27 protein-coding genes and 12 pseudogenes (1 of these 39 only partly in view) are annotated in these 40,454 nt (G+C 51.7%); 32 read left to right on the top strand and 7 right to left on the bottom strand.

Features of this window, described 5'->3' with window-relative positions; all coding sequences use genetic code 11:
• A partial coding sequence (locus tag JCM15764_RS07105; protein WP_243688523.1) for a hypothetical protein occupies positions 1-335 on the bottom strand: 335 nt, incomplete at its 3' end.
• A gap of 188 nt (positions 336-523) precedes the next feature.
• Between JCM15764_RS07105 and JCM15764_RS07100 the strand changes: the two genes are divergently transcribed.
• The 5 genes from JCM15764_RS07100 to JCM15764_RS07080 all read left to right on the top strand — a co-directional run bounded on the left by JCM15764_RS07100 (position 524) and on the right by JCM15764_RS07080 (position 4,573).
• Positions 524-859 (top strand): hypothetical protein, encoded by a 336-nt coding sequence (locus JCM15764_RS07100; RefSeq protein ID WP_054694004.1) that lies wholly within the window; start codon positions 524-526, stop codon positions 857-859.
• Positions 860-1,004: 145 nt separating this feature from the next.
• Positions 1,005-1,604: a hypothetical protein gene (locus JCM15764_RS07095; protein ID WP_054694002.1), complete on the top strand. Its 600-nt coding sequence runs from the start codon at positions 1,005-1,007 to the stop codon at positions 1,602-1,604.
• Positions 1,605-1,669: 65 nt separating this feature from the next.
• Entirely contained in the window at positions 1,670-2,194 is a 525-nt protein-coding gene (locus tag JCM15764_RS07090; protein ID WP_243688522.1) for a DUF2059 domain-containing protein, read from the top strand.
• The gene (locus tag JCM15764_RS07085; protein WP_243688521.1) at positions 2,184-3,245 is read left to right on the top strand and encodes a DMT family transporter; all 1,062 of its coding nucleotides are present in this window, start codon (positions 2,184-2,186) and stop codon (positions 3,243-3,245) included. Before JCM15764_RS07090 ends, JCM15764_RS07085 begins: the two co-directional genes overlap by 11 nt.
• A 188-nt stretch (positions 3,246-3,433) precedes the next feature.
• Positions 3,434-4,573 (top strand): PAS domain-containing sensor histidine kinase, encoded by a 1,140-nt coding sequence (locus tag JCM15764_RS07080; RefSeq protein WP_054693995.1) that lies wholly within the window; start codon positions 3,434-3,436, stop codon positions 4,571-4,573.
• 78 nt (positions 4,574-4,651) lie between these two features.
• Here the strand turns inward: JCM15764_RS07080 and JCM15764_RS07075 are convergent, their stop codons facing one another.
• The gene (locus JCM15764_RS07075; protein ID WP_054693992.1) at positions 4,652-5,701 is read right to left on the bottom strand and encodes an OmpA/MotB family protein; all 1,050 of its coding nucleotides are present in this window, start codon (positions 5,699-5,701) and stop codon (positions 4,652-4,654) included.
• Positions 5,702-6,171: 470 nt separating this feature from the next.
• On the opposite strand from JCM15764_RS07075, the gene JCM15764_RS07070 reads away from it, so the two are divergent.
• Positions 6,172-6,771, top strand: a complete 600-nt coding sequence (locus JCM15764_RS07070; RefSeq protein WP_054693990.1) for a MarC family protein — start codon at positions 6,172-6,174, stop codon at positions 6,769-6,771.
• 7 nt (positions 6,772-6,778) lie between these two features.
• Here JCM15764_RS07070 and JCM15764_RS07065 read toward each other — a convergent pair whose 3' ends face one another.
• Positions 6,779-8,194 carry an amidohydrolase family protein gene (locus JCM15764_RS07065; protein ID WP_243688520.1) on the bottom strand — a complete coding sequence of 472 codons (1,416 nt, stop codon included), beginning with the start codon at positions 8,192-8,194 and terminating at the stop codon, positions 6,779-6,781.
• Positions 8,195-8,353: 159 nt separating this feature from the next.
• Here JCM15764_RS07065 and JCM15764_RS07060 point away from each other — a divergent pair, with 159 nt between their 5' ends.
• From JCM15764_RS07060 to JCM15764_RS07050, 3 genes are read left to right on the top strand one after another with little or no spacing between them, the layout of a single operon-like run.
• On the top strand, positions 8,354-8,800 hold the full coding sequence (locus JCM15764_RS07060; protein ID WP_054693984.1) for a ferritin-like domain-containing protein: 447 nt from the start codon (positions 8,354-8,356) through the stop codon (positions 8,798-8,800).
• 35 nt (positions 8,801-8,835) lie between these two features.
• Positions 8,836-9,990: a PAS domain-containing protein gene (locus tag JCM15764_RS07055; RefSeq protein WP_054693981.1), complete on the top strand. Its 1,155-nt coding sequence runs from the start codon at positions 8,836-8,838 to the stop codon at positions 9,988-9,990.
• On the top strand, positions 9,987-10,172 hold the full coding sequence (locus tag JCM15764_RS07050) for a hypothetical protein (RefSeq protein ID WP_054693978.1): 186 nt from the start codon (positions 9,987-9,989) through the stop codon (positions 10,170-10,172). Before JCM15764_RS07055 ends, JCM15764_RS07050 begins: the two co-directional genes overlap by 4 nt.
• Before the next feature lie 68 nt (positions 10,173-10,240).
• Here the strand turns inward: JCM15764_RS07050 and JCM15764_RS07045 are convergent.
• Positions 10,241-11,469 (bottom strand): annotated as a pseudogene (locus JCM15764_RS07045) (ammonia-forming cytochrome c nitrite reductase subunit c552).
• A gap of 551 nt (positions 11,470-12,020) precedes the next feature.
• On the opposite strand from JCM15764_RS07045, the pseudogene JCM15764_RS07040 reads away from it, so the two are divergent.
• Positions 12,021-12,494: pseudogene (locus JCM15764_RS07040) on the top strand (EVE domain-containing protein).
• 36 nt (positions 12,495-12,530) lie between these two features.
• Here JCM15764_RS07040 and pepN read toward each other — a convergent pair.
• Complete coding sequence (pepN, locus tag JCM15764_RS07035; protein ID WP_279384319.1) at positions 12,531-15,101, bottom strand: aminopeptidase N; 2,571 nt, start codon at positions 15,099-15,101, stop codon at positions 12,531-12,533.
• A 226-nt stretch (positions 15,102-15,327) separates the two neighbouring features.
• Between pepN and mutL the strand changes: the two are divergent.
• The 6 genes and pseudogenes from mutL to JCM15764_RS07005 all read left to right on the top strand — a co-directional run bounded on the left by mutL (position 15,328) and on the right by JCM15764_RS07005 (position 21,704).
• Positions 15,328-17,007 (top strand): annotated as a pseudogene (gene mutL, locus JCM15764_RS07030) (DNA mismatch repair endonuclease MutL).
• 121 nt (positions 17,008-17,128) lie between these two features.
• Positions 17,129-18,109: a tRNA (adenosine(37)-N6)-dimethylallyltransferase MiaA gene (miaA, locus tag JCM15764_RS07025; RefSeq protein ID WP_054693974.1), complete on the top strand. Its 981-nt coding sequence runs from the start codon at positions 17,129-17,131 to the stop codon at positions 18,107-18,109.
• Complete coding sequence (gene hfq / locus JCM15764_RS07020; protein ID WP_012648177.1) at positions 18,069-18,293, top strand: RNA chaperone Hfq; 225 nt, start codon at positions 18,069-18,071, stop codon at positions 18,291-18,293. The genes miaA and hfq overlap by 41 nt, the downstream gene beginning before the upstream one ends.
• A gap of 143 nt (positions 18,294-18,436) precedes the next feature.
• Positions 18,437-19,507, top strand: coding sequence for an AI-2E family transporter (locus JCM15764_RS07015; protein WP_243688519.1), 1,071 nt, complete (start codon positions 18,437-18,439; stop codon positions 19,505-19,507).
• Entirely contained in the window at positions 19,507-20,808 is a 1,302-nt protein-coding gene (locus tag JCM15764_RS07010) for a DUF512 domain-containing protein (RefSeq protein ID WP_054693968.1), read from the top strand. The genes JCM15764_RS07015 and JCM15764_RS07010 overlap by 1 nt, the downstream gene beginning before the upstream one ends.
• Before the next feature lie 35 nt (positions 20,809-20,843).
• Positions 20,844-21,704, top strand: a complete 861-nt coding sequence (locus JCM15764_RS07005; RefSeq protein ID WP_054693965.1) for a ChaN family lipoprotein — start codon at positions 20,844-20,846, stop codon at positions 21,702-21,704.
• A gap of 14 nt (positions 21,705-21,718) precedes the next feature.
• On the opposite strand, the gene JCM15764_RS07000 is transcribed toward JCM15764_RS07005, so the two are convergent.
• Positions 21,719-21,952, bottom strand: coding sequence for a GSU3473 family protein (locus tag JCM15764_RS07000; protein WP_054693963.1), 234 nt, complete (start codon positions 21,950-21,952; stop codon positions 21,719-21,721).
• A gap of 152 nt (positions 21,953-22,104) precedes the next feature.
• On the opposite strand from JCM15764_RS07000, the gene JCM15764_RS29405 reads away from it, so the two are divergent.
• The 3 genes and pseudogenes from JCM15764_RS29405 (at position 22,105) to JCM15764_RS06990 (ending at position 23,156) form a co-directional block, all read left to right on the top strand.
• Positions 22,105-22,317, top strand: coding sequence for a hypothetical protein (locus tag JCM15764_RS29405; protein WP_439645265.1), 213 nt, complete (start codon positions 22,105-22,107; stop codon positions 22,315-22,317).
• A pseudogene (locus JCM15764_RS29400) lies at positions 22,241-22,510 on the top strand (GreA/GreB family elongation factor); the annotation flags it as partial. The gene JCM15764_RS29405 and the pseudogene JCM15764_RS29400, both read left to right, overlap by 77 nt.
• Before the next feature lie 82 nt (positions 22,511-22,592).
• Complete coding sequence (locus JCM15764_RS06990; RefSeq protein WP_054693960.1) at positions 22,593-23,156, top strand: hypothetical protein; 564 nt, start codon at positions 22,593-22,595, stop codon at positions 23,154-23,156.
• Between the two features lie 409 nt (positions 23,157-23,565).
• Here the strand turns inward: JCM15764_RS06990 and eno are convergent.
• Positions 23,566-24,856 (bottom strand): annotated as a pseudogene (gene eno / locus JCM15764_RS06985) (phosphopyruvate hydratase).
• A 284-nt stretch (positions 24,857-25,140) separates the two neighbouring features.
• Between eno and JCM15764_RS29395 the strand changes: the two are divergent.
• The 13 genes and pseudogenes from JCM15764_RS29395 to argJ form a co-directional block, all read left to right on the top strand.
• Positions 25,141-27,532, top strand: a pseudogene (locus tag JCM15764_RS29395) (HD family phosphohydrolase).
• Positions 27,432-27,884: an rRNA maturation RNase YbeY gene (gene ybeY / locus JCM15764_RS06975; RefSeq protein WP_054693957.1), complete on the top strand. Its 453-nt coding sequence runs from the start codon at positions 27,432-27,434 to the stop codon at positions 27,882-27,884. Before JCM15764_RS29395 ends, ybeY begins: the two are co-directional and overlap by 101 nt.
• Before the next feature lie 70 nt (positions 27,885-27,954).
• Positions 27,955-28,662: a diacylglycerol kinase gene (locus JCM15764_RS06970; protein ID WP_243688517.1), complete on the top strand. Its 708-nt coding sequence runs from the start codon at positions 27,955-27,957 to the stop codon at positions 28,660-28,662.
• A gap of 47 nt (positions 28,663-28,709) precedes the next feature.
• Positions 28,710-29,563, top strand: a pseudogene (locus JCM15764_RS06965) (hemolysin family protein).
• A complete protein-coding gene (gene lnt, locus JCM15764_RS06960) occupies positions 29,563-31,119 on the top strand; it encodes an apolipoprotein N-acyltransferase (protein WP_054693955.1) in 1,557 nt (518 codons plus the stop codon). Before JCM15764_RS06965 ends, lnt begins: the two are co-directional and overlap by 1 nt.
• 40 nt (positions 31,120-31,159) lie before the next feature.
• Positions 31,160-32,270 (top strand): annotated as a pseudogene (gene prfB / locus JCM15764_RS06955) (peptide chain release factor 2).
• Between the two features lie 41 nt (positions 32,271-32,311).
• Entirely contained in the window at positions 32,312-33,154 is an 843-nt protein-coding gene (locus JCM15764_RS06950; RefSeq protein WP_054693952.1) for an NlpC/P60 family protein, read from the top strand.
• A gap of 36 nt (positions 33,155-33,190) precedes the next feature.
• Positions 33,191-34,427 (top strand): annotated as a pseudogene (locus JCM15764_RS06945) (DUF1015 domain-containing protein).
• Positions 34,428-34,456: 29 nt separating this feature from the next.
• Positions 34,457-34,926 (top strand): annotated as a pseudogene (locus JCM15764_RS06940) (FKBP-type peptidyl-prolyl cis-trans isomerase).
• Positions 34,927-34,946: 20 nt separating this feature from the next.
• Positions 34,947-35,924 carry a DUF4140 domain-containing protein gene (locus JCM15764_RS06935; protein WP_054693948.1) on the top strand — a complete coding sequence of 326 codons (978 nt, stop codon included), beginning with the start codon at positions 34,947-34,949 and terminating at the stop codon, positions 35,922-35,924.
• 255 nt (positions 35,925-36,179) lie between these two features.
• Positions 36,180-37,076, top strand: coding sequence for an HD-GYP domain-containing protein (locus tag JCM15764_RS06930; RefSeq protein WP_054693945.1), 897 nt, complete (start codon positions 36,180-36,182; stop codon positions 37,074-37,076).
• Between the two features lie 158 nt (positions 37,077-37,234).
• A pseudogene (gene secA / locus JCM15764_RS06925) lies at positions 37,235-39,918 on the top strand (preprotein translocase subunit SecA).
• 19 nt (positions 39,919-39,937) lie between these two features.
• Positions 39,938-40,454, top strand: a pseudogene (argJ, locus tag JCM15764_RS06920) (bifunctional glutamate N-acetyltransferase/amino-acid acetyltransferase ArgJ) (it continues 664 nt past the right edge of the window).

The following is a 40,454-nucleotide window of genomic DNA, read 5'->3' as shown; positions in this document are numbered from 1 at the left end:
CTAGGCTCAGCATCTCTGTTTAACTTGAAAGATTTTATGAGCCACTTCCCTGTCTTAGGGCTATGAAAAAATGCTAAATATCCATGCTTGGGGCCTGAATAAAAGCTATAGGCATCAATCAGAATAAGATCAGTATCGGGATTTTGCTCCCACCGTTTTGTGTTTATGTGTTGAGGTTTTTCAAGGCCATCATTATAAATGAAATCGAGCACTGCTTTTTTTGTAAGCAGTCCAAAATCATCGCGAGCAGATCTTTCAGCCTTGCCCAGAACTACGACCCGGTTGATTTCTCCGCATGCTTTAATTAGATCGTTGAGGTCGTAGGCAATAGCCATGTTTTCTCGCTGTTGTTTATATGATACGTAACATAATAAGCCAAAATATTATACGTAAAATCCTTTAACGCGCAAGTGCAAAAATAGAAATAAATTCTAAGGCAAGGTAGGCACCTACAACCAGCGGCGGCACGCGGTCTCCGCTACGCTCCGCCGGTGCGCCTTTAGACGTTTAGGACAATCAACAAATGATAAAAAGAATACTTTTCATCTTTGCTTTCATCGCAGTTTTTCTAGCCGGAGTATTAACTGCTTCCATATTCCATGCCGGCTCGCCCATGGTGGTAATTGATTTTGTAAATAATTCAGGAAAGAAAATAGAGTCCATAGAGATCATTCAGAAATTCGGCAGGGATGAAAAAATACGACATCAGATTCAAGGGCTTACGGCAGGGACATCAAAGACATTCCGTATGTCTGCACCTGCTGAATCAAGCTATGGACTCATAGTTAATTTTGCCGACGCAGTCGGATTGCGGGCGGAGAAGGGTACATGGAGGCTGGCAACAAAGTCACAGAAGTAATAGGGACTACAAAAATTGAATCAAGGCATAACATTGGCGGATATAAACCCTAACTGATGAGTGCTACGACATCGTGACCCCCAATTTATTCACAGCAGTCTGTAGTCCAATTCTTCCGTTAGCACCATGACCTCAAGGAAAAAACATGTTTCTGACTTTTAATCGTAAATGGATGGTTTTTATCACCCTAATGGTCGGTCTGCTGCTGCCGCACTTGGCCACCGCCGAAAACGGGAACGATTTTTCCACTGCTCACTTGGAAGCGGCTGAACGCCTCGTGTATGCCATGGGGATGTACGAGTCACTGACCATTCCAACCAGAAAGATCTTGCAGCAGATGCGCACCAGTGACCCGGCCACAGCAGATTTGATGGCTGCTGTCGTGGAGCCCTTTATCGATAAAGAGTACATCGGCCATGAGTTCAGGGAGTTTATGGCGAGTCAATTCGATATGGAGACATGCCGACAGCTTTCCGAGCATTGGGAAGGACCGATAGGACGCAAGTTTGTCGCTACCCAAGTGCAGTTGCTGACTACTGGTAAAGCAAGACCTCTAAAGTTTACCCGGACCGAAGAAACCATAGCCAAGCGCTTTGAGAAAACCCCGGTATTTCTTGCATTTGCCCGTGCCATGCCTGCAATAGAGGCGAGACTTGCCGCCTTCGGCAAAGAAATCAAGGTACAAATGGCTGCGCGGATGAAGGAGGAGCTGGTACGCCGAAAAGAGAAAGCATCGGAAAATTAATATTCATCAGCTCCTGGCAAGGAAATTTCCGGTTGTACCGCCAAAATTAACAAAAAGGAGAACCGATGTTCACGCAAACAGGTACGATGAGAAAAGGCTTCAGCTGCATGATGGTTATTTTTGTTTTCGTGTTGCTGCAGGTCGGGAGCGCATGTGCTGAGGAGATATCAAAGGAGTTCAGAAGCGACATAATCAGACTGCTGAAAATGACCGGGGCCGAAGCCCTTGGTCTTCAAATGGGGGTAGCGGTTACGAACCAGATTATCGATTCTATGGGCAAGAATACCCCCGAGATGCCGCCTAAGGCCGTGGCGGCCATCAAGGATGAGATAAGTCAGGTTTTTGCAGAGGAAATGCCGAAACTCATGACAGAGATTGTGCCGGTATACGCAAAGCATTTCACTCAAGCCGAGATCAACGGTCTCATTGCCTTTTATAGCACTCCACTGGGCAAAAAGAGCATACAAGCAATGCCTGCAGTGATGGGCGAATGCATGCAGGTGGGGCAAGCATGGGGTGAGGGCATTGCCCCTGGGCTTGTTCCACGTCTGGAGTCCCGGCTGAAAAGAGAAGGATTTGATGATAAATAGCCCGGCCATGCATAAAAAAGGTCTCTACCTGGCAATTCTTTCCGCAATTCTCTTCGGCATGTCTCCGGTTGCCTGCAAGGCCATTGTCGGGCAGATGCCGCCGGCGCTCCTTGCCGGACTGCTCTATCTGGGCTCGGGCCTGGGACTGACCGGTGTGGTCTTGGGGCAAAGGGCCGATGTTTTCCATATTCTCGGTTCTCTTTCCTGGCGGCAGAAGGCACTTCTTGCCGGCGCGATTCTGTCCGGCGGGGTGGCCGCACCCCTTTTCCTGGCCTATGGTATCCGTTACGGCACGGCAAGCGAGGTGTCGCTGCTGCTCAATTTCGAGACCGTTGCAACCACTCTGCTGGCGTGGCTGATCTTCCACGAGCAGATCGGTTACCGGGTCTGGATCGGCAAGGTGCTCATCATCGGCGCTTCGATTTTGATGATTTTCACCGGCAGCAAAGAGGTACAGTTGTCGATTCCCGGACTTTCCGTTCTGGCGGCCTGCCTCCTGTGGGGAATCGACAATAATCTCACCCGGGAGCTGGAGTCGATTCCTGCTTCCCTTCTGGCTTGCATGAAGGGGTGGAGCGCGGGGATATTCAACGTCCTTCTCTCCCTTTTCTTTTTCACAGGTCCTGTCACGGCATTTCAGGTCACAGGTGCGCTTGCTGTCGGAGCACTCAGCTATGGAGCAAGCCTTGTCCTGTTCGTCCAGGCACTGAGGGTGATCGGGACGGCAAGAACCAGCACCTGGTTTGCCTCGGGGCCGTTCATCGGCACCATCCTTTCGGTCATCGTTCTTGGAGAGCGCCCTCCGGGGGAGTACTGGGTGGCGGCGCTGGTCATGCTTTCGGGAATGTTTTTACTCTTTGGCGAACGGCATGGGCACGTGCATCGGCATGAACGGCTTGCCCATTCCCATCCCCATGGGCATGACGAGCACCATGCCCATGAGCACGACAAGGACGAGGATAAAGAGAATCATGACCATTTTCACGTACACGAGCCTGTAACCCATACACATACCCACTGGCCCGACATCCATCATCGACATCTTCATTAGTTAACGTCGTAAATAACATGTTTTTTCCCCAGATATATTAAAACCTGTGCCAACTTCCCATCTTAATGTGGTACTTTTATTGCTTATACTCGCTAACTACTATGCCCCATGCCGCGAAAAGACGGATTTGAATCATAACTGGCAAGAGCTTGAGGACGGCCACAACCTTACAGCCCAACGGGACCTTCATGCTGCAACTAGATATAAAAACACTTGATGTTGACGAGAAGACCCTCAGCACCCTGATGATGCACTCCCTGGTGCTTGAAAAGATGGCGGAGGGGGTGAGCGTCTGTGACGAAAACGGCTTTATTGTCCTGACCAACCCGGCTTTTAATAAAATGTTCGGTTACAATTCCGCTGACCTGCAAGGGCAACATATCACCGTTCTCAACGACTGTTCAGATGAAGAAAACGGAAGAATCTTCAGGGATATTTCCGGATCCCTCAGAACGGTGGGTGAGTGGAGTGGAGAGCTCCCCAATCGCCGGAAGGACGGCACGAAGCTTCAGACCCATGCACGCATCACGGCAATGGATACTTCCGGAAAATCCTATTGGGTGACGGTCCAGGAGGACATCTCCCACCGCAAGACGACCTCGGCCGAGATTGAACTGCTTCATGGAAATGTTGCTGCCCACGCCGCTGAACTGGAAGCAGCCAACCGTGAACTGGAGGCCTTCAGCTACACGGTTTCACATGATCTGCGCAAACCGCTGACCAGGATCATGGGATATACCGAGATGGTCCTCGAACAATGCAGCGAAATGAGCTACCGGCCGTGCAGGGATTACCTGCAGGAGATTTATGCCGGTGCCGAGCGGATGAACAAGCTGATCGACACCATCCTCGAGCTGTCGATGCTGACAAAAAAGGAGGTCAAAAGGGAACGGGTCTCCCTCAGCGACCTGGTGACGACGGTTGCCCTGGAACTAAAATTGACGGAGCCTGGACGCAGCGTCAATTTTCATATTGCCGATGGGGTAGTGGTCGACGGTGACGCGGACCTGCTCAGGGTGGCGCTGGAAAATCTCATCGGTAATGCCTGGAAATACAGTGCCCAAAAGGATGACGCTTTGATCATCTTCGGCGTTACCGAGAGTAACGGCAAGGTTGCCTACTTCATATGCGACAACGGGGTCGGCTTCGAGATGGCCCAGAGCGATAAGATTTTCACTCCATTTCAACGCCTGGCCAATGCCAGGACATACCAGGGTTTCGGCATCGGGCTTGCGACGGTCAAACGCATCATAAACAGTCATGGCGGCCGTATTTGGGCGGAAGGAAGCGTGGGAACCGGAGCTACTTTCTATTTCACGCTTGAGTAGGAAAACTGACAGGGTACTTTCCGATTATTTTTTGAAAGGGCTGCATCCATTGGAAGCAGCCCTTTTTGTGACCTGACGCTACCGCAGGGCCAGCTTTTCCTTGTTTGTTTCGGCGGTGACGGTTGTATCCATGGGGATAAGGGCAATTTCAATGCGGCGGTTCAGACTTCTCCCCCTGCTGGTATTGTTGGCAGCCGCCGGAGCATAGGGGCCGTACCCAGCCAGAGTCAAAAATTCAGGGTTTACCGCGCCTTTTTTCTGCAAATGCCTGACAACGCTGGCAGCTCGGGCTGCGGATAGATCCCAGTTGCTGGCATACCGGTGTTTACTTTTTATGGGAGTACTGTCCGTGTGGCCTTCAATACGGATGCGATTGTTTTTAACCTTTTTCAGAATACTCGCCACCCGCTCCAGTGCCTTTTTGCCCCCCTTGTTGATGGTGGCGCTTCCCGACCTGAAAAGCACCTGCTCGGGCATGGTAACGATCAGTTTGTCGGGATATTCGGTTACCAGGATTTCTCCTTTGCCGATCTGATCGCTGAAGTCCCTGCGGAATGCAGCGTAGGCATTTTCCTTTTCTTCGCTGCCCGACCTCTTCTTCGCCAGCTGAACCACATCCGTCCTGATCTGGATAAGATTGCTTTTCAGTGAGCGGAGGGTGGCATTGAGATTACTGATTCTTTCTTCGCGGTCTGCCACCGCAGCCTGCAGTTCGGGAACCTTTTTCGCCGCTTCTTCCTGGGCCAGGAGTAATGTGGTGAGCTCTTTGACCCTTGTCTCAGACTCATTCAACCTGGCTGTGAGCGCCTCCATATCGCTGGAAAATTCATGCCTCCTGTCGCCCATCGCCAAGTTGGCATTTTCTTTCTCCGCAGTCAGGGCCACATACTCTGCTTTCAGATTTTCATGCTCCTGCTCCAGCCTTGCCAGATTTTCCCTGTTTTTCTGCAACTCCCCTTGCAGGGCCTTGCCTGCAGCCTCCGACTTGGTCAAATTTGCCTCAAGGGTGGGAATATCTCCCCTGAGCATTGCCACTTCCTGGACCTTTTCATTGTACTTCGACATGGAAACACAGCCTGAAACCATTAGAGCAATCAACAGCGTACTTCCGGTTCTGATCATGCGCATGGCTACCTCCTTTGATGGTTTTGGTTTCGATTGCCATGGACACAAAGGGAGACTGGCAATCGTTCATGGTGTTCAAACGGAGTTATGACTGCACTTAGTTATACGTAGGTCTTGTTGCAACAGGAAAAGCTGCTGCAGAAGAGATGCGGCCGCATCTAGTATGTGGCCAAATGCTTTCTCACGGGGCATTTATAGGAATCGTTCAGCTGGCCAATTAATTGTCGTTAACAATTATATCCCGGAAGTAAAAAAAAGCTAACCCAAGAAAATTTTTTACGTTTTTCCCCTGCAGTTGTTCCTTCCTTGCCCCTTGGCGGTTGACATTCCTGTCCCATGTTGTTTAATAGTTTCCGTCCGGAAACGGTTTCCAATCGGAAACTGTTAGTGTCTCATCGGAGTTTCCGAGTGGCCAACTAAATAGTTTCGCATCCGGAAAGGGTGCTTTTTGGGCGTTCTGCCCGGAGGTATGCATGACCTTTTATGCCGCTGTCATACTCCTGCTCCTGGTAATGGATCCTCTGGGAGGCATCCCGTTCTTTATCTCGGCCCTTAAGAATGTCCCCGAACATCGGAAAAAGAAGGTAATCCTGAGAGAACTGCTGATCGCCCTGGCATTAATGATCCTGTTCATGTTCCAGGGAACAAAGATCCTTAAGCTGCTCAGCATCTCCGGTCCGTCATTGACCATAGCAGGTGGCATCATCCTGCTCCTCATCGCCATCAAGATGATATTTCCCTCCAAAGACGAATTCATGGAAAATGTAGTTGGCAATGAGCCGCTGATCGTACCCCTGGCAATACCTTACGTGTCCGGACCCTCGGCGCTCATTACCGTGACCCTGATCATGAGCAGGGAACCCCACCGCTGGAAGGAGTGGCTTCTGGCGTTACTTTTCGCCTGGGTTGTCACCGGCTCGATCCTCATCATGTGCACGGAGCTTGAGCGCCTGCTTGGTGAAAGGGGGATAATCGCCATAGAACGCCTAATGGGGATGATCCTTACTACCATTGCCGTAGAAATGACCCTGAATGGCATTGTAGCATTCCTGGCCCAGACCAAACCTGCCTGATCCCTATTCATCTCCCACCTTTGATTTTACAGTTCTTGCTAAGCCGGTGCCTTCCTCCAAGTCTCTTCCTGTTTTGACTTGAGATCGCTGATCCGATCCATGCAGTACTTGCCATTGGGGTTTTTATCCCATAGAGGCGAGCGGCGTTGCCGCCGAGAATTGCCCGTTTTACCACACCGTCGGCGGGGCCCAGCGGCTCAAAACCGAATTTCCTTTGCAGGTCTTCAGGAATCTCCATCCGCCGAAAGGCCTCTATTTGCCATTGGGGAGAACCATACCAAATGGAATCCGTACCCCACAGAACACGCTCATGGCCGAATCCTTTAATAAGCGTGCCCAGGATTCCTGCACAGTAGCGGGGGTTGCTGACTGCCGTCAGCGCAAACACAGAACCCAGCTCAGCGTACAGGTTGCCGATCCCGTGTTTCCTGGGCATTCTGGCCAGATCGCTGACCCACGGAATATAGCCGCTCCGTTCGAACGTATCGATGTCTTTTCTGGTTGGAGGGGACCCGGAGCGATAGGCCGAATGGTAAATGACGAAGGTGAGTTGTGGCCAATCTCTTGCCGCCTTCGGAATATCGTCAGTGGCGCCATAACGCCAGTTGGGACGCATCAGGATTTGGTGTCCGGCAGGCAGCAGTCCCTTGTGGATACATATTGTAGCGATCCCCGATTTAACCATCCGTTGGTAACCTGGGTAGACGACCTTCTCGTCATCCATCCTCCAGGGCCATTTGGACAGGCCGAATGGGGTGCCGACGGTGTAGCCTTTCCATGAGTCCGGCTTCCTCTCCGCTGCTGTGTCAAGCCCGTCAAGCCAGCCGCGTCGTCCGGGAGTGAATATGGCATGTGCGAACATCCTCCGCGAACCGGCAAAGGAATTGATCTTGTCCCTGGCCTTGATCACTTCCTGGTTGTGGAGGAACCAACGTCCCGGATCATCAGCCGGCGCGCTGGAGAGAAGGGCCATGGTCGTATCGCTCTCCAGAAAGACCTCTTTAATGTAAGGTCCGAAACGGATGCTGTCCAAGGTTGCGTTTTCTCCACGAAGCTGCGGGTTCCACTTTTTCGCCTCGCTTCGTAAAGAAAGAATTCTCTTTTCGGAGTATTTGTCACCGACGTAATGGGTCTGGACATCGAAGATGAACTGTTTCCGCAATCGCCGACCAGCTTCGGCGGCAGCCCCCGGATCGGCGGCCTCTGCCGGGTCAACCATGAACAGTGGGCCATGAACGGCATTAATGGCTAGAAAAGCCGCTGCCATGCCTGATGCCGTGGAAAGAAAACTTCGCCGGCTGATGCCCATTTTTGTGCACATGCGATCCGCATACCGCGCGAGTATCTCTTCCACCATGACGCGGCCATCTGTACCTGTGCCTGATCTGACCATTGGCATCCCTTTCCCCTTCACGTCGGACATTATGGACCTCCCATTAATAATGAATTTATTTTAACTTAAAAAAGAAGTATTAAAAGGGACGGAGCTACAAAAGGCACCACTTTCAGAGGTGTGTTTGCCTTAATCAGGATCAGGGTTAAAATTAACGTATTCCAACTTGGTGCCTGCAAAGGAGGATCTATGGAAAGGGCAGAGCTTATAGAACGGCTTAACGATCTGATAAAGCTCGATGTGAATGCTGTTGAAGCATACGGACAGGCAATAAAACACATCAAGTACGACGATATTCGCCGGAAGCTTCTGGATTTCCAGGACGACCACAAGAATCATGTAACCAGCCTTGCGGCAGTAGTCAGGGAATTTGGCGGAGAACCGGCAAAACCTTCACCTGATTTCAAGGGTTACCTGCTCGGCGGATTCACGGCGCTGAAGAGCATCACCAGCACCAAAGGGGCTTTGGATGCAATGGAGACCAATGAAAAGCTGACCAACAAGAAATATCAAGAGGCGGCTGACTTTAATTTGCCATCCCATGTGTTGAACATCGTCAGGAGCAATCTGGCTCAAGAGGAGAGACATTTGTCGTATATACAGGATATCCTCACCAACACTCGCCATCCCCTTTGATGTTTAAAGAAGGAGTTCGCTCAGGGACAACATCTATGATGCAAGACGAAACTAAAAAGCTGCTTGAACAGAGAGCTGAGGAACTGGAATACTGCCGGAACAGGCTGGTGAATATTATCGCCAAGTGTGTGGAGGGTATCGTTATTGCCGATGACGAGGGGATGATCCGCCATGTGAATGATGCTGCTCTTATGATTTTTCGACGTCAGGCTAACGAACTCATAGGTTTGCCCTTCCGTTTCCCCATTACGCCGGATGAGTCGAAAGAGCTGACCATAAAGCTGCCTGATGGAAATTTCCTGAATGTAGAGATGGCTGTTTCCCGGACCCAGTGGGAGGAAAAACCTGCATGGCTGATCACTCTGCACGATGTCTCGGCACAAAGATTGGCCGAGCAGGAACTGAGACTGCTCTTCCGGGCGGTCAGCTTCAGTCCCGTCATGACCATAATCACCGATGCGGAGGGTAGGGTGCAGTATACCAACCCCAAGTTTTCCGAGGTAACGGGTTGGACCCAGTCTGAGGTTAAAGACCAAAGACCGGATTTCCTCGATTCCAGCAAGATGCCCCTCGATCTGTACAGCCAGGTGTGGAAAACCATATCCAGGGGTGAAGAGTGGCGTGGTCAGCGGATGGCGACGAAAAAGAGCGGGGCAATTTATTGGGAATCGGTATACGTGTCACCGGTAAAAGACCTTGAAGGTAATGTGATCAATTATGTAGCCATAGCTGAGGACATATCCGAAAGAAAGAAAATGGAAGAGGATCATGCTTTTTTGGCTGCGATCGTCGGCTCGTCGGATGATGCCATCATCGGCAAGACTCTGGAGGGTATCATCACAAGTTGGAATTACGGTGCGGAAGCCATGTATGGTTACACTGCCGGCGAAATCATCGGCAGACCCATATCAATACTGGCTCCGGCCGAGCGGGCGGATGAGATTCCCCGGATCCTGGAAAAGATCCGCAAGGGCGAGCGGGTTCCTCCATTCAATACGGTGCGGGTGAAGAAAGACCAATCCCGTCTGAGTATTTCACTTCGATTGTCACCGATTATCGATAGTTCAGGGGCTATCATAGGCGCCGCGGCAATAGCCCGTGACCTAAATGCAAGGTCCGCTGATGTGCATGGGGATAAAAAGGATTTTTCAGTCATTTTGTGCACAGGAGACCGGAAAGGAGCTTCATGAGTGAGAACATTCAGAACCAATGCGAGGTAAGAATCTGGTGTGCCGATTGTGAACGCAGTGAATATACCACCAAGGGGGAGAAATATCTTTGTGCCAGCTGCGGGAAAATCCTCGAAAGTCATCATGAGATGCACCACGAGATTTTCCCCCATGTGTCGGGGGACGAGGATAATCTTTCCTGAATTGGCTTTTACAGGCCAAAAAGAAAAAAAGGGCGGCACCAATCCACCGCCGCCCTTTTTCTTGTCAGCTACTTCTTGCCCCGTTCCTCCAGCGCCTTGTTCAGCAGCGCTACCCCTTCCTTGGAGGCGGTAATCGAGGCCGCCAGGCTGTCACGGGCCAGATCGGGGTTATGGAAGCCGTCGCTGTTTTCTGCTGTCCACCATTCCCACAGCACATGGGCTTCTTCATGTTTTTCCCGTGCTTTGGCCAGCGTTGCCTCATCGACCCCGAAACGCTTTGCAGCGGCATAGGTATCGATCAGCTCACCGAGCCAGTATTCTGACTTGCGCATCTTGCCGCTGATATAGTTTTTTATGGCATCGATCTGGTAGAGCTGCTGCTCGGCGTTCCATTTCGGGTGGCAGCCTGGCACGATTCCTTGACGTGGCTGCGGGGACGGACCATCATGTGGGATTTATAGCTTTTGCCCTGCTTGTTCTTCATCACCGGCATATGGCAGTCGGCGCAGGTGACGCCGGCCTTTTCATGGACGCTGCCGGCATAGGTTTCCGCCTCCGGGTGCTGAAGCTTGACCAGGCGGGCTCCGGTCACCGCATGTTTGAAGTCGTAGAAGTTGAGCTTCCGGTAATGGTCGAGCAACTCCCTTACTTGCTTCAGAGGCATGTGGTTGGTGCGCTGGTCCTCATAGCCGACCCCTTTGCCGCTGTCGAACTCGAAACCCTTGCCGCAGGCATATTCCACATGGCACTGGGCGCACATCATACGGGAGTCCGACTTCTTCATGACGCCGATTTTGCGGAAGCCGTCCCGGAAAGAGATCACTTTCAGGTCGGTAGCGCCGTTTCTGGCGAACATGGTCGAACCTTTGTCGATCTGGTTGATCAGCTCATCGCGAACAATGCGCGGTTGTGCGCCGTGGGGATCATGACAGTGGATGCAACCTACCGGGTTGTGGGTATCCTTGGCCACGGCGATGATGTCGGAAGTGCGATCCCATTTGGCTTTCGGGTCCTTGTCTCCAAGGAACTTCCATTTCAGGATGTGATCTGACGTCTTGCACTGGATGCAGGTTGGATTGCCTGCCTTGCCCGTTTCGCCCATCTTGAAGTCAGGTCCTTTATCTTCCAGGATATCCCAGGTTTTGCCGACCTGATCAACACCGGCCCAGCGCTGTTTATACTGGAACCGGCCACCGGCGAATCGATCGACGACGAACTGGTCGGTGACCATGAAGGCGTGGCCACGGGGTTCGTTATGTTCGATGGTAAAGCCATAGGGTGCGAGCAGTTTGTCCATAACCGGAGAGCGTCCGCCGGGGATACCCTTTTCTTTGCGGGCGGGGGCTTCGTAATCAACCATCATGGATGTGGCATACTCATCTTTGTGGCATTTGCCGCAGAGTGCGGAGTCAATGATGGTTATCGGCCGGGTTTCAGAGTTGTCCAGATGCTCCTTGAGTTTATCGTGGCAGGTGCTGCAGGCGAGTTTTGCATGCTTTGAACCCTCTTTCAGGGCCTTTACTTCGTCGTGACAGCCATAGCAGGTTTCCCTGCCATCATCCTTTGCTGCGGGTTTTCCCTTTGCCGCCGTTGAAAAAATCGGGAACGACAAAAGCATTGCCATTCCAGCCGCAGCGGCTACAGACGCCAATCTCCTGTTGATCATGAAACCCTCCTTTTTTAAAATGCAAGTTTACAGCGGAAAAATAATATTTAAATAATAATTAAGGTTTGATCTAAGTCAATAAACAGTATTTAGTTGGTGTTCATAGTTATGACGATGGTGCGTCTTGTCAGAGCTGTCTGCTACAGTTAGAATGGATTGAAATCGACGGGAGGGTGATCTGCATGTCCCAACGCAACTATTGGCTTTTCAAGTCGGAGCCGGCAAATTTTTCATTCGATGATCTTAGAACCTGTCCGGACAGCACCGAACACTGGGACGGGGTGAGGAACTACCAGGCGAGGAATTATTTGCGAGATGAGGTGCAGGTGGGGGATCAGGTGCTTTTTTATCACAGCAACATTGCAGAGCCGGCCATCGTCGCATTGCCGAGGTTGTTAAGGCCGGATATCCGGACTGGACGGCGCGTGACCCGGAGAATAAGCATTTCGATCCGGCGAGTACGGCAGAGAAGCCGGTCTGGTACATGGTGGATGTGCGCTTTGTCAAACATTTCCCCCGGCCGGTCAAGCTGGCGGAACTGAAGAACAACCCAGCTGTCGGGCATGGTCCTTCTTTCCCGCAGCCGGCTGTCTATTCAGCCGGTGCGGGAGGAGGAATGGCGGCAGATTCTGCGTCTGGGAGGCGTAGAAGAGTAGTGTTCACTCCTGTGCCCTCACCGGCTCTTTTGGCTATCAGTTTTTTGCAAGACTCTTCTCCACCACTTCGTAAACATCCCGCGGCAGATTGGGGAGCGCCCTGATCCGTTCCAGTTCTCCACGCATCAATTCCTGCCGTTTCTGGTCCAAACGGTGCCAGCGGGTCAGGGGCGACATGAGGCGGGCGGAGACCTGCGGATTGATGGGTATCAGGCGAATCAGCTGATCGGTGAGAAATCTGTAGCCGGCGCCGCTTTTATCGTGGAAGCGCACTGGATTGGCCTGGGAGAAGGCGCCGACCAGGGAACGGAAGCGGTTGGGGTTGGCCGGTTCGAAGGCAGGATGGCCAAGCAGTTTCTCCACCTCCACCAGCGTATCGGGCCTGCTCGATGTGGCCTGCAGGGAGAACCACTTGTCAACTACCTGTCGGTCTCCCTGCCAGCGCTGATAGAACTCTTCAAAGATGATGCGCCGACCGGGAGAATTGGAAGAAGCGAGCGGACCCAGCGCTCCCATGGTATCGGTCATATTGTCAGCCTTACGGTACTGGTCGATGCACAGGGCGACTTCTTCATCGCCGTCAAGGGTCATGAGATAGGCGAGACAGAGATTGGCCAGACGTCGGTCTCCGGCTAGGCCATCACCCACCTTGTAGGGGCGGGTCGGGCGGCAGGCCGAGTGAACCTGGTGAAATTCCGCCTTAAGCTCGGTAGCCAGCCTTTTTCTTACAAACTGACGGACGGCATGGATCGCATCGGGATCGGCCACGGCCATAGAATCGGCCAGATATGCCTCGCTGGGCAGGGTTAGGGCCTCGGCGAGAAAGGCACGGTCTTTTTCGTTGCCGGAAAGAGTTTCTTTGAAGGCTGAAATGATGCCTTTGTCCAGCTCCAGTTGACGCCCGGCCTGCCAGTCGGCCACCAGGCCGAGCATGACCTGGATAGCCAACTGCTGTCCCGCCTCCCATCTGCAGAAGGGATCGGTCTCATGGGCCATCAGAAGGACCAGCTCCTCGTGACTGTATGCATAATCCAGCCGAACCGGCGCGGAGAACCCGCGCAAAAGTGCCGGCACCGGGGCCGTTTTCAGACCGGTGAAGCGGAATTTCTCTTCCGATTGGTGCAACTCCAGAACCCGTGTCGTCGGTCCGGCAGAGTCCTCCCCTTCCATGGTCAGGGGCAATTCATTGCCGTCCCTGTCGAGCAGACCCATGGTCAGAGGGATGTGAAGCGGCTCCTTCGGTGTCTCATCACCTGTTTTTGGATAGCTTTGCCTGATGTTGAGGAGATATGTTCCTGTCGTGGCCTGGAATTCCCCCTTTATCTGCAGTTTCGGGGTACCCGCCTGGCTGTACCACCGCTTGAACTGGCCCAGGTCAATCCCTCCCGCATCGGCCATGGCCCGGACAAAGTCCTCAACGGTTGCCGCCTGGCCATCATGGCGCTTGAAATAAAGATCCATGCCCTGGCGGAAGCGCTCAGGACCAAGCATGGTGCGCAACATGCGGATCACTTCGGCGCCCTTGTTATAGACGGTGACGGTATAAAAGTTGTTGATTTCCATGTAGCATTCGGGCCTTACCGGATGGGACATGGGCCCGGCATCTTCGGCGAACTGGGCGGTGCGCAGGTAACGGACGTCGGCGATGCGCTTGACCCCCCGCGATTCCATGTCCGCTGAAAATTCCTGGTCCCGGAAGATGGTCAGCCCCTCCTTGAGGGAGAGCTGGAACCAGTCGCGGCAGGTGATCCGGTTGCCGGTCCAGTTGTGGAAATATTCGTGGCCGATGACCTCTTCGATGGCCTGAAAATCGTCGTCGGTGGCCGTTTCCTGGCTGGCCAACACGTAGCGGGAATTGAAGACGTTCAGACCCTTGTTCTCCATGGCTCCCATATTGAAGTCATCAACGGCGACAATCATGTAGATATCCAGGTCGTATTCGCGGTCGAAATTTTCCTCATCCCAGAGCATGGCTTTCTGCAGCGACCGTAGGGCGTGATCGCATTTGGTCCGGTTCTGTTCATTCACATAGATGCGGAGGGCAATTTGACGCCCGGAGCGGGTGGTGAAGGTATCTTCCAGGCAGACCAGGTCTCCGGCCACCAGGGCGAAGAGATAGCTGGGCTTGGGAAACGGGTCATGCCAGGTGACGAAGTGGCGGCCGTTGTCGAAATTTCCTTTTTCAATCGGATTCCCATTGGAAAGTAATACGGGGTAACGTTGCCTATCGGCCACGATGGTGGTGGTATAAACTGCCAGCACATCGGGCCGGTCGGGGAAATAGGTGATGGAGCGGAAACCTTCAGCTTCGCACTGGGTGCAGAACATGCCGCCGGAACGATAGAGCCCTTCCAGAAAGGTGTTGTCCTGGGGACGCAATTCAGTGGTGATTTCAAGGACGAATTTATCCGATACCTGGTCAATAGTCAGATGTTCCTGGTCCACTTTATAGCTGCCGGGGACAAGCACCTTGTCGTCCAGCTTGATTTCCAACAGCGTGAATCGGTGCCCGTCCAGGACAAGGGGGGGCGTTCCAGAGGCCAATGCCTGGGGGGGCCGCATGATGCTGAGTCGGGAATGGACGTGTCGTCTCCTCGTCCAGTTCAAAACGCAGCTCCACTCTATCGACGATATAATCGGGGGGGGTGTAGTCCTTGCGACAAATGGTGCGATGGGGATTTTCGGTCATTATTGATTCTCCGGCAGTTGGTTTGGCATGGTTGCAGGGGAAATTGTAGCATCAAAAGGTTTTCCGGCAAAGGAGAACTTGGTAACTTTCTTTACAACAAGGCGGTGGATGGGGTATCTTGGCCGTATTTGACGAGGTGATTTAGTGGCTACGCGGATCAAGATACTTCCCGAGCAGTTGACCAACAAGATTGCCGCCGGCGAGGTGGTGGAAAGACCGGCTTCTGTGGTGAAGGAATTGGTTGAGAACGCATTGGATGCAGGCTGTAGCGAGGTCATGGTCGAGATCGAGGCCGGGGGAAAAAGACTTATCAGGGTCTCCGACACCGGCTGCGGCATGACACGGAAGATGCCCTGCTTGCCCTGGAAAGGCACGCCACCAGCAAGATATCTAATGATGAGGATCTCTTCAGCCTGGCCACCCTCGGCTTCAGAGGTGAAGCGCTCCCCTCGGTGGCTTCCGTTTCACGTTTCACCCTGGCAACCAGGGAAAAGGGGTCCCTGGAAGGGACCGAAATCTATGCCGAGGGGGGGCGGATAAAGGAGGTCAAGGCATGCGGCATGGCCGAAGGGACAGTAATCTCGGTGCGCAACCTCTTTTTCAACACTCCGGCCCGCCTCAAATTCATGAAGAGCAGCGAAACTGAGGCGGGGCATGTGGGGGACCTCCTGACCAGGCTGGCCATATCCCGCCCCGACATCCGCTTTATTTACACCAACGACGGCAAGACGGTTTTTCGCGCTCTCAATGCGGACCTGCGCGAACGGGTGGCAACCCTTCTCGGTCGCACACTCTCCCAGGATCTTTATCCGTTAGACTTCTGCGACGGGCAACTCAATGTCACCGGTCTGGTGGGCAAACCCGAATGCAGTCGTTCCGCCGCTTCCCATGTTTATACCTATATCAACGGCCGTTTCATAAGGGACAAGGTAGTGCAGCATGCCGTGCTTCAGGCTTATCGCAATTTCATGGAGCGGGGCCGTTATCCGGTGGTGGTGCTTTTCATAAGCGTTCCCGCCGCAGAGGTGGATGTGAACGTCCATCCCACCAAGCACGAAGTTCGCTTTCGGGAGCAAGAGGGTGCATGACGCCATTCAGGAGGCCGTGGAGTCAGTGCTGCGTTCTTCCCCATGGGTAAGAACACAGCCCATGGTGCAAAAGACGCAGGCTTCCACATCCATAGCGGCTGCAAGGATTGCCCAGGTGCGGGAGTCATTGACCCAATACCGTCCGCAACAAACGACACAACAATCATTCAGGATGTCCACACCGGCAGTGCCGGCAAGCTTCAGAGAAACAGCTCCGGCTGATCCCATGCCGGTAGCTGGGGCGGCTCCTGCGCCGGAAGTAGAGCACCGGTATTTTTCCGGCCTTTCGGTGATCGGCCAGTTTAACGCTGCCTATATCCTTTGCCAGGATGGAAACAGCCTGGTTATCATCGATCAGCACGCCGCACATGAGCGGGTTGCCTTTGAGCGCCTGAAGACCCAGCATGCTGCAATGGGAGTGGAGTCACAGCGGCTGCTTTTCCCCGAAACGGTGGAGTTTTCATTCAAGGAAGGTGCTGTCATCCGGGAGCACCAAACCGAGCTGGATCGGGTAGGGTTTAGCCTGGAGGAATTCGGTGGTTCCACCTGGCTGTTGAATGCCGTGCCTCACCTGTTGAGCGGCAATGATTATGTGAAGACACTGCGGGACATCCTGGAAGAGCTGCAGAGCCTGGGCCGAAGCCGTTCTTTTCAGGACATCCTGGAAGACATCCTGGCCAGGATCGCCTGCACAGTGTTGTGCGCGGAAGTCATTGCCTTAGCCAACAGGAAATAAAGGCACTCTTTCAGCAGATGGATGCCACAGAATTTTCCAGCAACTGCCCCCATGGGCGACCGGTGTTACACACACTGACCCTTGCCGAGATCGAGCGGATGTTTAAACGGTAGAACAAAGAGTGAAGAGTGAAGAGAAAATCAAACTGGTGAGTATCGTCGGGCCCACTGCCTCAGGAAAGACTGAGCTGGCGGTGCGCCTGGCCGAGCGTTTTGACGGCGAGATCGTCAATGCCGATTCCATGCAGGTATACCGCGACATGGATATCGGTACGGCTAAACCGTCAGCCGACCTGAGCAGCCGCGTACCCCATCACCTCATGGATATCGTTACTCCTGATGTGAATTTTTCCGCTTCCGATTTTCGCCGGCATGCCGTTGCGGCCATCGCAGATATCCACAGCCGCGGCAAGAGAGTCTTCATCGTTGGGGGGACTGGCCTTTACATCCGTGCTTTGCTCCAAGGGCTGGTTGATTCGCCTAGCGGAGACGAACAAATCCGCGGAGAATTGAATGAACTGGCAAAAGAAATTGGCAACGAAGGCCTTTTGCAGCTGTTGGCTGAGGTTGACCCGATTACTGCCGAACGACTTCACCCCAATGACCGGGTAAGGATTATCCGTGCATTGGAGGTGTACCGGCAGACGGGGCGTCCAATGTCACAGTTCAGGCAGGAGCATGGTTTTGCCGAACAGATGTATGACTGCCTGATGCTGGGGATAAATGTGGAGCGGCAGGAATTATACAGCCGGGTGGAAAAGCGTGTTGATGAAATGATAGCGTCGGGCCTGGCCGTGGAAGTGGAGGAGCTGTTCCGACTGGGCTATGCCAGGGATTTAAAGGCAATGCGCTCCATAGGCTATAAGGAGATATGTTCTTTTCTTAAGGGTGAAATTTCTCTGGATCAGGCGGTGCAGCTGATCAAGAGGGATACGAGACGTTATGCAAAACGGCAGATGACTTGGTTTAATAAAGAATATGGGATTAAATGGGTTGAATATCCTGCGGCATTTGCTAATATTTGTAACCATGTGATTGAATTTTTTGAAAGAGGAGAGGACCATGCCAAAAGCACCTTTCAACATCCAGGATCAGTACCTTAACCAGGCACGAAAAGAGAGGGTAAAGGTTACCGTCCAGCTCATGGCCGGCAGCAAGCTGGAAGGCTACATCAAGTCGTTCGATAATTTCTCGGTTCTTATGGAAGTACAGGGCGATCTTCTCATCTATAAACACGCCATATCCAGCATAACTTCTGTGGACGGTAATTTCAGACTGCATCAATAGGCACTGCAACAGCTTCAACGATCAAAAAACAGGGATTGACCCGGCTGGGTCTTCCCTGTTTTTGTTTGTAAAAGAGGGATTGCTGCGCTATCCTTGCTGGCTGCGCAGCCAATCATCTTTCTTTATTCGGGATAATCATGACGATGACCAGTGAAAAAAAATTTTTGATCATTGCTATGCTTTTTGCTTTAGTGGCGCTGACTGTGATTTTCCTGTCAGGAACAGTTTTCCTGCCGGTCTTTATTGCCCTGATCCTCACCTACATCTTGAACCCTCTCGTGGCAAAGCTGACGGAGCGAGGGATGAACCGGACACTTGCCATAATTCTAGTCTTCCTTGTGCTTGTTCTTCTGGCCACCCTGGCAATATTGTTCTTCATCGTCTCCATAAAAGGGGAGTTGGGTTCAATAGAGATAAATCTTCCCGAGTACGCTAACCGGCTGTACAACTATATACCGGCCGGCGTGAAGGCGTACCTGGATATCGAGACGTCGGAAAAGGCCTATCAACACCTGACAACAGCGCTTGAGCGGTTGCGCGGCATTTCCTTCAGCCTGTTCAAGGAAACATTCGCCGTTGTTACGCGGGCCTTCAGCTCCACCTTGGCCTTCGTTCTATCCATCCTCGGCTATTTCATCACTCCCATCTATCTTTTTTATTTTCTCCAGGACATGCCGGAACTGAAGACCACATTGCTGAATCTTGTCCCGGAGCGTTACAGGCCATGGTTTTGTCAGAAGGCGGCAGAGGTGGATGAGGTGCTTTCATCCTTCGTCCGCGGTCAATTGATGCTTTGCGCCATTTTGGCGGTGCTTTACAGCATCGGACTTTACTTCATCGGTATTGACCTGGCTATTCTCATCGGCACCATATCCGGCCTTCTGTTCATGATTCCCTATCTGGGGACGCTCTTCGGCATTGTCTTTTCCATGCTCATGGCCTTTCTCAAGTTCCATGATCTTCTACATCCAATGCTTTGTCTGGGCTGGTTCATGCTGGTGCAGGCGGCAGAAGGGGGCATCATTACCCCCAAAATCGTTGGTAACAAGGTGGGGCTGCATCCTGTTGTAACAATCCTTGCCCTTCTCATGGGGGGCCAATGGTTCGGCATATTCGGCATGCTGCTGGCGGTGCCGGTAACTGCAGTGCTCAACGTTTTTTTTCGCTCGCTGCTCGATTATTACCGGAGCACGGCATATTACAAAGGTGCGTGATGGAAGGTTTGTTGATCGAAAGTGTTATACCGGAAAGCATCGCCGACGAGCTTGAAATAGAGGCGGGGGACCGGTTGGTAGCCATCAATGGCCACAGGCTGCGGGACATCATCGATTTTAATTTTTTTTCCGCAGATGAGGAGCTGACCCTTGAGGTTGTGAAAGGGGATGGAGAGGTCTGGGAGATGGAGGTGGAACGGGATGAATCCGAGCCTCTCGGCCTCATTTTTCAGGCGCCGGTTCCTGCCGAGTGCGGCAACAAGTGTATTTTCTGTTTTGTTCATCAATTGCCCAAGGGACTGCGGAGGCCTCTTTACGTCAAGGATGAGGATTACCGGCTCTCTTTCCTCTACGGCAACTATGTGACTCTGGCCAATATCGATGCCAGCGACCTGAAGCGGATCAAGTCGCAAAGGCTCTCACCGCTCTATATTTCCGTACATGCAACAGATCCTCTGGTGCGGGAAGAGATGTTGGGCAAGCCGGGAATTCCTCCTATTCTCGAAATAATGAAGGAACTGGCAGGGGCCGGCATTACCATGCACACCCAGGTGGTGCTTTGTCCTGGAGTCAATGATGGCAAAGTTCTGGCCCGGACAGTTGCCGATCTGTCGTCACTGTTTCCCGCTGTTGCTTCCCTGGCTGTGGTACCGGTCGGCCTGACCATGCACCGCAAAGGACTGCCGGCCTTACAGTCGGTGACGAAGGAATATGCAGCTGAATTGCTCTCCCAATGGCAGCCTGAAATGGCCGGGCTGGCAAGGCGTCTGGGGGAACCTTTCCTCTTTTTTGCCGATGAGTTCTACATTAAAGGGGAGGTGGCATTTCCTCCCCTTGAGTTGTACGGAGACCTCCCACAGATTGAAAACGGTGTCGGTATGGTGCCGGTCTTTCTGGAGGAAGCGGATGAAGTTGTCCATGGGGCAAAAAGGTTGAAGCAGGCATCTGTCACCGTTGTAACCGGGGAGTCGCCATATCCTTATCTGGAGGGTTTCCTTCACCGCTTGGCGGACAAGACAGGAATAAAGTTTACAACCGTGCCGATAAAAAATCGGCTCTTTGGGGACACCGTCACGGTGACTGGACTTGTTTCCGGTGGCGACATTTTGGATTGCCTGAAGAAAGTGGAGTCAGGGGATGTAATTCTTATACCGGATGTTATGCTTAAGGAAGGGGAAGGGATTTTCCTCGATGATTTAAGTACTGATGATCTGCAAAATGCTTTGGGGAAGGATATCGTGGTCGCCGAATCGACGCCTCGTGGAATTTACGAAGCAATTATCCGATTTCAGTCTGCATGAAGCCGCTTGATCCCTAATTACTGACGGGGGAAGCAATGCCCAGACCTTGTCCGGTGTTGTCAGGTTTTTTTGCAGCTCTCTGTATTGCGGTTCTCGTGGCTATACCGGCATTTGGACATATTACCAATGATCAGCCGGTTTATCGTGTAAGCGATGGTAAAATCATAACCTTTCAGCAGATGATCGATGAAATGAAAGGGACAAATGTTGTTGTCATAGGTGAATCACACGACAGTCAAGAGCATCATCAGCTGCAGTTGGCCGTTATCGAGGCCTATCATCAGGCTGAAACCCCCATTGCAGTCGGTATGGAGATGTTTACCGCCGACAGTCAGCGACATCTTGACCTCTGGACCAACGGAACCCTGGACAAATCAACCTTCATCAGGCTTTACTATAAAAACTGGCAAATGCCATGGCCCCTTTACAGCGATATTTTTCTTTACACCAAAGAGCACCGTATACCCCTCATCGGTCTTAACATAGATCCAAAAATTCCGAAAAAGGTGGCCCGCCGAGGTTTCGCCTCTCTGACACCAAAAGAATTGAAAAAGGTTCCCCCTGGGGTCACCTGTAATGTGGATCCTGAATACATGGCCTTCATAAGACAGGTTTACGCATCCCACAACAAAAGCGACAAGTCTTTTATCCATTTCTGCGAGGCGCAGAAATTATGGAATTCTTTCATGGCATCGGGAATAATGAATTATGTGAGGAGGAATTCCGGACGAACAATGGTGGTCCTGACGGGGGCCGGACATGCACTGAAAAGTGGTATTCCTGCTGAACTTGAACGCGCCTCTGATATCTCATATAAAGTTATACTGCCCGAATTTCCTGAACTATCGCCGGATAATGTGGCGAAAGACGACGCAGATTATATCCTTATGGAGTAAAGAGTCGATTGATTCTATTCGGGTTTGTCCGCGTGTTCTAACCTCTTTTCAAGCAGGGGCCTTCTCCTTTCCTTTCCCACATAGGTTTCACACAAAGTGTTCTCATCCCGGACCGAATCGACACCAACCCTTACCCATTTATCGGACCGGCAGAAACCTGTTATATTGCCTACCCGGATGAGATAGTCCAGGCAATAGTCCTCAACAATGTCATAGCTGTCATCGTCATAACATACCATCACTTTCATGTTTCCTCCATGTAGAGAACATATTAAGCCCACAGGGAAGTTATCGTACCAAATGATAAAAACTTTAATAAGAAATCAATTTTTTATGATTTTGCTTTTATTCAACTTAATGTGATATGAATAAATCACTGTTGAAACCAATGGAGAAAGTAATGTCGAACTCCAATTATATTACCCCTGAGGGTGCAAGGCGCCTTCGGGAAGAATTTGAATATTTATGGAAGGTGGAACGCCCACGGGTGACTCAGGCGGTTTCCGATGCTGCAGCTGAAGGTGATCGCTCGGAAAATGCGGAATACATTTATGGCAAAAAAACGTTTGCGGGAAATCGACAGGCGGGTGCGTTTTCTCATGAAGCGCCTTGATGTTCTGACAGTGGTGGAAGACCAACCGGAGCGGAAGGGAAAGATTTTCTTCGGCGCATGGGTGCGGCTTGAAAATGAAGAGGGCAATGAGGTCGTCTACCGAATAGTAGGGCCGGATGAATTTGATCCGGGAAAGGGCTATATCAGCGTCGATTCTCCCATGGCCAAGGCACTTATCGGCAAGCAGGAAGGGGACGAGGTGGTGGTGAGAAGGCCTGCCGGGGTGGCCACCTTCACCATTATAGATGTGGCTACAAGCCTTTTGTGGGTGAATAATGGCCCTGACATCTGTACGGTTGGCCAAGGCAGGGTGGCTTGCCGTTGCCAATGCAATCGTAACGGTTCCACTGTTTCTTTTTTCGTTCATGCTGGCTCTGGACGACAGCCATGGTGCACGTGCTGTCCAGACCATACTGACATTGATCTCAACGCTGCTATTCATCTATATCATGCTGACCTTGCTGGATTATCTCAACAGCAGCCACCAATTCCATGATGTCGATATGCTTGTCAAGCTGCTGCTCTGGATGAACATCGCGGTGACCGTTCTCAGCATGCTCGGTCTGCTGAGTCAGCCACTCCGGGAGGCCGGCGGACTTTTCGCCATCATTCTTATCGTGCCATCTGGCGTCACCCAGGCTGTCTTCGGCTATCGGCTGCTTCGCCTGCCAGGCTTGACGGGTACACGATTCAAACCTTACGGTGTTCTGAATGTCATAACCGGTGTCTGCTTTGCCCTGGTGGTACCGATACCGATCGGGCTGCTGACTAGTGTTGCTGCGGATGTTATTTTGGGAAAAGTGTTGCTGGAAGCGGCAGAGAAACAGCCATTATCTTAGGTAAAATAAAAAACGCCCGGATCTGATCCGGGCGTTTCTGATTCTGGTGTTACATAACGGGCTCTTTCTACATATCCGACGGTGGACGACAGGCGGTTTCCGGATTACATGCTCCTTGCAGGGCCACATAACCTTTTGCTGGGCTGTCTCCCCTTTTTCCAGAGGTTTTTACGCTCATGACGGATGTAGTATGAACTGCCTATTCAGCGTTGCCCCATGTAACACCATTTTTTGAAAGAACAACTTCAGCTTTTGATTATATGATACTACCGGCAGGGTAATAGTCAAGAGATAAATTGCCAGTGATTCCAGTTGGTTACATTTTATTTTGTGCTTGAAAAATTTAAAAAGGGTAGTGCCTCCAATGGAGACAACTACCCCTCTAATTCTGAATCGTGGCGATGAATATCTACTTTTTCTTCAGGTTGTAAAAGACTTCCTTGCCACGGAAAAGGGCGACGGCGTCCAGTTCGTCTTCGATGCGCAGAAGCTGATTATATTTACAGACCCTGTCGGTGCGGCAGAGGGAGCCGGTCTTGATCTGACCTGCATTGACTGCGACAGAAAGGTCGGCCAGGGTGGTGTCTTCAGTTTCTCCTGAGCGGTGGGAGATGACCGTGGTATATCCGGCACGTTTGGCCATCTCGATGGCGTCCAGGGTTTCTGTCAGAGTTCCGATCTGATTCAGTTTGATCAGAATAGAGTTGGCGATTCCTTTATCGATGCCTTCTTTAAGGATTTTGGGGTTGGTGACGAAAAGGTCGTCGCCGACGATCTGGATCCTTTTGCCCAGGCGTTCGGTCATTTTTTTCCAGCCTTCCCAGTCATTTTCCGCCATGCCGTCTTCGATGGAGACGATAGGATACTTGTTGACCAGATTTTCGTAGAAATCTATCAGCTGGTCCGCTGTCTTCTTAGGCTGGGCTTCATTTTCCAGGGTATAGACTCCGTCGCTGAACAATTCGGAAGAGGCAACGTCCAAGGCCAGCAGCACATCTTCGCCGGGTTTGAAGCCTGCTTTCTGGATCGCTTCGATGATCACTTCCAGCGCTTCCTCATTGGATTTCAAGTTGGGAGCGAAGCCCCCTTCATCGCCGACAGCGGTATTGTAGCCCTTGCCCTTGAGAACCGATTTGAGGGCATGGAAAATTTCGGCCCCCATGCGCAGCGCCTCGGCAAAATTCTTGGCGCCGGCAGGCATGATCATGAATTCCTGAATATCCACGTTGTTGTCTGCGTGGGCACCGCCGTTGATAATGTTCATCATCGGCAGCGGCAGCTCTTTAGCATTGCTCCGCCAATGTACTGGTAAAGGGAAAGACCTACCTCATCGGCAGCAGCTTTGGCCACAGCCAGAGAGACACCGAGGATGGCATTGGCGCCAAGCTTGCTCTTGAATTCCGTTCCGTCAAGCTCCAGCATTTTGCGGTCGATGCCGATCTGGTCTGTTGCTTCCATGCCGATGACTTCTTCGGCGATTATATCGTTGACGTTGGCAACTGCTTTGAGGACCCCTTTACCCAGGTAGCGCCCTTTGTCGCCGTCACGTAATTCAAGAGCTTCCCTTTCGCCGGTAGAGGCGCCTGATGGGACTGCCGCTCTTCCCATGGCTCCCGACTCGAGAAAAACTTCTACCTCCAGTGTCGGATTGCCCGGGAATCGAGAATTTCTCTGGCATATACATCTGTAATCTGGCTCATTCATACCCCTCCATAATGAAATATTTCACAGGCAAGGCACCTGTAATGTCAATTTTGTTTATATAGCACACTTTCCTGTAAATGGAAGTAGTTTTATTAACTTACCCAAAGGACGGAGCGATGGTTTGAGTTGACACTGCATGGCGATAAGGCTATATTTAGTGCTTGTCCTTAGCGAAATTTTTCTTGAAACGTTCCTGTGCTGCTGTTCACGGGAACGCTCCTGCCATTGACGATCGGTCACTGCGGTTACAGGTGGCCGAACAACGGGAATAACATACATAATGCCCACTGAAAGCGGCGACAAAGATAGAAAAACCAAAGGTTCGCTCACCCTTCTTGGCGAAAGATGTCTCGGCTCGGTAGTTGACAAAATCTCCGATCCGAGACAGGAAAAGCGCTGTCGATTCATATTGCTTTTCTGCACAGCCCTCCTTCTCACTTTCCTTATCATCCCCAGCTATCAATTTCTGGCTGTGAAATACAAGGTAGGAGACGTTGCCACCTCTGATATCAGGGCTACCCAGGACTATTTCATCGAGGATCGCCTTCTTACCGAAAAGAAGCGTTCCGAGGCAGAGGCTGTTTCTCCCCTTGTCTACAATTATAATTCCACTGCTGCACTTGACGTAGTTCGACGCTTTGAGAACGCTTTTGCCCTTATACGCAATGCCGGAGAGCGAGATGAAGACGCTGGAGAGCTTTTCGCCAGAATATAGGGCGTCTGTTGACGCAGGATGTCTCTGACAAGGAGGCAGCTGCGCTGTCCCGACTCACATCCGACCAGTCACTGCAGATGGAGTTGGAACGTCTTGCCACAACCATTTATCACAACAAGATTGTTGAGAACAAAAAAGGTTTTGCCGATGACCGCAGACACGGCCTTGTCGTCACTGACCTTGAAACAAAACGTGAGATTGCTGCCGGTGATTACTCCTTTTATATGGACGTTGGTGAAGCTCGCAAGGCTCTTGCCGGCATGAAGCTTGCTCTATCCGCCTCGGCGGGCGACTGTGCGCTCCTGAAGGGTTTATTGAGCCGGATGATAACTCCGAATCTTATCTTTGATCGCGAGGCGACCGAGCAAATGAAGCATGAAGCCAGCTCGGCAACTCGCCCCGTGCTCTTTCAGGTGAAGAGGGGGAGATGATTGTCCGGGTTGGAGAGAGGGTTACCCAGGAACAGGCTACAAAGCTGGACAGTATCTTCGAGTCCCGCGGCATAGAGAGGTTTTTCATGGGGGTAGGTGTTCTGGGGCTTGTACTGGTCCTCTTCTACTTCCCATATCGTTTTGCACGCAAGAACATTCGCAAATTCAGCCCTTCCAACAAGGATATACTGCTCCTTACCCTGATGACCATCGGCAACTTTGTTGTCCTGAAGATTGCCTTCATTGTTTCAACGGCCATGGGCAGCCTTTTACCTTTTATCGACACTGCCGTTTACTACTATTTCTTTCCTTTTGCTGCCAGTGCCATTATTGTCCGGATTATTCTTAATTCCGAGGTGGCACTCGTATATTGTGCTGTCTGTGCGCCGTTACTCGGGATTATGTTCAACAGCAGCCTTCAGGTTGTGATTTACGCCCTTTTAGGTGGGATTGTCGGTGCCCATGGGGTACGCCAATGCAAGGAGCGAAACGCCATATATGTGGCAGGATTGAAGGTAAGCGTGGTCAATGTGGCCATGGCAATTTCCTTCCAGTTTTTCAGCGACAGCGCCTTCACCATTCAGACGGCCTACTGCGTCGTCTTTGCCGGATTGGGCGGCATTTTCAATGCTGTATGTGTTACCGGCACTATTCCTCTCATTGAGGCTCTCTTCCACTACACAACCGACATCAAACTGCTGGAGCTGGCAAATCTGAATACCCCGATCCTGCGCGAACTGATGGTCAGGGCTCCCGGCACCTATCATCACAGTGTCGTTGTCGGAAATCTTGTGGAGGCCGGGGCCGAAGCGATCAATGCCAACCCTCTTCTGGCCAGGGTTGCAGCCTATTACCATGATGTGGGCAAGATCAGCAAGCCCCTCTACTTCATAGAAAATGTCGGAGGAGGCGAAAACAGGCACGACAAGCTTTCTCCGAACATGAGCGCTCTCATACTCATTTCCCATGTTAAAGAAGGAGTTGAACTGGCGAGAGAGAGCCGGCTGGGGCAACCGATCATCGACATAATCCGCCAGTCACATGGCACTTCTCTCATCACCTTTTTTTACCAGAAGGCGAAGGGGTTGGCCGTCACCGACCTGCAAGCGGTGGATGAGAGGGATTTCCGTTACCCGGGGCCCAAGCCTCAAACCCGCGAGGCGGGCCTGGTGCTTTTGGCTGATTGTGTGGAAGCGGCATCCAGGACATTGTCCGATCCTACCCCAGCACGAATTCAGGGCATGGTTCAGAAGATCATCAACAATATCTTCATCGATGGACAGTTGGACGAATGTGAGCTGACCCTGAAAAACCTGCATGAAATTGCCAAGAGCTTCAACAGGATACTAGCCGGCATCTATCATCAACGTATAGACTATCCGGAGCCTGCTTATAAGGAAAAAGGAAGCGGAGGAAAAAAATCCATTGAAGATAGCGATAGCGAACCGGCAAAGGCGCTGGCCGATAGAAGCGAAGAAGCTAAGAAAAGTGGCGGAGATGATCTTAAGCGACTTGGGATGTCCTGACAGCGAACTCTCCATCAGCATCGTCGGCGATCGAACCATTCGCCGCATCAACCGCGACTATCTCGACCGCGATAAGACGACCAATGTCATTTCCTTTGCCATGCACGAAGGAGATTTTGGCGAACTCAACCCCCAGATGCTGGGGGATGTGATCATTTGTGCCGATACGGCTTCGCGGGAGGCAGAAGAAGGTGACATGCCTTTTTTTTCCCGCCTTTCGTTCCTGCTTTTGCACGGCATACTCCATATTACCGGCTACGACCACGAACGCAGCGGCGAAGCGGAAGCTGCAAGAATGGAGATTCGCGAGCGGGAAATTTTCGGTAATCTGAACCGGAAAGGACTTGTCTAGATTGGCTGAGATAGTGGCATTAAATGAAAACCATGGGAAGGAAGCGGACAAAGTTCCGACTGGAGCGTCCTTGAAGCCGACGCGCTTCATAGATTCTGCAAATTGTGCCATCGAAGGCATCCTCTACACGGCCAGGACCCAAAAGCATATGCGCAACCATTTTCTGGCAGCGTTGGTCGTGCTGATTGCGACGCTTTTTCTCCATGTCACGGCACTTGAGTTCATTCTTCTGACCTTATCGGTTTCTTTCGTTCTTTTTGCCGAGCTGATGAATACTGCGGTCGAAGTGGTTGTGGATCTGGTTTCACCCGAATACCATCCGTTGGCCAAGATAGCCAAGGATACCGCCGCAGGAGCTGTACTGGTGGCAGCCATCGGCACGGCAGTAATGGGATACCTTATACTCTCGCACTACATATTTCCGGTTTACAAGGAGATGCTCAGCATGATAGGAACCCCTACAGAAATGGGGACCCTGGTTTCGATCCTGATAGTGGTGATCGTGGTTATAATCATTAAGACCCGCACCAGCAGAGGCACCCCGCTGCAAGGTGGTCTCCCCAGCGGCCATGCAGCTTTGGCCTTTTCCATCGCCACCTCGGTTTCTCTCAATACAAAAGACCCGATGGTGTCAATTCTGACCATTGCCCTGGCAACTATGGTCAGCCATTCCCGATTGCTTCTCAACATTCACTCCTTGCGGGAAGTGGTACTTGGCGCGTTGACCGGAACCGGTATTACTCTCGCGGTGCTGCTTCTTTTTAAAGTGGCCGGATGAAGAAGCTGGTCGACTCATTTTCTGAATAAAGTGGAGGGAACATATCTTTGGAAGGGGACAACGGCAAAAAAAGCCCTGGTCTTATTGACATCGTCAGCCGCTTTCTTTCCGGGCGCCGACGTGTGACCGAAGAAGAAATACAGGAATTGATGAATGCCGGAGAAGAAGAGGGGCTGATCAACGAGGAAGAGAACCAGATGATCCGCTCCATTTTCGCCCTCGGCGACACGGTGGTTCGCGAAATAATGGTGCCCCGCACCGACATGGCATGTGTCAGCTCAGATGCCGGAGTCAAGGAGGTGCTTGCTGCGATAATTGCCTGCGGCCACTCCCGGATACCGGTTTACGAAGCACAATCGACAACATCATTGGCCTCATTTATGCCAAGGACCTGCTCAAATATTGGGGCATGGAGGCTTCTGCCATTGTTCTGAAGAAGATCGTCAGGTCTCCTTACTTTATCCCCGAAACCAAAAACCTTGAGGAACTGCTCCACGAATTCAAGAAAAAGCGGGTCCATATCGCCATTGTCATCGACGAATACGGCGGCACCTCGGGGCTTGTCACCATTGAAGATCTGCTTGAGCAGATTGTCGGGGACATCCAGGACGAATACGACCTGGAAGAAGACTGGCTTGTGGAAGAGGGGGACGGTTCTGTGACCGTCGATGCCCGTCTGCCCATCGAGGAGTTGGCAGAGCATTTTCAAATAGATATTGAAAGGGAAAAATTCGATACGGTAGGTGGGCTGATATTTCACCTTCTCGGTCGCATTCCAGCCAGCGGGGAAGAAGTGGATAACCATCATATACACATGACGGTTCTTGAGGCTGATGAGCGGCGTATAAGCAAGGTGCGAATCGCCAGGAAAGGCAGCGCGGTAGAGGAGACGGAAGGCTAGTGAATTACAGCAGATTTCATATGCCTGACTTCAATGCCGCTCCTCGCCGTGATTATCTGTTGGCGGTAGTGTCCGGCATTTTGCTGGCGCTATCCTTCCCAAAACCAGGGTTATCCATCTGTGTCTGGTTTGCTTTCGTGCCGCTCTTTCTGGCCGTGGGCAAAAAAGATCCGAAGACGGCATTTCGGCTTGGATTTATCTGCGGCCTTACTGCCTATGGTGGCATTCTCTACTGGGTCAATATAGTTATGACCACCTATGGTAAGCTTCCTCTGGTGGTCAGTTTCTGTCTTTATCTGCTTTTGTCGGCATACATAGCCCTTTATGTGGGAATTATTGCCTATCTGGTAAATCGAGGTGAAAAAGCTGGGATTTCATCGGTTTTTTCTTTTCCTTTTCTATGGGTGGGCTTCGAGTTCATCCGCGCTTTTGTCCTGACCGGTTTTCCCTGGGCATCCCTCGGCCATTCCCAATACCGTACCCTGCCTCTGATCCAGATATCTGACGTTACCGGTGTCTATGGCGTCAGTTTTCTGATCGCTCTGGCTAACATCATCATTTACCGGATTATAAAGGGGTTGGTCCGAAAGGAGGCGGTTGCCTATCCTGCCAGAAGTGGCTTCATCTTCCTGGTTCTGATGGCGCTCACCATCGGCTATGGCTTCTACCGGCTCAATCAGGCAGAGCAGGGGGAGCCACTTAAAGTTGTGCTGGTCCAGGGGAATATCCCCCAGGACGTGAAGTGGGATCCGGCTTTTCAAGAGTCGACGGTTGGCATTTACGAAAGACTTACGCGCAAGGCTTGTGCCAGCGGCGGGACTCTGGTTGTCTGGCCTGAAAGTGCTCTTCCTTTCTATTTCCAGACTGAAGAGCAGTATGCGGCAAGGGTAAGATCATTGGCTGCCGAAATGAAGAGTTGTCTCGTGGTAGGCAGTCCGGCCTTCGAGAAAAAAGATGAAGGTATCCGTTACTTGAACAGTGCCTTTCTCCTCTCCCCCTCCGGCGAAGTTCTCGGCCGTAGTGATAAAATGCACCTGGTGCCCTTTGGGGAATACGTGCCGTTGCAGAAACTGTTCCCTTTCGTCAACAAACTGGTGGCCGGAATAGGCGACTTTTCGCCTGGATCCAAGGTGGTGCCCCTTAACACCGGCAAAGGGGAGATCGGGGTTCTGATCTGCTTTGAGGGAATATTTCCGGAACTTGCCCGGGAATATGTCCGTGCCGGAAGTCGTCTGCTGGTAAACATCACCAACGATGCCTGGTTCGGCAAATCATCGGCACCTTACCAGCATCTTTCCATGACTGTGTTTCGGGCGGTGGAGAACCGGGTGCCGTTGGTCCGCGCTGCCAATACCGGCATCTCATCGGTCATAGACAGCAAGGGGCACATCCGCGGCATGACCACGCTCTTCAAAGAAACCTTCCTTTCGGGGGAAGTTCGTTTCGGCATGAAGCGGACTATCTACAACCGATTTGGCGACGTTTTTGCGTGGTCCTGCTTGTTGCTGTCGGTTGGGATGATTGTCAGAATTTTCAGGAAAAAGATTGACGGGTGAGACCACCCCGCTTGAAATAAATCGATTCGAGGAGTAGACGATGTTCAGAGAAGAAGTGGCGCGGTTGAAGCAATGGCGGAACGGATCAACAACTTACGGGGGTCTCTTTGACATAGACAGCCTGCGGGAAGATATTCAGGAACTTGAATCCAGGATCGCCGCCCCCGGTTTTTGGGACGATAATGAGGCTGCGCAGAAAGTTCTCAAGGAGCGGACGGTCATGGAGAAGACCCTGGCCTCCTGGGACAGCTCAACCGTCAGGTTGAAGATATCAGGGTCCTTATAGAGCTGGGAAGCGAGGCGGAAGATGAGGCGACTCTTGCCGAAGTGCATGACCTGAACGATCAGCTGGAAAAAGGGGTGGCCGATGCCGAGTTCCAGAAGATGCTCTCCGGTCCCCATGATGCCAGTTCATGCTTTTTTCCATCAATTCCGGCGCCGGTGGTACCGAGTCCCAGGACTGGGCCGAAATGCTGCTGCGCATGTATCTGCGGTACTGTGAACGTAAAGGATGGAAAACCGAGATTACCGATTATCAGGCCGGCGATGAGGCTGGTGTCAAAGGGGTCACTTTCTCCGTCAGTGGCGAGTATGCCTACGGATATTTGAAAGCCGAGGTTGGTATTCACCGGCTGGTGAGGATCTCACCCTTTGACAGTAATGCCCGTCGCCACACCTCTTTTGCCTCGGTTTTTGTTTTTCCCGAGATAGAAGACGATATCGATGTAAAGATTGTCGAAACCGACCTGAGGGTTGATACCTTTCGCTCCAGCGGTGCTGGCGGCCAGCACGTCAATACGACCGATTCGGCCATCAGGATCACCCACATTCCTACCGGCATCGTTGTCGCCTGTCAGACAGAGCGCAGTCAGCATATGAACCGGGCTACGGCTATGCGGGTCCTGAGAGCAAAGCTTTATGAGCGCGAGTTGCAGGAGCGGGAATCACAGGCCGCCGAAATCGCTGGAGAAAAGAAGGAAATCGGCTGGGGGAGCCAGATACGCTCCTATGTCCTGCATCCTTACAAGATGGTAAAGGACCTGCGCACCGGGGTTGAAAGCGGCAATCCTGATGCGGTCCTGGATGGGGAACTGGAGCAGTTTATAGTCGCCTTTCTCATGGGGGTCCGCCGCGAGGTTAAGGACATCTGACATGGGTGGTGGTTTGTAGTCGTGATTTGGGAGTGTGGCAAATGATTTGCAGGATTTTATATATAGCTGTCATACTAACCTTCTTCTGTCTGACCAATACCGGCTGTGCTGCACAAATGAAAGCAGTGAAAGGACTGTCGCGGGTCGGTTTTGCCATACAGGTAGGAGCTTTTTCAGAGGTGAAAAACGCTGAACGGCTTACAAACAGGCTGCAGCAAAAGGGAATCGAGGCCTTCTACTTCAGAAAGGACAGCGGCCTATATGCTGTTCGTTTCGGTGATTTCGAAACAAAAGAAAAGGCTAAAAAGGCTGCCAAGCGTCTTGTTGCAGAGAAGGTTATCGGCTCCTATTTCATCGCTCCGCCGCAACTCGACGGGAAAAAATCGAGAGAAGTAGGGATTGAAAAAGCTCCACAGCCATCCCTCAAGAAACTTACGCCGGTAGTACCTAAGAAAAGCAGAGAGGAGCGAGCCGGTGAAGCCGAAACCCCGGACCACGCCAAGGCACATGGCGACATGGGAGCCATTGCTGCCCGCACGGCAGAACGCTTTGTCGGCATTCCTTACCGCTGGGGTGGAGATACCGTGGTTGACGGCATGGATTGCAGCGGATTTGCCCGGGCCGTCTATAACCTCTGCGGCGTCAACATCCCGCGCAGTTCAAGGGAGCAGTTCAAGGTGGGGGACAACATCAGCAAGGCAGATCTCAAGGACGGTGACTTGGTCTTCTTCGGTAATTCCGAGGCAGAAATAAACCATGTGGGCATCTACATCGGTGATGGGCGCTTTGTCCACGCACCGCGCCGGGGTGACGACATTAAGATATCAGGAATTGAAGAAGCTTATTTCATAAAACGCTTCATTGGGGCGAAAAGATATTTCTGAAACAATCAAATTGCACTTTCTCGAAATGAGGTAATCATGGCTTTCATCAAACCATTCAAGGCCCTTCGGCCTAAAATAAACTTGGCGGAAAAGGTGGCGGCACTTCCATATGATGTGATGAGCACCGGGGAAGCCATGCAGATGGCAGCGGGAAACCCATGCAGCTTTCTCCACATATCCCGCCCCGAAATCGATCTGCCAGGCGTCGACATCCATTCCGATCCTGTTTATCGCAAGGGACAGGAAACTCTCTCCAGATTTGTGGCAGAAGCGATCCTGGAACAGGATGGAGAGGAATGTTATTATGTGTACCGCCAGAAGATGGGTGACATAGTCCAGACAGGCTAGTGGTATGCGCCGGGGTGGATGACTATCAGGACGGGACAATCAAGAAGCACGAACTGACGCGGGCGGACAAGGAGGAAGACCGGGTAAGGCATATCGACTTTTTGGACGCAAATGACGAGCCGGTATTTTACACCTACAGGAATCATCCTGAAATTTCGTCTCTTGTGGGGAAAGCTGCAACAGCGATCCCGGTATATGATTTTACCACCGATGATGGCGTTTCCCACACCCTCTGGGTCATTGACGACCGTCAAACGATAGCTGAACTGACCGCACTCTTTGCTGTCATTCCCACGCTTTATGTGGCTGATGGTCACCACAGAAGCGCGGCCGCCAGCAGGGTGAGGGATATGAGGAAAGCCGCCAATCCCGGCCATTCCGGCAAGGAAGAATACAATTATTTCCTGACGGTCATCTTCCCTGACAACGAGATGAACATCATGCCCTACAACAGGGTTGTCAAAGATCTGAATGGCCTCAGTATCACCGAGTTCATGGCCAGGCTGGCGGAAAAGTTCGAGATCAGCCCCCTGAATTCCCCACTTAAACCTGTGCACAGCCACCAGTTCGGCATGTATTTGTCTGGTAAATGGTATGAACTGCTGCCGAGAGAGGGTTCCTTTTCCGAAGACGATGCGGTGGTAAGGCTTGATGTTTCCATCCTGCAGAATAACCTCTTAAGTCCCATCCTTGGTATCCGCAATCCGCGTACCGACCAGAGGATTCAGTTCGTAGGCGGTATCAGGGACTGGATGAGCTTATGCGCATGGTAGACAGCGGTGAATATGAGGTGGCCTTCGCACTATATCCCACCTCCATGAAAGAACTGATGGAACTGGCCGATGCTGATAAAATTATGCCTCCGAAATCCACATGGTTCGAACCGAAGCTGCGAAGTGGGCTGTTTGTCCATTTGCTGAAATAGAAAGTGATAAAGAAAAAGGAGAAAAATTGATGCGTAATGTGGAGAAATTTATTGTCATGCTGTTGTTGCTGGTGGCGGTTGTAATTCCTGCCTGTGCACAGAAGGAACCGAAGGTTTCAGAGCCTAAAAAAGCTGAATCTGCTTCTGCCGCAGCCAATGCCGTCAACACACCCTCCGGCCTTTCCTATGTGGACCTCGTTCCCGGAAATGGTCCTTCGCCCGCTGCCGGGAAACCGGTAAAAGTGCATTACACCGGCTGGCTGGAGAATGGCACCAAGTTCGACAGTTCCGTCGACCGCGGCGAGCCATTTGTATTTAACATTGGTGCCGGACAGGTCATCCCTGGTTGGGATGAAGGAGTTATGTCCATGAAGGTTGGGGGTAAGCGTAAACTGATCATCCCTCCCCAACTCGGCTATGGTGCAGCAGGGGCAGGGGGGTAATTCCGCCCAATGCTAAACTCATCTTTGAAGTTGAGCTGCTTGACGTGGCTAAATAACCGTTGTTACTGGAGGGGTAATGGGTATCCTTCTTCCTGTTGTTGCAGCTCTTCTGCTGGCGGTTCCGGCTTTTGCCGCCGATAAGGATATTACTTTATATCTGGACGGCGCCAGAATCCAGAGGGTTGCCTCTGCAGTCAATGGTTATACGGAGGTTGTTCTTCCTGCATCTGTATTGCCAGATTCACTTAGAATCAAGCCAGCCGCAGGTGTGGCCATCGACCGTGTGGAAACGATCTCTGTGACCTCTGATCCGAAACAGGGGCAGCAGCTGGAGAAATTGACTGAACGCAAGGAGCAGCTGGAAGACAGGTTGAAGGCACTTTCTGCCCGTGAACAGATATTTACTGCCGCTGCTAAATCACAGAGCGGCAAGGCACCCCGCAAAACTAAGAGTAATCCGGAACCATTGACCGCCATCCGCCAGGGGACCGATTTTGCCATTGCTCAACTGGAATGGGTCTATCAGGCAAAGCGTAAAGCTGATAAGGAACTCAAGGCGGTACAGCTGCGGCTGGAATCGACAAAGAAAGCTGTAAATATCGGTGGCAGTGTTGTCAGAATATGGGTGAAGGGCAAAGGGGGCAAGGTATCTGTTAGTTACCTTGTAGGAGATACCCGGTGGCTCCCGGTTTATGATTTCAGGGTTAATGGCGCAGGGGTAATGCAGGCCTTCCAACGAGCTTCCATCCCTGCCATGGGCAAGGGAGTGACTGTTGCGGTTGTTTCCGGATTTATGGCAGATGCCGTAAAACCCAAGCCGGTAATATTAAATGTGTTACCTCTGCCTGAAGTGACTTCACAAACTTTGCCGGTTGAAAACCTTGTTCTGTCTGCTTCCCCCCAACCGGCTCTTTCTTTTTCCGTAACCAACAACTCAGCAAAGCCTTTGCCTGCCGGAGATGCCTCCTGCTACTACAGTGGCGAATATTTAGGCCGGTTCAGGTTTGCAGGATTGGCTAAAGGCGAAACCGGAGCAATCAAGTGCGGCAAGTGAAATAACATTGAAAACAAATTTTTTGTTAAAGGCCTCCCAGTAGTCAAGGGGAGGCTTTTTTATAAAAAAATTCAAGTTTGTCCTCAACCTGTCGATATGCACACTAATAGACTGTTGAAAAACTACTGCGGGTCAGATCTGCGGCGTTGCCGCCCGCTCGGCACTCAACGTATTAAGATGCCTCCTTTTATCGCTTGCTTGAGCCTTGCATCCTGAACATCACATATTTCAACAGCCTGCTTATAGGTGTTTTTTATGGGACAGCTTTTTCGAAAACATAAGCATCTGACGCTTTCGGTCGTTGTCCTTGCGGCTACCGGATCCATGCTCTTTTGGGCGATTTCCTTTTATGTGGGTAGTGCCCGGATAGAAGCAGCACTTTTGATAGCCGTTGCCATGCTGTGCCTGCTCCTTATATTTTTGCATCTGGAGCGTATTTCAACCTTACGCCAAGTGGCGAACAATTGGACTCTTGCAGGTGAGAACGTTCGTCTTATGGAGGCGCTGAACGAGACGGAAGACCGTTATGTGGCATGTCTCAAGGCGATTGTTTCAGCCGCAGATGCCCACGATCCATACGCCAGCGGCCATAGCGAACGTGTTGCCAGCGTGGCCGTCAAGATCGGCAGAGCAATGGGGCTACCTGAAGAGCAACTGAAATCGCTGGAAAACGCAGCGCTTTTCCATGATGTGGGGATGCTCTGGGTGGCTAACTCGATCCTCGTCAAGGAGCAACCGCTCTCTGCCGATGAACAGGCAGCCATCAGGAGGCATACCGTCCATGGAGCCGAGTTGCTTGATTGCGTAAGGTCATTGAAAGATGAAAGCCAGGCGGTGCTCCATCACCATGAGAGATTTGACGGTACTGGTTATCCATATGGCCTTAAAGGACATGCCATACCTCTTGCAGCGAGAATTCTTGCCGTGGCGGATGCCTTTGATGCCATGACCTCGGAACGACCTTACCGCTCATCGCTCCTCATGCGTGAGGCCCTTGAAGAACTTTATTCCAATGCAGGCGGGCAGTTCGATCCGAGGGTTGTGGAAGCATTTCTCAATGCCCTTGATGACATAAGCCGCGAAAACGAGCCTTCCACTCCGGCGACCAAGAGGTTTGAAGCGAGACTCTTCAGCATGGTCGGCAATTGTTGATAGACTTCCATTAAAAAAGCAGTACTCCCCTTCCATATTCATTTATCATTCCAGCCGCAAGCTTAATTCCTGCATCCTTTTCTGTTGAGCAATTCTTGTAGTTATGGTAGTTTAACCTGTTTTTATCCTTACTAAATAAAATCAGGAGATTCTACGGAATGTTTAGTGCTCTAATTAAAAAAATTGTCGGCAGCAAAAATGAGCGGGAGCTGAAACGCCTCTGGCCGATTGTCGAGCAGATCAATAATCTGGAAGCCGGAATCAGCAAACTTTCCGACGACCAGTTACGCAATAAAACATCTGAATTCAAGGAACGGTACGGACGCGGAGAAACTCTGGATTCACTGCTGCCAGAGGCATTTGCCGTATGTCGCGAGGCTGGCAAACGTGTGCTGGGGATGCGCCATTTCGATGTGCAGTTGATCGGTGGGATGGTGCTGCACCAAGGCAAAATTGCAGAAATGAAGACAGGCGAAGGAAAAACACTGGTGGCCACACTCCCATCCTATCTCAACGCCATAACCGGCAAGGGCGTCCACGTGGTCACGGTCAATGATTACCTGGCTCGGCGTGACTCAGAGTGGATGGGGCGGATTCACGACTTCCTCGGCCTTAGAGTCGGCGTCATCATTCACGGTCTGGATGATGAAGAACGCCGTGACGCATATAACGCAGATATCACCTATGGCACCAACAACGAGTTCGGTTTCGACTACCTTCGGGATAACATGAAATTTGCCCTGGAAGATTACGTGCAGAGGGATTTCAATTTTGCCATTGTGGACGAAGTTGACTCTATTCTTATTGATGAGGCACGGACGCCACTGATTATTTCCGGTCCCACCGAGGACTCTACCGATAAATACTACATTATCGACCGCATCATTCCCCTTTTGAAAAAGGGAGAGGTTGTCGAAGAAGAGGCAAATACCCTTTCCGGCAAGCGGAAGCGCTATACGGGTGACTATACCGTTGATGAAAAGGCCAAATCCGCAACACTGACCGAGGAAGGGGTCCTCAAGGTAGAAAAACTGCTGAAGATAGAAAACCTTTACGACCCACGGGATATCGAAACTCTTCACCATGTGAATCAGGCACTGCGTGCCCACGCTTTGTTCAAGCTGGATGTGGATTACGTTGTCAAGGAAGGCGAAGTCATCATTGTCGATGAATTCACCGGTCGCCTTATGCCCGGACGGCGTTGGTCCGACGGTCTGCACCAGGCCATCGAGGCCAAGGAAGGGGTCAAGATCGAGAACGAGAACCAGACACTTGCAACAATCACCTTTCAGAATTATTTCCGCATGTATGAAAAACTTTCCGGCATGACCGGTACCGCTGATACCGAAGCAGAGGAGTTTCACAAGATCTACAAGCTGGATGTGACAGTCATTCCAACCAACAGAGTACTTCTTCGTCCTGACTTTCCGGACGTAATTTATAAGACGGAGCGGGAAAAGTTCAATGCAGTGATAGAGGAGGTCAAGGAGCTTCATGCCAAAGGGCAGCCGGTACTGGTCGGAACGATTTCCATCGAGAAATCCGAGGAATTGGCAGAGCTGCTGCGTCGGCAAGGGATCCCGCACAACGTGCTGAATGCAAAACAGCATGAGAAAGAGGCAGAAATAGTTGCCCAGGCAGGGCGCAAGGGGATGGTGACCATCGCTACCAATATGGCCGGTCGCGGTACCGATATTCTTCTCGGTGGTAATGCCGAGGCCATGTCCAAGCAATGGCTGCGGAGTAATCCCGAGGTTTCCGAGGAAGAGTTTGCAAAAGTGTCGGCCCAGTTCAAGGAGCAATGCCTAAAGGAACATGACGAGGTGGTGAGCCTGGGCGGCCTTCATATCCTGGGTACAGAGCGGCACGAGTCCCGCCGCATCGATAACCAGTTGCGCGGTCGTTCGGGGCGCCAAGGTGACCCGGGCTCCTCCCGTTTTTACCTTTCACTGCAGGATGATCTGCTTCGCATTTTCGGTTCTGAACGAGTGTCGAAAATCATGGATATGCTGAAGATCGAGGAGGGTGAGGCAATCACCCACGGCCTGATCACAAAGGCAATTGAAAATGCCCAGAGGAAAGTGGAGGCCCATAACTTCGAGATAAGGAAACACCTGATCGATTACGACGATGTCATGAACAAGCAGCGTGAGGTCATCTATGCCCAGCGCCGCGAGATCCTTGCCGGTGAAACGATCCGAGAAAGCTTTGTCGACATGGTCAACGATGCCGTAGCAGATCTTGCCGAAGCTATGCCATCGAAAAGGTTTCTGCTACCGAATGGGACTGGCAGGGCCTGAGCGAATCTGTTTTCAAGCTGTTCGGTTTTCATGTGGATATTCCTCCCCAGACAATGGAGCGCCTTAACCCCGGCAATCTGCGTGATCTATTGCAAGAGAAGGTTCAGGAAGTCTTTTCGGAAAAGGTTGCCGAGTTCGGAGACGAGCTGATTGATCACCTGATCAAGGTCATCATGCTGCAGAGCATCGATGCCCAGTGGAAGGACCATCTGCTGTCAATCGACCATCTGAAGGAAGGAATAGGCCTCAGGGGTTATGGCCAGAAGGATCCGAAACAGGAGTACAAGAAAGAGGCGTATCAGCTGTTCATGGATATGATGGGGCGTATTCGCGAAGAGGTGGTGGAAAAGATTTTTTGGGTGCAGATTGCCCGTGAAGAAGATGTTGAAAGGATGGAAGAGCAGCAGAAGCGTCAGCGCCTCGTTTTCAATGCCGGTGATGAGCCGCAGGCTCAGCAGCCTGCCACCAGCAAGAAGGTGGGCCGCAATGAGCCTTGTCCTTGCGGCAGTGGCAAGAAGTACAAGCAGTGCTGCGGCAAATAATCTTATCCGGGAGAATGCCATGTCAGTAAAAGGATTCAAGTTCTCTGCCGTTGAGGCTGCGGTGAAAAAGCCTGGGCGGCTCGATCTGGGTTTGATTTTCTCTGATGTGCCGGCAGTGGCAGCGGGAGTCTTTACTACCAACAAAATCAAGGCGGCCCCGGTCGTCCTGGGGATAGAGCGGATAAAGGATGGCCTCTGTCAAGCGATAGTTGTCAATAGCGGCAATGCCAACGCCTGTACCGGAGTCAGGGGAATGGACGACGCAAGGGAAACTTCACGTCTGGTTGCTGAGGGTTTGGGTATTGCCGATGAGGCTGTCCAGGTTGCGTCAACAGGCGTTATCGGCCAAGCATTGCCCATGGAAAGATTGCGGGCAGCCGTGCCGAAACTGATCGAAGGGCTTGGAAGCGGCAGCCTTGATGGAGTTTCCCGTGCCATCATGACTACGGACACCTTCGCAAAAATGGAGACTCGCCAGTGTGAGGCGGCCGGTGTGCCGTATACCATCGCTGGTATTGCCAAGGGGGCAGGATGAT

The sequence above is a fragment of the Geotalea toluenoxydans JCM 15764 genome, from assembly GCF_001311985.1.
Classification (GTDB): domain Bacteria; phylum Desulfobacterota; class Desulfuromonadia; order Geobacterales; family Geobacteraceae; genus Geotalea; species Geotalea toluenoxydans.
Note: the sequence above shows the minus strand (reverse complement) of the source record. Positions and strands in the feature narration are given on the sequence as shown.

Coding starts and splice junctions, on each gene's coding strand:
- JCM15764_RS07100 (WP_054694004.1), top strand. CDS start 524: ATGATAAAAAGAATACTTTTCATCTTTGCTTTCATCGCAGTTTTTCTA.
- JCM15764_RS07095 (WP_054694002.1), top strand. CDS start 1,005: ATGTTTCTGACTTTTAATCGTAAATGGATGGTTTTTATCACCCTAATG.
- JCM15764_RS07090 (WP_243688522.1), top strand. CDS start 1,670: ATGTTCACGCAAACAGGTACGATGAGAAAAGGCTTCAGCTGCATGATG.
- JCM15764_RS07085 (WP_243688521.1), top strand. CDS start 2,184: ATGATAAATAGCCCGGCCATGCATAAAAAAGGTCTCTACCTGGCAATT.
- JCM15764_RS07080 (WP_054693995.1), top strand. CDS start 3,434: ATGCTGCAACTAGATATAAAAACACTTGATGTTGACGAGAAGACCCTC.
- JCM15764_RS07075 (WP_054693992.1), bottom strand. CDS start 5,701: ATGCGCATGATCAGAACCGGAAGTACGCTGTTGATTGCTCTAATGGTT.
- JCM15764_RS07070 (WP_054693990.1), top strand. CDS start 6,172: ATGACCTTTTATGCCGCTGTCATACTCCTGCTCCTGGTAATGGATCCT.
- JCM15764_RS07065 (WP_243688520.1), bottom strand. CDS start 8,194: ATGTCCGACGTGAAGGGGAAAGGGATGCCAATGGTCAGATCAGGCACA.
- JCM15764_RS07060 (WP_054693984.1), top strand. CDS start 8,354: ATGGAAAGGGCAGAGCTTATAGAACGGCTTAACGATCTGATAAAGCTC.
- JCM15764_RS07055 (WP_054693981.1), top strand. CDS start 8,836: ATGATGCAAGACGAAACTAAAAAGCTGCTTGAACAGAGAGCTGAGGAA.
- JCM15764_RS07050 (WP_054693978.1), top strand. CDS start 9,987: ATGAGTGAGAACATTCAGAACCAATGCGAGGTAAGAATCTGGTGTGCC.
- hfq (WP_012648177.1), top strand. CDS start 18,069: ATGCCAAAAGCACCTTTCAACATCCAGGATCAGTACCTTAACCAGGCA.
- JCM15764_RS07015 (WP_243688519.1), top strand. CDS start 18,437: ATGACCAGTGAAAAAAAATTTTTGATCATTGCTATGCTTTTTGCTTTA.
- JCM15764_RS07010 (WP_054693968.1), top strand. CDS start 19,507: ATGGAAGGTTTGTTGATCGAAAGTGTTATACCGGAAAGCATCGCCGAC.
- JCM15764_RS07005 (WP_054693965.1), top strand. CDS start 20,844: ATGCCCAGACCTTGTCCGGTGTTGTCAGGTTTTTTTGCAGCTCTCTGT.
- JCM15764_RS07000 (WP_054693963.1), bottom strand. CDS start 21,952: ATGAAAGTGATGGTATGTTATGACGATGACAGCTATGACATTGTTGAG.
- JCM15764_RS29405 (WP_439645265.1), top strand. CDS start 22,105: ATGTCGAACTCCAATTATATTACCCCTGAGGGTGCAAGGCGCCTTCGG.
- JCM15764_RS06990 (WP_054693960.1), top strand. CDS start 22,593: ATGGCCCTGACATCTGTACGGTTGGCCAAGGCAGGGTGGCTTGCCGTT.
- JCM15764_RS06950 (WP_054693952.1), top strand. CDS start 32,312: ATGATTTGCAGGATTTTATATATAGCTGTCATACTAACCTTCTTCTGT.
- JCM15764_RS06935 (WP_054693948.1), top strand. CDS start 34,947: ATGGGTATCCTTCTTCCTGTTGTTGCAGCTCTTCTGCTGGCGGTTCCG.
- JCM15764_RS06930 (WP_054693945.1), top strand. CDS start 36,180: ATGGGACAGCTTTTTCGAAAACATAAGCATCTGACGCTTTCGGTCGTT.